General features: G+C 72.4%; 51 protein-coding genes and 1 tRNA gene (1 of these 52 running past the window's edge). 25 read left to right on the forward strand and 27 right to left on the reverse strand.

All coding sequences use genetic code 11. The features are described from left to right. Positions 1-283, forward strand: a 283-nt coding sequence (locus C1I98_RS01120; protein WP_146607219.1) for a DUF305 domain-containing protein, incomplete at its 5' end; no start/stop codon positions are given. A 14-nt stretch (positions 284-297) separates the two neighbouring features. Here C1I98_RS01120 and C1I98_RS01125 read toward each other — a convergent pair. Next, positions 298-714, reverse strand: coding sequence for an SsgA family sporulation/cell division regulator (locus C1I98_RS01125; RefSeq protein WP_111165163.1), 417 nt, complete (start codon positions 712-714; stop codon positions 298-300). Positions 715-1,168: 454 nt separating this feature from the next. Between C1I98_RS01125 and C1I98_RS01130 the strand changes: the two genes are divergently transcribed. Continuing rightward, positions 1,169-1,240: transfer RNA gene (locus tag C1I98_RS01130), tRNA-Val, on the forward strand. A 282-nt stretch (positions 1,241-1,522) separates the two neighbouring features. Then, positions 1,523-1,930: a hypothetical protein gene (locus C1I98_RS01135; RefSeq protein WP_146607220.1), complete on the forward strand. Its 408-nt coding sequence runs from the start codon at positions 1,523-1,525 to the stop codon at positions 1,928-1,930. Here the strand turns inward: C1I98_RS01135 and C1I98_RS01140 are convergent. Together C1I98_RS01140 and C1I98_RS01145 are read right to left on the reverse strand one after the other, a co-directional pair. Next, positions 1,927-2,880 (reverse strand): PDR/VanB family oxidoreductase, encoded by a 954-nt coding sequence (locus C1I98_RS01140; protein WP_111165165.1) that lies wholly within the window; start codon positions 2,878-2,880, stop codon positions 1,927-1,929. The two genes, C1I98_RS01135 and C1I98_RS01140, sit on opposite strands and share 4 nt — an antisense overlap. 12 nt (positions 2,881-2,892) lie before the next feature. Then, a complete protein-coding gene (locus C1I98_RS01145) occupies positions 2,893-4,167 on the reverse strand; it encodes an aromatic ring-hydroxylating dioxygenase subunit alpha (RefSeq protein ID WP_111165166.1) in 1,275 nt (424 codons plus the stop codon). 286 nt (positions 4,168-4,453) lie between these two features. On the opposite strand from C1I98_RS01145, the gene C1I98_RS01150 reads away from it, so the two are divergent. Together C1I98_RS01150 and C1I98_RS01155 are read left to right on the forward strand one after the other, a co-directional pair. Then, on the forward strand, positions 4,454-5,266 hold the full coding sequence (locus tag C1I98_RS01150; protein WP_111165167.1) for an SDR family oxidoreductase: 813 nt from the start codon (positions 4,454-4,456) through the stop codon (positions 5,264-5,266). 403 nt (positions 5,267-5,669) lie between these two features. Further along, positions 5,670-6,071 carry a hypothetical protein gene (locus tag C1I98_RS01155; protein ID WP_146607221.1) on the forward strand — a complete coding sequence of 134 codons (402 nt, stop codon included), beginning with the start codon at positions 5,670-5,672 and terminating at the stop codon, positions 6,069-6,071. A gap of 17 nt (positions 6,072-6,088) precedes the next feature. On the opposite strand, the gene C1I98_RS01160 is transcribed toward C1I98_RS01155, so the two are convergent. The 14 genes from C1I98_RS01160 to C1I98_RS01225 form a co-directional block, all read right to left on the reverse strand. Beyond that, positions 6,089-7,288: an MFS transporter gene (locus C1I98_RS01160; RefSeq protein WP_199536644.1), complete on the reverse strand. Its 1,200-nt coding sequence runs from the start codon at positions 7,286-7,288 to the stop codon at positions 6,089-6,091. Next, on the reverse strand, positions 7,281-8,264 hold the full coding sequence (locus C1I98_RS01165; RefSeq protein ID WP_111165169.1) for an LLM class flavin-dependent oxidoreductase: 984 nt from the start codon (positions 8,262-8,264) through the stop codon (positions 7,281-7,283). The genes C1I98_RS01160 and C1I98_RS01165 overlap by 8 nt, the downstream gene beginning before the upstream one ends. 33 nt (positions 8,265-8,297) lie before the next feature. Further along, entirely contained in the window at positions 8,298-8,513 is a 216-nt protein-coding gene (locus C1I98_RS01170) for an acyl-CoA carboxylase subunit epsilon (protein WP_199536645.1), read from the reverse strand. Positions 8,514-8,547: 34 nt separating this feature from the next. Continuing rightward, positions 8,548-10,128, reverse strand: a complete 1,581-nt coding sequence (locus C1I98_RS01175) for an acyl-CoA carboxylase subunit beta (protein ID WP_233506977.1) — start codon at positions 10,126-10,128, stop codon at positions 8,548-8,550. A 54-nt stretch (positions 10,129-10,182) separates the two neighbouring features. After that, positions 10,183-12,225, reverse strand: a complete 2,043-nt coding sequence (locus C1I98_RS01180; protein ID WP_111165171.1) for an SDR family oxidoreductase — start codon at positions 12,223-12,225, stop codon at positions 10,183-10,185. Between the two features lie 3 nt (positions 12,226-12,228). Beyond that, positions 12,229-13,176, reverse strand: a complete 948-nt coding sequence (locus tag C1I98_RS01185; RefSeq protein WP_111165172.1) for an aromatase/cyclase — start codon at positions 13,174-13,176, stop codon at positions 12,229-12,231. 13 nt (positions 13,177-13,189) lie between these two features. Then, a complete protein-coding gene (locus C1I98_RS01190) occupies positions 13,190-13,996 on the reverse strand; it encodes an SDR family NAD(P)-dependent oxidoreductase (RefSeq protein ID WP_199536646.1) in 807 nt (268 codons plus the stop codon). A gap of 22 nt (positions 13,997-14,018) precedes the next feature. Further along, complete coding sequence (locus C1I98_RS01195) at positions 14,019-14,279, reverse strand: acyl carrier protein (protein ID WP_111165173.1); 261 nt, start codon at positions 14,277-14,279, stop codon at positions 14,019-14,021. A 19-nt stretch (positions 14,280-14,298) separates the two neighbouring features. After that, entirely contained in the window at positions 14,299-15,534 is a 1,236-nt protein-coding gene (locus C1I98_RS01200) for a ketosynthase chain-length factor (protein ID WP_111165174.1), read from the reverse strand. Continuing rightward, positions 15,531-16,811, reverse strand: coding sequence for a beta-ketoacyl-[acyl-carrier-protein] synthase family protein (locus tag C1I98_RS01205; protein WP_111165175.1), 1,281 nt, complete (start codon positions 16,809-16,811; stop codon positions 15,531-15,533). Before C1I98_RS01205 ends, C1I98_RS01200 begins: the two co-directional genes overlap by 4 nt. Further along, positions 16,808-17,134, reverse strand: a complete 327-nt coding sequence (locus C1I98_RS01210; RefSeq protein ID WP_111165176.1) for a TcmI family type II polyketide cyclase — start codon at positions 17,132-17,134, stop codon at positions 16,808-16,810. Before C1I98_RS01210 ends, C1I98_RS01205 begins: the two co-directional genes overlap by 4 nt. An 18-nt stretch (positions 17,135-17,152) precedes the next feature. Then, complete coding sequence (locus C1I98_RS01215; RefSeq protein WP_111165177.1) at positions 17,153-18,613, reverse strand: FAD-dependent monooxygenase; 1,461 nt, start codon at positions 18,611-18,613, stop codon at positions 17,153-17,155. A gap of 61 nt (positions 18,614-18,674) precedes the next feature. Then, positions 18,675-19,100, reverse strand: a complete 426-nt coding sequence (locus tag C1I98_RS01220; RefSeq protein ID WP_111165178.1) for a MarR family winged helix-turn-helix transcriptional regulator — start codon at positions 19,098-19,100, stop codon at positions 18,675-18,677. A gap of 207 nt (positions 19,101-19,307) precedes the next feature. Then, entirely contained in the window at positions 19,308-20,555 is a 1,248-nt protein-coding gene (locus C1I98_RS01225; protein WP_146607222.1) for a helix-turn-helix transcriptional regulator, read from the reverse strand. 1,305 nt (positions 20,556-21,860) lie between these two features. On the opposite strand from C1I98_RS01225, the gene C1I98_RS01230 reads away from it, so the two are divergent. The 3 genes from C1I98_RS01230 (at position 21,861) to C1I98_RS01240 (ending at position 25,436) form a co-directional block, all read left to right on the forward strand. Beyond that, complete coding sequence (locus C1I98_RS01230; RefSeq protein ID WP_111165208.1) at positions 21,861-22,691, forward strand: SDR family NAD(P)-dependent oxidoreductase; 831 nt, start codon at positions 21,861-21,863, stop codon at positions 22,689-22,691. 72 nt (positions 22,692-22,763) lie between these two features. Beyond that, the gene (locus C1I98_RS01235; RefSeq protein ID WP_111165180.1) at positions 22,764-24,527 is read left to right on the forward strand and encodes an acetyl/propionyl/methylcrotonyl-CoA carboxylase subunit alpha; all 1,764 of its coding nucleotides are present in this window, start codon (positions 22,764-22,766) and stop codon (positions 24,525-24,527) included. Between the two features lie 6 nt (positions 24,528-24,533). Next, positions 24,534-25,436 (forward strand): alpha/beta fold hydrolase, encoded by a 903-nt coding sequence (locus tag C1I98_RS01240; RefSeq protein ID WP_111165181.1) that lies wholly within the window; start codon positions 24,534-24,536, stop codon positions 25,434-25,436. 40 nt (positions 25,437-25,476) lie between these two features. Here the strand turns inward: C1I98_RS01240 and C1I98_RS01245 are convergent, their stop codons facing one another. Next, on the reverse strand, positions 25,477-26,910 hold the full coding sequence (locus C1I98_RS01245) for an MFS transporter (protein ID WP_146607223.1): 1,434 nt from the start codon (positions 26,908-26,910) through the stop codon (positions 25,477-25,479). A 340-nt stretch (positions 26,911-27,250) separates the two neighbouring features. Between C1I98_RS01245 and C1I98_RS01250 the strand changes: the two genes are divergently transcribed. Next, positions 27,251-27,835 carry a nuclear transport factor 2 family protein gene (locus tag C1I98_RS01250; RefSeq protein WP_111165183.1) on the forward strand — a complete coding sequence of 195 codons (585 nt, stop codon included), beginning with the start codon at positions 27,251-27,253 and terminating at the stop codon, positions 27,833-27,835. 75 nt (positions 27,836-27,910) lie between these two features. After that, positions 27,911-28,768, forward strand: a complete 858-nt coding sequence (locus C1I98_RS01255) for an NAD-dependent epimerase/dehydratase family protein (RefSeq protein WP_111165184.1) — start codon at positions 27,911-27,913, stop codon at positions 28,766-28,768. Between the two features lie 7 nt (positions 28,769-28,775). Here the strand turns inward: C1I98_RS01255 and C1I98_RS01260 are convergent, their stop codons facing one another. Next, positions 28,776-29,522 (reverse strand): class I SAM-dependent methyltransferase, encoded by a 747-nt coding sequence (locus C1I98_RS01260; RefSeq protein ID WP_111165185.1) that lies wholly within the window; start codon positions 29,520-29,522, stop codon positions 28,776-28,778. Positions 29,523-29,759: 237 nt separating this feature from the next. On the opposite strand from C1I98_RS01260, the gene C1I98_RS01265 reads away from it, so the two are divergent. Next, complete coding sequence (locus C1I98_RS01265; RefSeq protein ID WP_158557834.1) at positions 29,760-30,326, forward strand: TetR/AcrR family transcriptional regulator; 567 nt, start codon at positions 29,760-29,762, stop codon at positions 30,324-30,326. On the opposite strand, the gene C1I98_RS01270 is transcribed toward C1I98_RS01265, so the two are convergent. Next, positions 30,323-30,763: a hypothetical protein gene (locus C1I98_RS01270; protein WP_146607224.1), complete on the reverse strand. Its 441-nt coding sequence runs from the start codon at positions 30,761-30,763 to the stop codon at positions 30,323-30,325. The genes C1I98_RS01265 and C1I98_RS01270 overlap by 4 nt on opposite strands. Positions 30,764-30,772: 9 nt before the next feature. Here C1I98_RS01270 and C1I98_RS01275 point away from each other — a divergent pair, with 9 nt between their 5' ends. Further along, positions 30,773-31,621 carry an NAD-dependent protein deacetylase gene (locus C1I98_RS01275; RefSeq protein ID WP_111165209.1) on the forward strand — a complete coding sequence of 283 codons (849 nt, stop codon included), beginning with the start codon at positions 30,773-30,775 and terminating at the stop codon, positions 31,619-31,621. Between the two features lie 121 nt (positions 31,622-31,742). Next, the gene (locus tag C1I98_RS01280) at positions 31,743-32,036 is read left to right on the forward strand and encodes a hypothetical protein (RefSeq protein WP_199536647.1); all 294 of its coding nucleotides are present in this window, start codon (positions 31,743-31,745) and stop codon (positions 32,034-32,036) included. Positions 32,037-32,463: 427 nt separating this feature from the next. Here C1I98_RS01280 and C1I98_RS42550 read toward each other — a convergent pair whose 3' ends face one another. Continuing rightward, entirely contained in the window at positions 32,464-32,955 is a 492-nt protein-coding gene (locus tag C1I98_RS42550) for a phosphatase domain-containing protein (protein WP_233506982.1), read from the reverse strand. Between the two features lie 64 nt (positions 32,956-33,019). Then, a complete protein-coding gene (locus C1I98_RS01290; protein WP_111165188.1) occupies positions 33,020-33,610 on the reverse strand; it encodes a CGNR zinc finger domain-containing protein in 591 nt (196 codons plus the stop codon). A 143-nt stretch (positions 33,611-33,753) separates the two neighbouring features. On the opposite strand from C1I98_RS01290, the gene recD2 reads away from it, so the two are divergent. Further along, complete coding sequence (gene recD2, locus C1I98_RS01295) at positions 33,754-35,907, forward strand: SF1B family DNA helicase RecD2 (protein WP_233506983.1); 2,154 nt, start codon at positions 33,754-33,756, stop codon at positions 35,905-35,907. Between the two features lie 2 nt (positions 35,908-35,909). On the opposite strand, the gene C1I98_RS01300 is transcribed toward recD2, so the two are convergent. Continuing rightward, positions 35,910-37,103 carry an ROK family transcriptional regulator gene (locus C1I98_RS01300; RefSeq protein ID WP_158557835.1) on the reverse strand — a complete coding sequence of 398 codons (1,194 nt, stop codon included), beginning with the start codon at positions 37,101-37,103 and terminating at the stop codon, positions 35,910-35,912. Between the two features lie 165 nt (positions 37,104-37,268). Between C1I98_RS01300 and ggh the strand changes: the two genes are divergently transcribed. Next, the gene (ggh, locus tag C1I98_RS01305; protein ID WP_111165190.1) at positions 37,269-38,579 is read left to right on the forward strand and encodes a glucosylglycerate hydrolase; all 1,311 of its coding nucleotides are present in this window, start codon (positions 37,269-37,271) and stop codon (positions 38,577-38,579) included. On the opposite strand, the gene C1I98_RS01310 is transcribed toward ggh, so the two are convergent. Next, on the reverse strand, positions 38,531-39,514 hold the full coding sequence (locus tag C1I98_RS01310; protein ID WP_111165191.1) for an NAD(P)-dependent oxidoreductase: 984 nt from the start codon (positions 39,512-39,514) through the stop codon (positions 38,531-38,533). The genes ggh and C1I98_RS01310 overlap by 49 nt on opposite strands. Positions 39,515-39,532: 18 nt before the next feature. Next, the gene (locus tag C1I98_RS01315; RefSeq protein WP_111165192.1) at positions 39,533-40,720 is read right to left on the reverse strand and encodes an enolase C-terminal domain-like protein; all 1,188 of its coding nucleotides are present in this window, start codon (positions 40,718-40,720) and stop codon (positions 39,533-39,535) included. A 111-nt stretch (positions 40,721-40,831) separates the two neighbouring features. Between C1I98_RS01315 and C1I98_RS01320 the strand changes: the two genes are divergently transcribed. Genes C1I98_RS01320 through C1I98_RS01365 form a run of 10 tightly spaced genes read left to right on the forward strand, consistent with a single transcriptional unit; the run spans position 40,832 to position 51,887 of the window. Then, entirely contained in the window at positions 40,832-42,976 is a 2,145-nt protein-coding gene (locus tag C1I98_RS01320) for a xanthine dehydrogenase family protein molybdopterin-binding subunit (RefSeq protein WP_111165193.1), read from the forward strand. Further along, the gene (locus C1I98_RS01325) at positions 42,973-43,398 is read left to right on the forward strand and encodes a (2Fe-2S)-binding protein (RefSeq protein ID WP_111165194.1); all 426 of its coding nucleotides are present in this window, start codon (positions 42,973-42,975) and stop codon (positions 43,396-43,398) included. Before C1I98_RS01320 ends, C1I98_RS01325 begins: the two co-directional genes overlap by 4 nt. Further along, positions 43,395-44,240: an FAD binding domain-containing protein gene (locus C1I98_RS01330; protein WP_111165195.1), complete on the forward strand. Its 846-nt coding sequence runs from the start codon at positions 43,395-43,397 to the stop codon at positions 44,238-44,240. The genes C1I98_RS01325 and C1I98_RS01330 overlap by 4 nt, the downstream gene beginning before the upstream one ends. Then, entirely contained in the window at positions 44,237-45,187 is a 951-nt protein-coding gene (locus C1I98_RS01335) for an LLM class flavin-dependent oxidoreductase (protein WP_158557837.1), read from the forward strand. The genes C1I98_RS01330 and C1I98_RS01335 overlap by 4 nt, the downstream gene beginning before the upstream one ends. Positions 45,188-45,189: 2 nt before the next feature. Next, positions 45,190-46,305: an NAD/NADP octopine/nopaline dehydrogenase family protein gene (locus C1I98_RS01340; RefSeq protein WP_111165197.1), complete on the forward strand. Its 1,116-nt coding sequence runs from the start codon at positions 45,190-45,192 to the stop codon at positions 46,303-46,305. Beyond that, positions 46,302-47,609: an amidohydrolase family protein gene (locus C1I98_RS01345; RefSeq protein ID WP_158557839.1), complete on the forward strand. Its 1,308-nt coding sequence runs from the start codon at positions 46,302-46,304 to the stop codon at positions 47,607-47,609. Before C1I98_RS01340 ends, C1I98_RS01345 begins: the two co-directional genes overlap by 4 nt. A gap of 17 nt (positions 47,610-47,626) precedes the next feature. Beyond that, positions 47,627-48,922: an ABC transporter substrate-binding protein gene (locus C1I98_RS01350; RefSeq protein ID WP_111165199.1), complete on the forward strand. Its 1,296-nt coding sequence runs from the start codon at positions 47,627-47,629 to the stop codon at positions 48,920-48,922. Between the two features lie 9 nt (positions 48,923-48,931). Beyond that, a complete protein-coding gene (locus C1I98_RS01355) occupies positions 48,932-49,870 on the forward strand; it encodes a carbohydrate ABC transporter permease (protein WP_111165200.1) in 939 nt (312 codons plus the stop codon). Then, positions 49,867-50,688, forward strand: coding sequence for a carbohydrate ABC transporter permease (locus C1I98_RS01360; RefSeq protein WP_111165201.1), 822 nt, complete (start codon positions 49,867-49,869; stop codon positions 50,686-50,688). Before C1I98_RS01355 ends, C1I98_RS01360 begins: the two co-directional genes overlap by 4 nt. Continuing rightward, the gene (locus C1I98_RS01365; protein WP_111165202.1) at positions 50,685-51,887 is read left to right on the forward strand and encodes an amidohydrolase family protein; all 1,203 of its coding nucleotides are present in this window, start codon (positions 50,685-50,687) and stop codon (positions 51,885-51,887) included. The genes C1I98_RS01360 and C1I98_RS01365 overlap by 4 nt, the downstream gene beginning before the upstream one ends. On the opposite strand, the gene C1I98_RS01370 is transcribed toward C1I98_RS01365, so the two are convergent. Further along, positions 51,884-52,540, reverse strand: a complete 657-nt coding sequence (locus tag C1I98_RS01370) for a YczE/YyaS/YitT family protein (protein WP_199536648.1) — start codon at positions 52,538-52,540, stop codon at positions 51,884-51,886. The two genes, C1I98_RS01365 and C1I98_RS01370, sit on opposite strands and share 4 nt — an antisense overlap. Positions 52,541-52,624: 84 nt before the next feature. Further along, positions 52,625-56,918, reverse strand: the 3' portion of a protein-coding gene (locus tag C1I98_RS01375; RefSeq protein ID WP_111165203.1) for a non-ribosomal peptide synthetase. The gene runs 188 nt beyond the window's last position; the window shows 4,294 of its 4,482 coding nt (coding positions 189-4,482); its start codon lies off the right edge, out of view; the stop codon is at positions 52,625-52,627.

Here is a 56,918-nt window from a genome sequence, read left to right on the forward strand (position 1 = left end):
GGGGCGGGCCGTGCCCGCGGGACATGGGCACACCCGCGGCGGGATGTACGGCATGGCGACGCTGGAGCAGATGAACCGGCTGCGCGCGGCCAGGGGGACCGCCTTCGACCGGCTCTTCCTGCGGCTGATGATCACCCATCACCAGGGCGCGCTGACCATGGCGCGCGCACAACTCGACGGCGGGACGAACCGGCGCATGCGCCTGATGACCCGCGATGTCATCTCCGGCCAGACCATCGAGATCAGCCGGATGCGCCGCCTGCTCGGCCCGGCGACGCCATGAGGATCAGGCGTTCGTCAGGAGCTCCACAACATGTTGCTCAGCTCCGCGTCGAGGTTCATGAAGTCGGTCTCACGGCCGGCGGGGACCAGCTCGTAGGTCCGGTGCAGGAACTCGGTCAGGGGTGCGAGCGGCACCTCGAAGAGCGCCTGACCAAAGGGGGAGGTCAGGCTGATGTGCAGGGTGCGCTCGCCGTCGGAGCGCGCGGGCCACACCTGGACGTCGCCGTCTCCGACGCGCCGCACGATGCCCACGGTCAGCAACTCGCGGGCGAAGATCCACTCGACCGGTTCGTCGTTCCCCACATGGAAGGCCATCCGGATCGCATACGGGTCTTCGGCCGTGTAGCTGAGTCCAGCGAGCAGGGGGACGGTGGTACGGTCGGGGACCACTAGCCGAAGGCCCAGCTCGGCGGAGACGGTGGTGCTGTTCATCGTCAGCCAAACCTTTACGTCGTCGGGTCCCCTCATCGGGGCTTTCACTGCTCTGACGGGCTTCGTCGTGAGCTATGACGCGGAACGAAGAAACCTGTTGAAAAGATTCCGCCTCCGGGCCCTTCTGTAACGCACATCACAGCCCGACATTTAGGTCCCTACCTGGTCAAACATCGCCAACAGGCCCATGTTTACGAGGGTTTTGCGTGTCGCTCCGGCCCTCAGGCCCCTCCCGCGGGACCTCTCTGACGAAAGCCCCCTGCTTCGTTCGTATCGTGTCACTGTAGGTCAGCACGATGCTATGCCAACCACCCCTCCCCACGCGCCCGATCCGCGACCTTCCCGGCAACCCGCCTCCACCCGATCACCGCGCCCCGGGCGGGAACGGCTTCGCGGCCACCCCGCAAGTGCGGTATGGTTTTCCCGTCGGCCCCGCGAGGGAGCCGCATCACCTGGGCGATTAGCTCAGCGGGAGAGCGCTTCGTTCACACCGAAGAGGTCACTGGTTCGATCCCAGTATCGCCCACCCAGGTCCGAGCCCCAGAGGAAGATCAAGCTCTGGGGTTTTCGGCTTTCCGGGGGCATGCCCGCGGGCGGAACCATGGGCATGGCCGTGCCGTTGGTCGGGTGATGATCCCCGACTTCGGAGTGAGGAGCGTGTCACCGAAGAGAGCACGATTAGTCCTCCTGGCCGTGAGCGCGTCACCGGGTTCCGGCCACCTGGGCGAAGGCGAGGAAAGGCTCGTTCGAGGAGCCGTCCGACTACTCCTATCGGGCTCCGGCCAAGGGCGGCGTGGGCTCGGACGTGATGATCGCGGACCTCGAGGAGCGGGTAGAGGTCTGCGTGTTCGAGCGGACGCGCGTCAGGGTGGCGGACGTCCGGTGCGACGACGAGGTGCGAGGCTACTCCTGGTACTACATCCGCATCGACGGATACGCCCCGGCGGTCGGGAAGAAGGCCGGGGACGGTTCGTTCCGCTCGCCGTACACCGAGGCCTATCGGGTGCGCAGGAAGGGCGGGGACGCCGCCAGGGCCGCGATCCATGACGACGACCTCGAAGAGGACGAGGACTTCGAGGACACCGAGCCCGATGTGGAGGATGAGAACACCTGTACCGAGACCATCGACGGTGTCCGCGCCAACACCGAGCACGGCACCTCGTGCAGTACCGTCCACCGGAACAAGCGCCGGCAGCGCCGCTGCACGTCGTTCTAGGTCAGGTCGAGTTCCAGGACGGGGGAGAAAGCGCGGGAGGAGCAGATGGTGAACAGCCCTTCGGCGCGTTCGTCGTCGGTGAGCACGTCGTCGCGGTGGTCGGGGTCGCCCGCCAGGACGCGAACGACGCACGTCCCGCAGATGCCCTGCTGACACGAGAAGGGCGCATCGACGCCGTTCTCCAGTAGCACGTCGAGCACGCTGCGGTCCTCGGGGACGAGGTACTCGGCACCGGTGGAGGCCAGGCGCACGGTGAAGGCGCCCGTGCCGTTACCGGCCGGTCCGGCGAGGGCCGGGGGGTCGCCGAACCGTTCCTTGTGCAGGGCCTGCTGTGGCCAGCCCAGCGTTTCGGCCGCGCGCAGCAGGTGGTCCATGAACCCGTCCGGGCCGCAGATGTAGACCGCCGTGTCCGGTCGCGGGTCGCCGAGGTCGCGGGCGAGGTCGAGCGGTTGGCCGGGGTCCTCGTCGTCGAAGTGGAAGGCGACCCGGGGGTCGCCCGCCAGCTCCCGCACGAATGCGGCGCGAGCACGGCTGCGGGCGCAGTAGTGCAGCGTGTACTCGGCGCGCTCGTGTTCGAGTTGCCGCACCATCGCCAGCAGGGGGGTGATCCCGATCCCGCCGGCGAACAGCAGGTGCCGGCGCGCCGTGACGAGGGGGAAGCGGTTGCGCGGCGCCGAGATCCGCAGCCGGTCGCCCACCTTGAGCGCGTGCATCGCCCGCGATCCACCTCGCGAGGCGGGCTCGTTCAGCACCGCCACCCGGTACGCCCCCTGCTCGGGCGGCCCGCACAGCGAGTACTGGCGGACCAGCCCCGAGCCGATCAGCACGTCGATGTGCGCCCCCGCCGTGTAGGCCGGGAACGCGGCCCCGGCCACCGGCGCGAGGTCGATCACCGCGATGTCCGGGGTCGCTGCGGAGCGGGAGACGACCGCCGCCTCCGTCCACGTCACGGCCATGTCCCCTCAGGCCCCGGCTGCGGGCACGGCTGTGGGCACGGACAGCGTCTCCATGCCGGACCGGGTGCGCCGCGGCGGTACCTCGGTCAGGCTCACGCCCTGCGGGTCGCGGCCCGCCTCCACGTCGGCGACCATCGTCTTCAGCAGCCTGCGCAGCATCACGACCCCGCGGTCGGTGGTGGCCAGGGTCTCCTCCGAATGCAGGGTGATCGGGCCCTGCGACTCCTGCGCCTCGGCGTCTCCGGGGAATCGCTGGTGTTCTTCCTCGGTCAGTTCCCAGGCGTCCTTGCCGTTCTGCTTCACGCCGTAGAAGAACCGGTCGAAACGCTCGGGGTCGGTGGTGCGCAGCGAGAAGAACGACCGGTGGTGGGTGTCGTCGACCGGGACGACCCAGATCAGCATGTCGCCCGGTGCGTCGGGGACGAGTTTCACGAAGTCCGACAGCACCAGGATGTTCGGCAGATGCAGTTCCGCCCCCCATTCGCGTTCCGGCCGGACACCGTTCTCCTCTTTGTCCAGGAAACGAATGCGATATTTGGCCCCGTAATCGGTCCGCTCGTAGGTGAGCCGGTCGGCCACGGTGTAGGGATCGTAGAAGTCCTCAGGGAAACCGGTGGTCCCGGTTCCGAGGAACTGGAAGCCGCTGTGCTGGGAGTGCAGCCAGTTGATGTGCGCCGGGTCGATCGCGTTCTCGTATATCTGGAGCCAGTTGAAGTCCTGTACCAGGCCGGTGACGTTCATGCCGGGGACCGGCCACTCGGCGTAGTACTTCTCGCCCTCTTCCTGCGGTTCCAGAATGTCGTACCGGGGAAGTACCGGCTTTCGCTCCGGCGGTCCCATGTAGACGAACACCAGACCGTACCGCTCCTCGAGCGGGTACCACGGCTGGCGCGCCGCGCCGAGCCGGCGGCCCCTGCCGGGCTCGCCGGCCTGCTCCAGGCAGTGCCCCTGCACGTCGAACTTCCAGCCGTGGTAGCAGCACCGGATGCCGTCCTCCTCGACCCGGCCGTAGTACAGGCTGGCGCCTCGGTGGGCGCAGCGCTCGAACACCACGCCGGGGCGGCCCCGGCCGTCACGGAAGACGATCAAATCCTCGCCCAGGATCCGCGTCCGGTGCGGTACGTCGGAGGTGAGGGCCGCCGACGTGGCGATCGGCTGCCAGTACCGCCGCAGCGCCTCGCCCATCGGGGTGCCAGGGCCGGTCTCGGTCAGCCGCGCGTCGTACGACGGCGCCTTGCGGCCGTAGCCGGTGCCGGTGTCCACAACTGATTGCTCGGTCATCTCGATCTCCTCGGCGGGCCTTGTTCATTCGCTTCCGCAATTCGCGTGCGAATTCCGCGTGCGGGCGCGCGGGAAACCGGCCGCGGTGGTGCCGGGGCCGGGCGAATTGAATGGGGCCGGCATTGTGCCGGTGAATGGCAATATCCACTTTGCAGCCGGCGCGGCGCCGCGGCAAGGGTTCACCGCGGGACCTGTGGGAGAGCCACAGGGACAACGGCGGCCTTCCGGCCCTAGCTTGACAGAACAGGTTTTCTGCGGGTCGCGCGGACGGAAACCGGGAGGACGTATGGAAGCACTTCGGCAGGTGGCGTTGATCAGTGGAGCGAGCCGGGGCATCGGCGCGGCGACCGCGCGGGAAATGGCGCGGCGCGGTTATCACGTGGTCGTGAACTATCGGCAGGACGCGGCGGCGGCGCACCGGGTGGTCGGTGAGATCGAAACCGCCGGTGGGTCGGCGGAGGCGCTCCAGGCCGACGTGTGCGACGCCGGCCAGTCCGCTGAGATGGTCCGGCGGATACACGCCGACCACGGCCATATCGATGTGCTCATCTGCAACGCCAACACCGTCAACCCGCCGTTCGAGCCGCTGCTTTCGGTGCCCTGGGAGGCGTTCATCGGGAAGATCACCGGGGAACTGGCCGGGGCGTTCTTCCTCACCCGGCATGTGCTGCCCGCGATGCAGCGGCGGCGGGCCGGCCGGATCGTCTACATCTCCAGCACGGCCGCCGACTTCGTCGGCAGCGTCGCGGCGCACTCGATCGCCAAGGCGGCGCTGAACACCTACAGCCGCCATGTGGCCGCGCAGGCCGCGCAGCACGGGATCGTGGTCAACACGGTCGCGTTCGGGACCGTGCGGACCGACGCGACCGCGGGCGTGCTCAACGGCGATCTGCGGAAGCTGACGGAGGAGCGTTCGGTCCTCGGCCGGGTGATGGACGCCGAGGACGCCGCCAAGAGCGTGGCGACGGTGGCCGATGACGGTTTCGGCGTGACGGTGGGCCAGGTGATCCGGGTGGACAGCGGCTTCGGCGTCCTGGACCACCAGCTGCACATGATGACGAAGCACTTCCAGCGGGGCGACGAGGGGGCTTCGGCCTGATCTGAGTCGCCGGTCCCGGCGCCTGGGCGGCCGATCGGTCCGAAGGTCGTCTCCGCCTTGACAAGCCTGTGCCGGGTGGTCACGATTAACGCCTAGGACCGATCGGTCCAGCCGGTCGGCGCACGCTTGGGCACTCTGCCCCGGCCTCGCTGGCCGCCGTCCTGGCGCGGCGGATTACGGGCACCCGGCTGCTGATCGCCGCGGCGAATCACCGCGAGCACCCCTGGAACCTCGCCCGGGCCGTGGCCAGCCTCCAGACCATCCTGCCCGCGGGCAGCGGGCTCGTGCTGGGCTCGCGGGACCTCACCGTGGCCGGCGGGCGGCCCGGCGCGCTGGCTGGGACGTCAGGGACCTGGCCAAACCCGTCGACATCGGTCCGGAGGCGACGGTGGAGACGGGGGTGGTGTCGCGGAGACTGTGGGACGGCTATCCCTATGACGCGATCATCGCCGATCCGGCCGCGTACATCGACCTGGCGCGCGTCCACGCCAGCGACCACCACGGCATCTACGACGTGGCCGGTCCGCTGCCGGTGCCGACCCGGGGCCGTCCGCTGCTGTCCCTGTTCGTCCCCGACGGCGTGCCGGCCGACGTCCCGTCCGCGTTCGACTCCGTCACGGTGCCCCTGGAAGTGGCAGGCGAGATCGGCGCCGACGCCTACGGCGGACGGCCGCTGATCGCGTACGTCAGGGACCCCGGCGACCTCGCCCGCGCGGGGGGCGACGGGCGGTGGCGGGGCCTACAGGCCCTCGCCACCGACGATCGCACGCTACACGCCGCGCTCGCCGTACTCGGGCGCGGCTGACCCCGGCCCGGCCGTCCTCACGCACCCGCTTCGCCGGAGCGGGTGCGCAGGCCGGTCGCCGCGACCGCGACCCCGATGGCGCCGAGCACCGAGACGGCCAGCAACGCCGGCCGCGTACCGTCCGGGGCGTCCAGCAGGGCGGCGACCAGCGGCAGCATCACGACACTGCCGACCTGGACCCCCGTCTGGTAGACGGGCACCGCCGCGCGCCGCAGTTCGGCGGCGACGCTCTGCGTCGCCCGCATGTTCAGGGCGGCGAACGCCACGACGAACGACGCCCCGGCCAGGAGCAGCGACGGCAGCAGGTCGCCGGCGTAGGAGCCGCCGCCGGAACGCGCCAGCGCGAGCGGCCCGGCCGCGAACGCGAGCAGCGCGCCGAGCGCGATCGGCCGCGACGTGCCGAACCGCTGGACCAGCCGCCCCGCGAACGGAAGGGAGAGCACCAGCGGCAGGCAGGCGGGCAGCAGGGCGAGCGCGACCTGCCACGCCCGCCACCCCATGCCCCAGCTCAGCGTGAACGTCACCACCAGCAGCAGGCCGATGTAGACGCCGTTCAGGATGCCCGCGCCCGCCACCGCGCGCATCAACGGCCCGTTGCGCAGCAGTGCGAGGCCGGACCTCGGGGGTGGCGCGCCTTCGACGTCCGGTATGAGGCGCCGCCCCGCCACCAGCAGCGCCAGCGCCACCGGAACCGGGAACAGGAACGTCCAGCGCCAGGTGTCGGCGACCAGAAGGCCGGACAGCACCAGCCCCAGGCTGAAACCGGAGGCCCCGAACATCGAGTAGACCGACACCGCCCTGCGCTGCCGCGGGCCGGACGGGAACGTCTCACCGATCAGCGCCAGCCCGGCGGGCGCGGTCAGCGCCGCGCAGGCCCCCTTGACCACCCGGGAGCCCACGAGGACCGCCATGTTCGTGCTCAGCCCGCCGACGAGGGAGGCGGCGGCGAACACCAGCATCGCGACGAGATAGACCCTGCGCAGCCCCCACACGGCGGCCAGCCGTGGCCCGAGCGTGAGGCTCGCCGCGAACCCGAGGGCGAACCCGCTCATCAGCCACTGCACCGCCCACGGGCCCAGCCCGAGATCGGCGCCGATGGCCGGCAACGCCACCAGCACCAGCGAGACCTCGATGGCGTCGAGCAGCATGTTCCCGGAAAGGACGAACAACAGCGGCCGGCCGCCGCGCCGGACCGTCGCGGTGCCGGTGCTATCCACCCGCGGCCGCCTTCTCCAGCAGATCCGGAAGCCGCTCACAGATCAGCTCGATGTTCCTGGCCACCAGGTCGTCGGGCATGCCCGCGACGCTCGCCCAGAAGATGAGGTGCCGTACCGGCAGCCCGCGGATCTTCTCGTGGATGCGCGCCGCCGCGTCCTCCGGGGTGAGGATCTCCAGCATGGCCCACGATCCGTCGGCCGGCCGGTCGGGGAAGTCCTCCGCGCGCAGCGTCGGCGGCTGCGGCCGGTCGGTGCCCGCCGCCCAGGTCCGCCGATAGGTGTTCTTCTGATGGGCCAGGTGCGGGGCGACGCGGGGCCAGGCGGCCTCGGGGTCGTCGGACAGGATCAACGGCAGCAGGTCCGACACCCGCGCCGTGGCCGGGTCGTGCCCGCCCTCGATCAGGCCCGCGCGGTAGTGCTGGAACATCTCGGGGGAGATGTGCAGCAGGCCCAGGCCGAGGCGGCCCGCGATGCCCGCGCCGCGCGGCCCGTAGAACCCGCCCCACACGGGCGGCGGCTGCTGCAGCGGCGGCGGGGTGACCCCCGCCTCCCGCCACAGCCGCAGGACCTCGCCGATGTTCCGCTCGACGTTGCGGAACCGCCGTCCATGGTCGGCGTCGAAGAGCGCGTACTCCAGGGCCCCGTAACCCGCGCCGAAGCCGAGTTCCAGCCGGCCGCCGCTGATGAGGTCCACCACGGCGGCCTCCTCGGCGATCTGCGCCGGATGGCGCAGGTTCGGCAGCATCACCGCGGTGCCGATCCGGGCCTTGGCGGTGCGCGCCGCCGCGGCGGCGGCCATGGTCAGCGGCTGTGGCAGGTAGCCGTCCTCGAACAGGTGGTGCTCGGTGAACCAGAGGCCGCCCACCCCGCGCCGGTCGGCCTCTTCGCACAGTTCCAGGGAGCGCGCGTAGTGGTAGGCCCAGGGGCGCTGCCAGGGCTCCGGGTTGCGCATGTCGAAGAGCAGTCCGACTTCCATGATCAGTCTCCGTTCGTGGGGGCGGGCCCGCGGTCAGGCGGCCTGGGCCTGCCAGCTCCGCGGCCCTCGGTAGGCGGGGATCGGTTCGGGACGCCGCCATGGCGCCGGGGCGGCCGATCGCCACGGCCGCGGCCGTCGCCGCGCCGCGTTCCGCCGGCGCAGCAGCACCGCGGTGACCACGGCGAGTTCCACCGTGTCCAGCGCGCCCCGCTCCACGCGCAGCAGCGGCATGTCGGTGTACTCCCTCATCGCTCTGATCGCTCCCCTCGCATCGGTGGTGGTCTCATTGCGGCGGATTGCCGTGCTTGCGGTGCGGGAGGGCGGCGTCCTTGTGCCGGAGCATGGCGAACGCCCGGACCAGCACGGCTCGGGTCTCCGCCGGGTCGATCACGTCGTCCACCAGCCCGTGCTCCGCCGCGTAGTAGGGGTGGACCAGCCGCTCGCGGTACTCCTCGATCTTCCGCGCGCGGGTCGCGACCGGGTCTTCGGCCGCCGCGATCTCCCTGCGGAAGATCACGTCGGCGGCGGCGTCCGCGCCCATCACCGCGATCTCGTTGCCCGGCCACACCAGCGCCAGGTCCGCGCCGATCGACCGCGAGTCCATCACGATGTACGCCCCGCCGTACGCCTTGCGCAACACCACCGACACCCGCGGAACCGTGGCGTTGCAGTAGGCGTACAGCAGCTTCGCGCCGCGCCTGATGATGCCGTCGTGCTCCTGCCGCACCCCCGGCAGGAACCCGGGCACGTCCACGAGGGTCAGCAGCGGGATGGTGAAGGCATCGCAGAACTGGACGAACCGCGCCCCCTTCTCGCTGGCCCCGATGTCCAGGACGCCGGCCAGCATCGCCGGCTGGCTGGCCACCACGCCGACCACGTGCCCGTCCAGCCGGGCGAACGCGCACACCAGGTTGCGCGCCCAGTCGGCGTGCACCTCCAGCAGCTCCCCGTCATCGACGATCTCCGCGATGACCTCGCGCACATCGTAGGACCGGTTGCCGTCCACCGGCACCAGGTCGCGGACGCCGTCCAGCCGCCGGTCCGGCGGGTCGGCGGCGGGCACGACCGGCGGCAGCTCGCGGTTGTTGGCCGGCAGCATGGACAGCAGGTACCGCACCTCCGCCAGGCAGGTCTCCTCGTCGTCGTAGACGAAGTGCGCGGTGCCGGAGACCCCGCCGTGTACGTCGGCCCCGCCCAGGCCCTCGTGCGTCACCTCCTCCCCGGTCACCGCCGCGACCACGTCCGGCCCGGTGATGAACATCTGCGAGGTGCCGCGGACCGCGAAGACGAAGTCGGTGAGCGCGGGGGAGTAGGCGGCACCGCCCGCGCACGGGCCGAGCATCACGCTGATCTGCGGGATGACACCGGACGCCCGTGTGTTGCGCTGGAAGATGCCGCCGTACCCGGCGAGGGCGGAGACGCCCTCCTGGATGCGCGCGCCCGCGCCGTCGTTCAGCGAGACCAGGGGGGCGCCCGCCGCCAGCGCCATGTCCATGATCTTGTGGATCTTCCCGGCGTGCGCCTCCCCGAGCGCGCCGCCGAAGACACGGAAGTCATGGGCGTAGACGAACACGGTCCTGCCGTTCACCTCGCCCCAGCCGGTGACCACGCCGTCGCTGTGCGGGCGTCTGGCCTCCAGCCCGAACCCCGTCGCCCGATGCCGGCGCAGTGATTCCACCTCGGTGAAGGTGCCCGGGTCGAGCAGCAGGTCAATGCGTTCGTAGGCGGTCAGCTTGCCCTTGGCGTGCTGGCGTTCGGTCGCCGCGGCGTCGGGCCCCTGACGGATCCGCCGCTTCAGCTCCCGTAACTCCTCGATCCGGCCGGCGAGGCCGGCCGGTTCCGGCTCCGCTGCCGGTGCGGTCATCGTTTCCTGTGCCGTGGTCATGGACCCCGTTACTCCCGAAGCTGCCGATTGGTTTCAGCCGAGCAGCGTGCCGCCGCTGGCGTCGACGAACGTCCCGGTGACCCACCTGGCCTCGTCGGTGGCCAGGAAGCGGATCACGTCGGCGACGTCCTCCGCCTGGCCGACCCGCTTGAACGCCGACAGTTGGGCCATCTGCCGCACCGCCTCGGGGACGTCGAAGATCGCGCTGCCGTTGTCGGTGATGCCGGGCGCCACGGTGTTGACCGTGATGCCACGCGGGGCGAGATGGCGGGCGAAGTGCAGGGTGATCTGCTCGATGGCGCCCTTGGTCATCGAGTACGCCACCTGTTCGGGGTTGGCCAGCCGGGTCAGCCCCGACGAGACGTTGATGATCCGCCCGCCGGCGGGCAGCAGCGGCAGGGCGCGCTGCACGATGAAGAACGGGGCCTTGACGTTGACGGCGTAGAGCCGGTCGAGGTCCTCGGGGGTGACGTCCTCCGGCATCTGGCCCGCGGGCGTGGTGATGGCCGCGTTGTTGACCAGGATGTTCAGCACGACCTCACCGGTACGGGCCTTCAGCTCCTGCTCCAGCCCCAGGAACAGCTCGTGGACGTCGCCGGGCACGCCGAGTTCGGCCCGCACGCTGAAGGCCCGCCCGCCGTCCTGCTCGATCAGGCGGACGGTCTCCTCCGCCGCGTCCCGCTGGGTGGCGTAGTGCACGGCGACCAGGGCGCCCTCCTCGGCCAGCCGTCGCGCGACGGCCCGGCCGATGCCCCGGCTCGACCCGGTGACCAGCGCGGTCTTGTTCTCCAGCCGTTCCATCCTGCCCTTCCTCCCTTGTGGTGCGGTTCGCTCGCGTACCGGCGGGACCGGGGCCGGGGGCTGCGGAGCACCCGTCCGGCGGCCGATGGCCCAGGCGGCGGGCTCGCCGACCTGGCTGATCACGCGGGCCACGGCCCGGCGGACCGGGCCGGACTCCAGCAGTCCGGTGAAGACCTCCCGAAGCGGTTCCACGTCCTTTCCTCCGAGCAGCAGCAGCGACTGGACCCGGATGTTGGTGAGCGTGCGGACCCCGACGGCGTGCCGCCGTTCGTGGTAGCCGTCGAGGGCGTCCTCACCGACCCGGCCGGCCACCCGGCCGGCCAGCGGCCCGCTGAGGTCGGCCGCGTCCTGAAGCCCCAGGTTGAGCGCCTGGCCGCCGACCGGCATCTGCACATGGGCGGCATCGCCCGCGAGCAGGACCCGGCCCCTGCGGTACCGCGTCACCTGCCTGCTGGCGTCGTCGAACGCGTTGAGCCACAGCGGCGTGCCACCTTCGATCCGCTCTCCGGTCACCTCGGCCCAGGCCGCCGCGACCTCCTCGAACGCCGGAGGCGCGAGGCGCGCCCGGGGCCGGGCCCCGTACACATGCACCATGACCCGGGTGCTGCCGTCGGGCCAGCGGTGCGCGGTGGCCAGCCCCTTCGGCAGCCGCTCGAAGCGCCGGTCCGGGACGTCGATGCCCGCGACGTCGGCGCGCAGCATCTCGCGCCCGGCGTCGGTCCCGGCGAACTCGAAGCCCGCCAGCCCGCGGACCGCGGACCGTTCGCCGTCGCAGCCCACCAGGTAGCAGGCGGTCAGAGTGCGTCCGGTCCCATCGGCCGAGCGGATCTCGGCCGAGACGTGATCGCCGTGGTCGCGCAGGCCGGCCAGCCGCCATCCGCGCAGCAGGGCGGTGCCCGCCGCAACCGCCCGCTCCTGGAGCACCGCCTCCAGCCGGGCCTGGGGGCATTTCCACTGCCCGGCGTACGGGTGGCCGGGGTCGGCCTCGGTCAGGTCGAGCCGGATGCCGCCGAAGTGGCCGGGTCCGCCCCCGGGCAGTTCGCCGAGCCGGGCGAGGACGCCCCGTTCGGCGAGCAGTTCCATGGTGCGGGTGTGCAGGGTGGACGCCCTGGACTCGGTCATGGGCTCGGTGCGCTGCTCCACCAGCGTGGTGCGCACCCCCTGCTCCGCCAGATCGCCCGCGAGCAGCAGCCCGACGGGTCCGGCGCCGATGACGACCACGTCGGCATCGAGCGCGCCGGACCTCCGGGCGGCCGGGGTAGCCGTGTCCGCCATGACTCAGCGCCGGGCTTCCGCGTAATCCTTGGCGAGCCCCAGCGTCGCCCGGCTGTTGCCGCCGAGCGCCTCGCGGATGAACGAGCGGGCCTCCGCGACACCGGCGTCCGCGCCGAGGACATCGGTGATCCGCTTCGGGTCGATCACGACGGTGTGCTGGGAACTGGCCCTGGCGGCGCCGTCGCCCGTCTCCTCGAACTCCCAGTAGCCCGTGTGCAGCCTCATCAGGGCCGGCAGCGTGGTCTGCTTGTAGACGATGCGGTGGTGGGGGAAGCACACCCGGACCGACTCGGTGGTGTGCGAGGAACCGTCCTTGGTGAGGGTGTCCATCCGCAGCACCTGAAGTCCCGGGGTGTCCTCGGTGAGCCGCACGGTGGCGACGTGCGGCAGCCGCTCCCGCCACCGGCCGGCCTCGTTGACGAAGTCGTAGAGGTCCTTGGCCGAGCCGGCGACCTCGACGGAGTCGACGAACGACAGCGTGAGCGGGTCTTCCCCGGCCGCCTCCTCCAGCGCGGCCTTGACCGCGGGAAGTTCCTCGCTGCTGTTGCGGTCGACGGCCTGGTCGATCCAGGCCAGCCCCTCGGGGTCGTCGTCGATGGCCCGGTACCGGTGCAGCAGGCGCAGCCTGGTCTCCTGCGGGCCCGCCGGCTCGATGAGCCAGGCGCCGGTCATCTCCGCCACGGGGGGCGAGGAGACCTCCTGCCAGAAGTCGATGCGCTTGTCCTGCGGGAAGAGCCTGCGGCGCGAGGTCCAGCTCTTGGCCTCCCCGTTGGCGGTGGCCCAGATCCGGATGCGCTCCTCGCGTTCGCCGCGCTCCAGGTACTCCACGTGGACCGAGGGCGGGAACAGGCGCGGCCAGTTCTCGACCTCGGCGAGCAGGCGGTAGACCTCCTCGGCGCCGGCCCGCACCGTGACCTCGTGCTCGACCTCTCGTCCCGGCTGTTGCGACACTGTCGTGCTCCTCTCAGAAGTTGCCCAGCCCGCCGCAGACGTTGAGCGCCTGCGCGGTGATGGAGGCCGCGGTGTCGGAGGCGAGGTAGCCGACCAGGCCCGCCACCTCCTGAGGGGTGGAGTAGCGGCCGAGCGGGATCTTGGCCTGGAAGCGCTCCAGGATCGCCTCTTCGGTGGTGGAGTAGGCGTCGGCGTAGCCCTGCCGGACCCGCTGCGCCATCGGGGTCTCGACGTAACCCGGGCAGATCGCGTTGACCGTGATCCCGGTCGGCGCCAGCTCGTTGCCCAGCGCCTTGGTGAAACCGACGACGCCGTGCTTGGAGGCCGAGTACGGCGCCCCCAGCACCACGCCCTGCTTGCCCGCCGTGGAGGCGATGTTGATGATCCGGCCGCGGGACTTCCGCCGCATCCCACCGGCGTTCAGCACCTCGCGGGTCACCACGAACACGCTGGTCAGGTTGGTGGCGATGACGTCGTCCCACAGGGGGTCGCCGATGTCGGCGGTCACTCCGCCGCCGCTGCGGCCGGCGTTGTTGACCAGGACGTCGATGGTGTCGAACCGGGTCACCGCGGCCTGCACGAGGCGGGCGACGTCCTCCTTGGACCGCACGTCGGCCACGGTGCCGTCCACGTCGAACCCCTCGTTCTGGAGGGCCTTGACGGAGTCGGCGAGCGCCTCCTCGCCGCGCGCGCAGATGAACACCCGGTGGCCCTGGCTCGCGAGCAGCCGGGCACTGGCCAGGCCGATTCCGCTGGTGCCGCCGGTGACCAGGGCGACCCGGCCGGCGGCTTGCGTGATGGTTGCGGTGTTGACGGACATCAAGGCTCCTCGGCGGGTGCGTTCACGCGGCGGGCAGGTGGGTGTTGACGAGGTCGATCAGCTCACGGGGGGTCTGGGCCTCCCCGAGCGCGTCCTCGTCCAGGCTGATCCCGTGGTGGCGTTCGATGCGGCTGGCGGTCTCCAGCAGCGCCAGGGACTCGTATCCGAGGTCGTCGAACGAGGTGTCGATGATGTCCCCGTCGAGGTCGACGCCCTCGTCCGTGCCGGCCGCCTGGCGCAGGACGGTCTTGAGATCGTCCAGCGTGAACTGGTTTCCGGGCATGTGCGGTCCTTTCGTCTCGTCAGTGGTCCGCCGCGGCGGAGGGATCGACGGCCCGCACGACCATGGCGGAGTTGAGCCCGCCGTGGCCGCGCGCGATGACCAGGACGTGGCGCAGCGCCGCCGCCCGCGGGGCGCCGGTGACCAGGTCGAGGTCGTAGGCGGGGGAGGGCCGGGTGTTGACCGTGGGTGGGATGACCCCGTCGCGCATGGCCAGGCACGCGGCGGCGAGGTCCAGCGGGGCGGCCCCGGAGTACAGGCGGCCGGTCATCGTCTTCGGGGCGGTCACCGGCACGGCGGACGGCCCGAACACCTTGGCGATGGCCTCCGCCTCGACCCGGTCGAGTTCCGGGATGGCGGCGGCGTCGGCGAAGACCGCCCCGATGTCCGCGGGCTCCACCCCGGAGTCGGCGAGCGCCCCCTCGATGGCGGCCTGCAAAGTCGGTTCCCGGCCGCTGTCCCGCCGGGGATCGGTGGTGGCCGCGTACCCGGCGATCTCGCCGTAGACCCGCGCGCCGCGGGCGCGGGCGTGCCCGGCGTCCTCCAGTACCAGCAGCGCGCCGCCCTCGCCGGGGACGTGCCCGGTCGCGTCGTCGTCGAACGGCAGGTACGCCCGCTCGGCGTCGTCCCTGGTGCTGAGCCGGCCGCCGGTGAGCTGGGCGACCCACCCCCACGGGCAGATCGAGGCGTCGACCGCGCCGCTGATCACCATGGCGGTCCCCTTGCGGATCTGCCGGCGCGCCTGCGCGACCGCGTCGAGGCCGCCCGCCTGGTCGCTGACCACGACGCTGCTCGGTCCGCGCAGCCCGTGGCGGATGGAGATCTGGCCGCTGTTGACCGCGTAGAACCAGGCGAAGGACTGGTAGGCGCTGACGTACTGGCCGCCCTTGCTCCACAGCGCGCGCAGCTCGTTCTGCCCGAACTCGAACCCGCCGGAGTGGCTCGCCGTGATGACCCCGACGTCGAACTCCGGCAGGTCCGCCGGATTCACGCCCGCGTCGGCGAACGCCCGGTCGGCGGTGGCCAGCGCGAGCCGCGTCATCCGGTCGGTCTGCGGCAGCAGCCTGCTGGGAAGGTGGTCCTCGGCGACGAAACCGGTGATCTCACCCGCCAGCCGGGCCGGATAGGAGGATGCGTCGAAACGGGTCACCGGCCCGATGGCGCCGCGCCCGGCCAGCGTGGCCGCCCAGTACTCGGCCAACGACAGCCCGGTCGGAGCCGCCACGCCGAGCCCGGTGACCCAGGTCGCGGTGGTCATGTGCCGCTCCGCCCGGGTGGCGCCAGCACGATCGCGCTCTGGAACCCGCCGAACCCGCTGCCGACCGACAACACCGCGTCCACCGGCAGCTCCCTGGCGGTCAGCGGCACGTAGTCCAGGTCGCACTCGGGGTCCGGCCGGTGCAGATTGGCCGTCGGCGGCACCACGTTGTGCGTCATCGCCAGGATGGAGGCGGCGATCTCGATCGATCCGATGGCGCCCAGCGAATGCCCGACCATCGACTTGATGGAGCTGACCGGCGTGCGGTAGGCGTGCTCGCCGAGGCTGCGCTTGAACGCGGCGGTCTCGTGCCGGTCGTTCTGCTTGGTGCCCGAGCCGTGCGCGTTGATGTAGTCGATGTCCTCGGGCGCGAGCCGGGCGGCCTCCAGCGCGACGCGGATGGCCTCGGCCATCTCCCTGCCGTCCGGCCGGAGCCCGGTCATGTGGAAGGCGTTGGACCGCGTCGCGAACCCGGCCACCTCGGCGTAGATCCTCGCTCCGCGCGCCAGGGCGCTCGCCAGGTCCTCCAGCACGAACATGGCCGCCCCCTCGCCCAGCACGAACCCGTTGCGGCTGGCGTCGAACGGGCGGGAGGCGTGCTCGGGGTCGTCGTTGCGCGGGGTCGTCGCCTTGATCGCGTCGAAGCAGGCCAGCGTGATGGGGGAGATGGGCGCGTCGGTCGCCCCGGCCACCAGTACGTCGGCCGAGCCCTCCCGGATGAGGTCGGCGGCGTAGCCGATCGCGTCCAGCCCGGAGGTGCAGCCGGTGGAGATCACCGTGGTGGGCCCCTCCGCGCCCACGGCCCAGGCGACCTCGGTCGCGAACGAGCTGGGCACCATGTAGTTGTAGAGGTGCGGCACCGCGTAGGTGTGGTCGACCAGGTCCAGCCGGCCGCCGTCACTGACGGTCCGGTACTCCTGGTCCAGCCCCATGGTCGCGCCCACCGCGCTGCCCACGGTCACGCCCATGCGGTGGGGCGGCAGCGCCGCGAAGTCGAGCCCGCTGTCGGCCACCGCCTCGCGTGCGGTGACCACGGCGAACTGCGCCGCGCGGTCCATCCGCCGGATCTCCTGAGGGGTCAGCCCGGACAGCTCGGCGTCGAAGTCGGCCTCGGCCGCGACCTGTGAGCGAAAGGGCGACGGGTCGAAGAAGGAGATCCGGCGCGTGGCGGTACGCCCGTCCGTGAGCAGCTTCCAGAACTCCTTGACGTCCTGGCCGCCCGGCGCGGTCACCCCGACGCCGGTGATCACCGGACGGCGGGAGGGCGGGCCGCTCATCCCGCGCTCCAGGCGTAGAACCGGCGGGCCATGGCGTCCTTGGGGGAGCGCCAGGTCGCAGGGTCGTAGGCGGCGATGTACGGCTTGAGGTCCTCGCTGATCCGGACGAACCGCGGGTCGGTCTTCGCCTCTTCGATCAGCGCGCCGCCGTTGTCCTCGTCGAAGTCCTGGAGGTGGAAGTACAGGCCGTTGAACTCGAAGAGCTGCCGCCGCCGGGTCCCCATCCGGCCCGGCATGTCGGTCCGGTCGAAGTCGGCGAAGAGCTCGGACACCTTGTCCGCGGAGGAGGCGGCCATCTTCGCGACTATCAGTGTGCTGTGCATCGTTCCTCTTCTCGATCGTTATCGGCTCGGCCCGAACCAGCGGCCCAGAGCGGCGCGCAGATCGTCATCGGTTCCAGGGGCGGCCCAGGCGACATGGCCGTCGGGCCGCAGCAGCAGCGCGGTGGTGCCGGCCAGCGGGCCCTCCGCGTCGTCCGCGTGCGGAGTGGCCGTCACGATGTCGACCCGGTCGGCCCACGGGCGGGCGCGCCGGCGCAGGACCCGGTTGCCGGTCAGGTCGAGCAGCACGCCCCGGCCGGTGCGCAACAGCTCGCCGCCCGCGGTGCCGCGGCCGGCGTGCTCCAGGCCCGGGTGCGGCATGCGCGCGCCCAGCAGGGGGTGCCTGCCGCGGCCGACGTCGTAGGTGATGTCCAGGCCGCTGACGCGGGCGGCGAGCAGGCGCTGGGCCTCGGCGCCGCCGATCAGCTCGCCCAGGACGTCGCGGAGCGGCGCTGCCTCGTCGCCGCCGAGCAGCAGCGCGCCCTGCGCGCGGGTGTTGGCCAAAAGCGCGCGGCCGACCGCGTGCCGCTCGGTGTGGTAGCTGTCCAGCAGCGATTCGGGGGCCCGCCCCCGTACCACGGAGGCCAGCTTCCAGCCCAGGTTCACCGAATCCTGAATGCCGGTGTTCATGCCCTGCCCACCGGCCGGCAGATGGACGTGGGCCGCGTCTCCGGCCAGCAGTACCCGCCCCCGCCGGTATTCGGTGACCTGGCGGGCGGCGTCGCTGAACGCGCTGACCCACACCGGCTCCGCCGTGGAGATGTCCGACCCCGCCACGCGTTTCCAGACATCGGCCACCTCGGTGAACTCCGGCGGGCCGGTCCGCGTCCGCGGCGGGGTCCCCCGCTCGCCGACGATGATCCGGTGCACACCGCCGGCCAGCCGGGCCACCATCGCCATGCCGGTCGAGGTCTGTGCCCCGGCCGTGCGCGGCTCCAGCTCAAGGCCGCGGATGTCGGCGAGGAAGAGTTCGGTGGTGGCGGACGTCCCGGGAAAGTCGAATCCGCCCACCCTGCGCACCGTGCTCTGCCCGCCGTCACAGCCGACCAGGTACCGGCAGCGCAGGGCCCCGCCGTCGCGCAGGGTGACGGTCACCCCGGCCCGGTCCTCCACGAAGCCGGTGCACTCCAGGCCGCGCCGGATGTCGGCGCCCAACTGGAGGGCCCAGCCCTCCAGCACCTCCTCGGTGGTGTTCTGCGGCACGTTGCGGGCCGCGCCGTGCGCCGAGCCGAGCAGCCCGAGGTCCAGGGGGAGACCGCCGAAGTGCCCGGCGTGGCTGGTCTGGAGGTCCCTGAACCGTGGCAGCAGCCCCCGCTGGTCGAACACCTCCATGGTGCGGATGGTGAACCCGATGGCGCGGGACTGCCCGGAGCGCTCGCCCAGCCGGTCCAGCACGATGACGTCGATACCGGCCAGGCGGAGCTCTCCGGCCAGCATCAGCCCGGCCGGTCCTGCGCCGACGACGATTACGGAAGCGTCCATGCGAACCTCCTGGGACGGCGGCTGAGCGTTTCGTGGAAACTGTCACGGGTACGGCGCGGAGTTACTCGCCCTGGATGTTGCGGGCGATCCGTTCCAGTACGTCGTTGGCGGCCAGGAATTCGCTTTCGCTGATTCCGGCGAGCGATTCGGCGGCGTGCGCGTTCACGATCGCCTCGGCCCGTTCGTGCGCCGCCGCGCCGGCCTCGGTGAGCGTGTACGTCTCACCGGCGACGGCGACCCATCCGCGCGTGACGAATTCGTCGATGATCGGCCGGTACGATTTTTCACCATCGGCGGCCAGGAAAGGGTCGAAAGCGTCGTCCACTGCGGCGACCGTGTCCACGCCGATGCCGAGTGCGTGCAGGACCTGCCACTGCCTGCGGCTCAGCCGCTCACCCGCCAGCGCGGAGCCGGTGGCGGCGTCGAAGAGCCGGTGCAGGTGCAGCAGCCAATAGCCGAGCCGCTTGGTCGTGTTCTGCTGGAGCATGGGAAACCTCTATTGCCGCGACAAAGGGATTTATCGGTGTGTTCCCGAATCAATGCTTTGACTCTGGCATGCGCCCGCAGAGGCCACAAGGGGCCGTGAGACAAACTACGGTAGGGCCGCAAGCATTCACCTGCGGGCAGCCGAAGGCTCCATCCGCCGCAATGGGCGGATGGAGCCTTTTCGGGCCGATATTCAGATGGAGCTGACTTAGGAGACGGTGAGACTCAGTGCCATGGAGAGTTCGGCCCGTCCGGAAATGCCGAGTTTGCGGTAGACGCTGGACAGATGGAACTCGACCGTGCGGACGGCCAGGAACAACGTCTCGGCGATCTTGCGGTTGCTGTACCCGGCGCGGGCCAGGTTGGCGACCCTCGCCTCCTGGGGAGTGAGGGCCTGGGAGGCGTGGCCCTCACCGGACCTGGCCAGCGCCGCGTCGGTCCGGGTCACCCAGTACGCGTTGCCGCACCCGCGCGCGACCGCGGCCGCGGCGGTCAGGCCGGTCCGTCCGCCGGTCACGTTGCCCTGCTGAATTCGCAGCGCGCCGAGGTCGTACAGCGCCTGGATCAACGCGGCCCCCGCCTGGGCCAGGTACAACAGCTCCACGGCCTCCTCCAGCATGGCCGTGGACGCCTCGTCCCGGCGCGCCAGGGCGAGGGCGTGCAGCGCGACGCCGATGGAGCGCGGCGAACCCCACCGCCGGGCCGCGGCGAGTTCCTCTTCGGCCAGGACGCGTGCCAGGTCGCGGTGGTGTACCGCCAGCGCCCCCAGCGCGGCCCTGGACCGCCACGGGATCACCGCGGGGTTGGCGACGTTGAGCGACTTCAGCAGCCGGCCGCACTCCATGAAGTCATCGACGCCGAGCTGGAACTGGCCCGTGGCAAGGCGCAGGTTGCCCCGGGCGGCCAGGATGTGCGCGCGCTCGGCCGGCCCGCTGTTCAGCCGGCCGGTGAGCCCGTTGGCGAACAGCACCTCGTGCGCCTGGTCGAACTCCCCGACGCACACCAGCGCCTCGGTCAGCCAGGCGACCGCCAGGGTCCGGAGCGGCCCCGCGCCCATCTCGGCGAGCAGCGACCTGAACATCTCCGCGGCCAGGCCCATCGCCCGGGTCTCCAGGCCGACGCGGGCCCGCATCATGAGCAGCAACCCCCGGCGCAGCGGCGAGCGCGTCCACTCCTGATCGCGGGACAGCTCTTCACAGTAGTCGGTCACCGAGTCGAGGTCACCGGTGTAGAAGAGGGCCAGCAAGGTGAGCCACATGGCCTCCGCCGCCCGGTGCGGCTCGCGCGCGTTCCAGGCGCTCTCCACCTCGTCGAGTACGGCGCCGCGCATGCGCCGGCCGAGAGCGGCTATCTCGACGCGCCGCGCCGCCTCGCACATCGTCCGGCAGATCGAGCCGCCATTCGGGAAGGCGACCCCCGGCGTGTAGCCGGTCACCAACTCACCGCGACCGGCCACGCCACCTGCGTGGCCGACGTTCCCGTGGAGCCCAGAGCCGGAAAGCTGTCGTTTCCCGCGCCCGTCCTCGTGTTTCACGATTGCGGCTGTTGTTCCTTGGTTCCTTCCGATCATGTTTTAGTGTCCCCATCAACTAGCTCAACGCGATGCGACCATTGGAGACGGGGGCCCAGGACGGTCCAGGGCGGGTGGGCGCGTCTGATCATTGAAAAGGCTCACACGCGGTAGAGGGATTCATCTCCTGGCGTGGTCCATGATCAACAAGTTAGATGACAGGACGCGGGCCGCCCACTTGGAGAGGCGATGAAGTGAGCGCCGCCCACCAGTCGGAATTCCTAACCCCCGTACGTCGCCGTCCCGCGCTCCGAATGAGCCGAGGGCCGGCCTGAGGAAGCCTGCGACGAGATCCCCACTAAATTAGTAGTCTATCTACTGTGCCGAAATAATCAAGGGCCGTAAGGGCGGCCCGCACACGGCCAGAATAAGTGATGTTCGTCACTTGACGGCGGTGCGGAGGGCTGCTCGATCGGAGCGCCGAATCCACCGTGGGGGCTTCGCGACGGCATCGGGGCGGCGCATGTCCGGCCGCCTTTCGCCATCGCGCACGCGCGGGCCCGTTGCGTCGAGACGTGGGTGTCCGCCGCCTCTCCGGTCACCTTCCCGGCAGGTCTCCCCGGACGAACGTGACCGGCGCCATGGAACATGGGCCGGTCGCGTCGGCGTCACGGACCGGCGCCCCTGTTCCGGCCGCCCGCCTGGACCGCGATCCGGTCCTCGCCATTGGCGTCGAACCCGGGCCGGGGTTCCCGGCGGGCCGCCTCTGACCATAGGGTTCGCGGCCGCAGGCGGCCTGATGCGCCGTTGCGTCCATGGTGCCGAGCGCCCCGATCGGCCCCGCCGGGCGGCTGCTCGGCGGGGCCGGCGGAACCGCCGGCCTCCGCCGTGCCCGCCGTGTCATCTCCGCTTTGCCGGTTGTCGGCGGCCGGATGACAATCCGGCCCGCCGGGCTCTTGCGCCGGCCCGGCCCCTATGCTCCGGCCCGTCTCGCCGACTAACGTGATCGAATTATGTCGCTCCACCATCGGCCCCCTATTTGATCGGCTCCGGCATTCCATTCTTGAACCCTATGCGCTCCCTGAGCCCAGCGTCCCTACGGCTCCGCCACAGGTCACGGACCGAACGGTCCGTATCCCTTGCGGTGGCCCTGAAAGCTCTGCGAGAATTGCTGTGACCACCACTTTTACCCACTAGCGGCAGAACGCCGGCGGGGGCTGGACCCCCGTCTTGGCGGCCGAAGGGATTTCCGTGAAGAACATTGTCATAACGGGCGGGACGTCCGGTATCGGGCTGGCCCTGGCCCGTGCCTGTCGCGATCGCGGGGACAACGTCCTCATCGTCGCCCCGGACCCGGCGAAGGGCGCCCGCTTCATCGAAGAGTCGGAGAAGAAGGAGGCCGGTAAGCGGGTTTTCTTCATAGCGGCCGATCTCAGCCTGGTCAGCGAGAACGAGCGGGTTCTTCGCGAGGTCGGCGAAATATTCCCGACCGTGGACGCCCTGGTCCTGTGTGCACGGTTCTTCCGCTCCTACCGCCGGGTCACCGCCGAGGGCTTCGAGCACCAGTTCGCGCTGTACTACCTGAGCCGGTTCCTGCTCAGCCACGGCCTGGTGGGACCGATGCAGAAGGCCGGGACGTCGGCGGTCGTCAATGTCGCCGGCCCCGGAATATCGGCCGGCCGGGTCCACTGGGACGACGTCGAACTGACGCGGGGCTACGACGGCTGGGAGGCGATGTTCCAGGGCGGCAAGCTCAACGATCTGCTCGGTGTCGCCTGGGCCGCCGCGCACGGTGACCGGGGGATTCGTTACGTGCTGCAGTTCCCCGGCGGCACGCGCACCGGCCTCGCGGGCGAGTTCGACCCCGAGACGGCGGCACAGGTCGAGGAGATGAAGAAGGGCGCCACGAAGTCGGCGGAGGAGTCCATCATCCCGATCGTGGCCGTCATCGACGGCCCGCCGGCCGAACCGCTCACCGCCCTGTGGGAGGACCGGTTCATCGGCCTGGACGGCTGGTCGTTCGACCCCGCGGCCGCGACGCGCCTGCATCGCATCACCGAGGATCTCCTCGCGCGGCGCTGAGGAAGCAACTCCGGCCACCGCTTCGCCGGCTCCGGCCACCACTTCACCGAAACGCAGGGAGGGCGGTTTCACGTGCGCAAGGTCCTGATCGCCAACCGCGGGGAGATCGCGGTCCGAATCGCCCGCGCGTGTCGTGACGCCGGACTGGCCAGTGTGGCGGTGTACGCCGAGCCGGACCTCGACGCGCCGCACGCCCGGCTGGCCGACGAGGCGTACGCGCTGGGCGGGCAGACGGCCGCCGAGTCGTACCTGGCCATCGGCAAGCTGCTCGACGTGGCCCGGCAGGCGGGCGCCGACGCGGTGCACCCCGGATACGGGTTCCTGGCCGAGAACGCCGAGTTCGCCGCGGCGGTGATCGAGGCGGGGTTGACCTGGATCGGCCCGCCGCCCCGGGCGATCACCGCGCTGGGCGACAAGGTGGCCGCCCGGCACATCGCGCAGAAGGTCGGCGCGCCCCTGGTGGCCGGGACCGCCGACCCGGTCACCTCGGCCGACGAAGTGGTGGCCTTCGCCCGCGATCACGGCCTGCCGATCGCGATCAAGGCGGCGTTCGGCGGCGGCGGCCGCGGGCTGAAGGTCGCCCGGACCCTCGCGGAGGTGCCCGACCTGTTCGAGTCGGCGGTGCGCGAGGCGGTCGCCTCCTTCGGGCGGGGCGAGTGCTTCGTCGAGCGGTACCTGGACCGCCCCCGGCACGTGGAGACCCAGTGCCTGGCCGACGCCCACGGCAACGTCGTGGTGGTGTCCACCCGCGACTGCTCCCTCCAGCGCAGGCACCAGAAGCTGATCGAGGAGGCCCCCGCCCCGTACCTGACCCAGCCTCAACTGGAGCTGCTCCACTCCTCCTCCAAGGCGATCTTGGCCGAGGCCGGGTACGTGGGGGCGGGGACGTGCGAGTTCCTGGTCGGCCGGGACGGCACGATCTCGTTCTTGGAGGTCAACACCCGTTTGCAGGTCGAGCATCCGGTCACCGAGGAGGTGACCGGGATCGACCTGGTCCGCGAGCAGTTCCGCATCGCCGACGGACAGGCCCTGGGCTACGGGGACCCGGTGCCGCGCGGGCACTCGCTCGAATTCCGGATCAACGCCGAGGACCCGGGGCGGGACTTCCTGCCCCAGGTCGGCACCCTCACCCGCTGGCAGCCCCCCTCCGGGCCGGGGGTGCGCGTGGACGCCGGGTGCGCGCAGGGCCAGACCATTCCGCAGGCGTTCGACTCGATGATCGCCAAGCTGGTCGTGACCGGGGCGACCCGCCGCCAGGCCATCGACCGGGCCCGCCGCGCGCTGGCGGAGTTCGAGGTCGGCGGGATGCCCACGGTGCTGCCCTTCCACCGGGCGGTACTGGAGGACCCCGCCTTCGTACCCGCCGACGACGCCACGCCGTTCAGCGTGCACACCCGCTGGATCGAGACGGAGTTCGACAACCGGATCGCCCCCTACGAGGAGCCGGACGCCTTCGGCCGGGAGCAGCCGGCCGAACGCGAGATCGTGGTCGTCGAGGTCGGCGGCAGACGGGTGGAGATCTCGCTGCCCGCGCTGAGCGGCGAGCCCGCCACGTCCATCGGCGACGACGGTGCGCGCGGCAGGCCCAGGGCGGTGAAGAGGTCCCGCTCGGCGCTGTCCGGCGACGCTCTGCTCGCCCCCATGCAGGGCACGATCGTCAAGGTCGCCGTGGCGGACGGAGAACCGGTGCAGGCCGGGCAGCCCGTCGTGGTCCTGGAGGCGATGAAGATGGAACAGCCCATCAACGCGCACCGCTCCGGCACCGTCAGCGGCCTGTCCGCCGCGGTCGGCGTGGCCGTCTCCGCCGGCGCCGTCATCTGCCGGATCAACGACTAGGACGTCATGACGCTGTCTTTTTCGTCCCCGCAGGCGCGGGGCGTCCCATCCGGCGCGCAGGTCCGTCCCGTGGAGGTGGACGCGGCCGGGCTGCGGCTCTCCGGGCTGCTCGCGCTGCCGCCCGGCCCGCCAAGGGCCGTGATCGTCGCCCTGCACGGCGCCGGTATGCGCGCGGGGTACTTCCACGGCACCGCCGACCCGGCCGCCTCGTTGCTCAGCCTCGCGGCCTCGCGCGGTCACGCCGCGCTCGCGCTGGACCGGCCGGGGTACGGCCTTTCCGCGGCCACGGTGCCCGACGGGCTGGAACTGGCCGAACAGGCGAACCATGTCCGGCAGGCCCTCACCGGCTACCACGGCCGCCACCCCATCGGAGCGGGCTTCGTCATCGTCGGTCACTCCCTGGGCGGCAAGGTCGCGCTCGCGGTCGCGGCGGGCTGGAGCGGCGAGGCGGCGCTGCTGGGCGTGGACGTCTCGGGGATCAGCGACCGCTGGGCCGTGGACCGTGACCTGCGCGGCGAGGTGAACGGGCGGCGTACCCGATCCCTGAGCTGGGGTCCGCTGCGCCTGTACCCGCCGAGGACCTTCCAGCACGCGATGCGGCTCGCCGCGCCGGTCCCGCCCCGGGAGGCGGCGGAGATACCGGAGTGGCCGCGCCGGTATCCGGAGGTGGCCCGTGAGGTCCGGGTTCCGGTGCGGTTCACCTTCGCCGAGCACGAACGCTGGTGGCGCTGCGACCCGGCGACCGTCGAGGCCATGACGGCCCGGCTGGCCGCTCCCTTCGTGCGTACCGAGCACCTGGCCGGCGCCGGGCACAACATCAGCCTCGGCTACGCCGCCCGCGACTACCACCTCGGCGTGCTCGCGTTCGCGGACGAATGCCTGGCCCGGTCGAACTCGGATACGACCTGAGCCAGGCACCCGTCCTCGCGCCGGATCACGGGGGGAGCGGCTACTGGGCGTGCCGCCTGTTCGGCGCGAGGGTGAAGCACAGTCCCGCGCTGACCACCAGGGCCGCCATCACCGCGATCATGCTCGTGGTGAACGCCCCCTGGTAGTCCCGGGCACCCTCAAGGACGGTGAAGAACAGCGTGCTGAACGCCGCGACGCCGAGCGCGCTGCCGAACTGCTGGCCGGTGGTCCAGACACCGGAGGCCGATCCGGCGTACTCGGGCGGCACGGCCGACAGGAACAGGGTGGTCAGCGGCGGCATGACCAGGGTCATCCCGACGCCGAGCGCGAACAGGCCCGGCACCAGCGACCAGGCGTTGACCGGCGAGCCGGCCTGTACGGCGACGAGCAGCATGAGCCCGCCCACCACGGAAAGCAGGCACCCGGCGAGCACGATGAACCGCCCGAACCGTACCGTGAGCCGCCCGGTCGGCATCGCCATGACCAGCCCGCCGGCGGCGAACGCGATCGAGACCAGGCCCGCGCTCAGCGCCGAGTAGCGCTGCCCGTCCTGCAACCACAGCGGGATGATCATCATGATGCCGCTGAAACCGGAGAACGAGAGCAGCAGCACGAGCAGCCCGCCGGCGCCGGTCCGGTTGCGGAACAGGGCCACGGGCAGCAGGGCGCCCGCCCGCCGCCGCGGATCGCGCTGCTCGACGATCGCCAGCCCCACCACCGCCAGGACACCGGCGGCGAGCAGGAGCCAGCACCACGCGGGCCAGCCGTAGGTACGGCCTTCCAGCAGCGGGAACACGATCGCGACGAGCCCGACGACGAGCACGCCGGTGGCGCCCCATCTGGGCCGGGCGCCGCCGGCCGCGCGGCTCTCCGGGACCAGCCAGATCGCGAGAGGGATCAGCACGATCGCCACCGGAACGGTGACCAGGAAGATCATGCGCCAGCCGAGCCCGGCGACGTCCGCGGTGATCAGTACCCCGCCGAGGATCAGCCCACCGGCCTGCGTGATCCCGGAGACCAGACCGAAGGTCCCGAAGACCGTGGCGCGCTCCCGGCCGGTGAAAATCGTGTAGAGAATGCTCATCACCTGAGGGGCGATCGCGGCGGCCGCCAATCCCTGAAGCACCCGCGCGGCGATCAGCTCGCCCGGGCTGCGCGCGATTCCACACCATACGCTGACCACCGCGAAGGCGACGATTCCGAGTATGAAAACCAGCTTCCGGCCGCGCAGGTCACCCAGCCTGGCGGCGGTGATCAATGCGACGGCGAAGGAGAGCAGGTAGGCGGCGGATATCCACTCCAAATCGGTCGGACTGGCGCCGAGATCGCGCTGGATCGCGGACAGGCCGACATTGACGATGGTGACGCTCAGCAAATCCAGCATGAAGGCCACAAGGAGGACGACCAGCGCGGCCCAGCGGCGTGGATACACCACTTCGGAATCGGGCTGGGCGGATGTCGTTTCTGTAGTCACACGGCACTCCTGGTCGGCCGGGAACGAGAGAAGGGATGGGCGGCGCGGACCGCCGCAGCGACTTCCGCCGGCATCTCGGCCGGCTCGTACGGCCCTGGACCGATCGGTCCGCAGTCGAATTATCCGTACGGTTGCGAAGGCATGTCAAGGTGAGGCGGCCGCTTGGGACGGATCGGTCCGAGGTTTCGGGCCTGGTATCCGAAATGCACGGGAATCTGCCCCGGAGACCGCCGCCCGCGCCGTCGGCACCTGACCGCGAGGGCGGCGGCCGGTCCTTCGGCTGTACCACAGAACAGGGCGGGAACCCTTGCGGCCACCACACCCGCTTGCGACCGTTGGCATGTCACCGGCCGCGCCGCGCGCGCGCCGCGATCGCGTCCGTCCATCGCCGGGCGGCATTGATCCGAAAGGTAGCAGGATGTTAGACGATGTGGATGCGGCCGGCACACTGAAGCAGCTCACGAAACGCGTTGCGGAACTGGAGGCCGTCCGCGATCTCACCAGCCTGCGAGCTGAGTTCCATCGCTGTCTCAACAACGAAGAATGGGACGCCCTTGCCGCGCTGTTCACCGACGAGGCGCACCTCGACTATGGCGAATACGGCCAGGCCCACGGGAGCAAGGAGGTCAGGGACTACTATGGCCGGCTGCTGGAGCAGATCCGGGACATGCGCAACGCCACCGCCATCGCACTGAAGAACTTCGTCCACGGGCACCAGGTTCGCGTTCTTGACGGGGAGACCGCCACAGGCGTGTGCTTCTTTGAAGAGCAGATCAGGTTCAACAAGGACAGCATGGCGTTCAGCAGTATCGGCCAGTTTTCCGACGAGTACGTCCGCAGAGGCGATCGCTGGTACTTTGCGAAGGTCGTGCTCGACCATTATTGGGTGGTTCCCGACAACGACGGCTGGCGCTGGCCCTGGTAGCGTTCTGAAGCATTTTCCGACCGCGGCGGACCGGATGCCGGCCCATTTTATAGTGGCCCCGTTTCAGGAGTTCCCATGACCATCCTGGTGACCGGCGCGACCGGTCGCGTCGGCAGCCGGTTCGTTCCCCGCCTGCTCCGGCGGGCCGAGCCGGTCCGCGTCCTGGCCCGCGACCCGGTGCGCGCCGAGCCGCTCGCCCGGCTCGGCGCCGAGGTCGTCATCGGCGACCTGCGTGACGGCGGCGCGCTCGCCGGCGCGCTCAAGGGGGTGGCCGCGGTCGTCCATCTCGGCGCGGCGTTCCGCGAGGTCGGTGACGAGGAGGCGGTCGCGGTCAACCGCACCGCGACCATCGAGCTGGCCGAGGCCGCCCTTCGCGCGGGCGTGTCGCGTTTCGTCAGCGCCGGCACCACCCTCGTGTACGGTCCCGGCCGAGGCCGGCCCGCCCGGGAGGCCGACGAGCCGGCGCCGCCCGCCTGGGCCTACACGACGAGCAAGGTGGCCGCGGAGGAGGCGCTGTTGCGGCTCCATCGGACGGAGGGGCTGCCGGTGCGCATCGTACGCCTGGCGTTCGTGTACGGCGAGGGCGATCCGCACCTGGCCGAGTCGCTGGCCTGGGCCCGGGACTGGCCGGCGCACAAGCGGCTGCACCTGGTCCACCACGCCGACGTCGGTCAGGCTCTCCTACGGGCCGTGCGGGCCGAGGGGGTGGACGGGCGGACGTACAACGTGGCCGACGACGCGCCCGTCACCCACCTGGAACTCCGGGAGCTCAACGGCGAATCGGTCACCGAACCGGGCACCGGCCCGGCGGTGGACCAGGGGCCCGCCGATCCCTGGGAAGGCATCGTCGACACCGCGAAGATCCGCCGCGAGCTGGGTTTCCGGCCGATCTATCCCACCGTCTACACCGCGTACGAGGCGGGGGCCCTGTGACCGTGGGTCACCTGCGCCGCGCGCGCACGTGCGACATCGGCGTCAGCACCCGCCCGCGCTCGTCCACCCGCAGGCCGTCCGGGTCGGGCGGGGCCACGACGTCCGGCGCGCCCGCCTTCCACATCTCGGCGAGCAGTTCACGGGTGAACCCGGTGGCGAACGCGGTCTCGGTGATCTCCTCGATCCGCCAGTGCCGGTCCAGGTGAGTGTGCAGGTCGTCCGCGCTGACCAGGACCTCCTGGGCGATCGGCGTTCCCGCGGGGACGGACTCGGCGAAGCAGAACAGGTGCAGCGTGGCGTCCGGTCGGCACACCCGGTGCAGGGCGGCGGCGTACGCCGAGCGCTGCTCGCCGTTCAGGCAGTGGTAGAGGCCGCTGTCGAGCGCCGTCTCAAAACCGGTCCCGATGTCGCGCAGCTCCGTCGCGTCGGCCACCTTGAACAGCGCCCGGACGCCGTGCTCGGCGGCCCGCCGGCCGGCCTGCTCGATCGCGCTCGGCGAGCCGTCCACACCGGTCACCTCCAGGCCGGCGGACGCGAGCATGATCGCGTTCTCGCCGAGGCCGCAGCCCGCGTCGAGCACCTTGCCCCGGAAACCGCCCGCCCGGGCCAGCTCCACGATCACGGGCTGAGGTTCGCCGATGTCCCAGGGAATGAACCCCGCGCCCGGATCAGAGCCCTCGAATGTCGCACGTCCGGCGTACAGCGCGTCGAAATCATAATCCGCCTGGGAGAAAGTCCGCTCTTGCTGGGCCATTCCGGGTACTCCGTCCACTCGCCGGTTCGCCGGCCGCCGCCTGGTGGATCTCGCGGGGCGATATGCGGAATCGATGCTAGGCCGGTGTCCGGCCGCGGGCCATCCGGCGGCGGCTAAACTACGGGCGGCCACGGGATTCCGGCGTGCCTGGCCAGGCGGCCTCGTCCGGCCTTCCGCCGCTGCCCGGACTGATTGGTCTGCTATTATCGCCTTATGGCACGGCAACCGTCCGCCAGCGTGCGTGAGCGCATTCTCGACGCCGCGACCGACTTGTTCGACCGTTATGGCGTACACGCCGTCGGGATGCAGCGCATCATCGACGCGGCAGGTTGCGGAAAGCAACTGCTCTACCGGGAGTTCGGCAGCAAGGACGAGCTGGTGACCGCCTATCTGCACCGGTGCGAGGGCAGTTGGGAGCGGAGCTTCGCCGCCGCGGTCGAGGTGGGCGAGCGGCCGGAGGAACAACTGGTCGAGCTGGTCCGGGTGGTCGGCAGGAGCGTTCCCGGCCCTCGCGGCTGCCCGATCCGCAACACCTACGCGGAGTTCCCCGAGGAGGGGCATCCGGTGCACCGTACGGCGCTGGAGCACTTCAGCGCGGTACGTGAGCAGATCTGCACGCTGGCCCGGCGCACCACGGCGGCCGATCCCCAGCGGCTCGCCGACCGCATCCTGCTGATCATCAACGGCCTCTTCACCTCGGGCTCCACGCTGAGCACGGACGAGAACGCCCGGCTCGCGGTGGAGCTGGTGCAAGACGTGATCGCGGTGGAGACGGCGACGGCGCGGACGTCCACCTCCGTTTAGTCGGAAGTCGGCTTTCTGTCCCTTCCGCGTGGGGTGCTGAGGATCCGCCGGCCGAGGTCCGGGGTGATCAACGGGGCTATCTGAGGGTCGGCCAGCAGACTGATCGGGGCGATGTGGTCGTCGTTCAGCGGGCGCCACGACTCAAGGGCTTCGTGCAGGGCCTGCCATGGGTCCGGGGCGGTGACGGCGGCGCGCGCGGCCGACTCGAACTCCGGCGGGCCGAGCCGCGGCCGGAAGCCGGGCTCGGCGGCCCGCGCCCGATAGTCCATGATCAGCCGCCTGACCTGGTCCGGACCGTAGTCGGTGAGAAACGACAGCATGGACAGCGTGCCCATCGGGGTTCGAGGTCGCACCCAGCCCAGCTCATCGGCGGCGCGCAGGCCGACCATCTCAGCAGAGATCCCCGACAGTTCGCCCGCCCGGCGATCGGGCACCATGGAGATGTGATTGAGACGGCGGCGGAAACGGGCTCGACGTTCGGGCTCCTGACGGACCTGGTGGCCGACGGCGGGGTCGTGGTCCTGAGCGGGGCCGGGCTGTCCACCGAGTCCGGCATACCCGACTATCGCGGTGAAAGCGGCCGGAAGCGGCAGGCTCGGCCGATGACCTACCAGACGTTCGTGGGCAGCGTGGCGGCCCGCAGGCGGTACTGGGCGCGCAGCCACCTGGGCTGGCGGCACATCACCGGGGCCCTGCCCAACGCCGGTCACCGGGCGGTCGCCGAGCTGCAACGCCGCGGGCTGGTGGCCGGGATCATCACCCAGAACGTGGACGGCCTGCACCAGGCCGCGGGCGCGAGCGACGTCGTCGAGCTGCACGGCGGCCTGGACCGCGTCCGCTGCCTGTCCTGCGGCGAGCGCAGCCCGCGGCATGTGCTGCACCGGCGGCTCGCCGCCGCCAACCTCGGCTGGGACTCCGCGGCGGGCGAGATCAACCCCGACGGCGACGCCGACCTCGACGACGACCTGATCGAGTCGTTCACGATCGTGGACTGCCGCGGCTGCGGCGGTGTGCTCAAACCCGACGTCATCTTCTTCGGCGAGAACGTGCCGCGCGTACGCGTGCAGGAGTGCTACGCGATGACCGGGCGCGCCGCCCTGCTCCTGGTCCTCGGGTCGTCCCTGACCGTGATGTCCGGGTACCGATTCGTCCGGCACGCCGCCGAGCTCGCCATCCCCATCGCGATCGTCAACCAAGGTCCCACGCGCGGCGACGCCCAGGCCATGGTGACCCTCGACGCCCCCCTCGGCCCGACCCTCGGCGCGCTCGCGGCGCAGCTCTGCCCGGCGACCTGATCCCCGCCGTACATCGGCTGGGACACGCTCCCTTTTCTCTGTATCAGGGCTCCGGCGTCCTGGCTCTGTAAAGGTGCGCGCACTTCGCAGCGCGACCGAGAGAGGAAGGGAAGTGCCGGCCATGTCCCATGTAACCGACCTGCTCCACGCCGCGCGGGCCGAGGCTCTGTTCGTCAGCCCGCTCTCCGCGTCCGGCCTGCCCGGCGCGGAGGAGGCGACCCAGGCCATCCGTACGGCGGTGCGCGCGCACGGGGGCACCAGGGGATGCGCCGGAGAGGTCGCCGCGGTCTATGGCGACTATCCGGACACCGCGGTCCAGCGGATGCGCTGGGCACTCGCCGCGGTGGACACCCTGTTCGTCAGGAACGTCCACATGCGCGCCGTACCCATCACCGCAGGTTCCCGCGGCGGCTGACACCCCACGGCCCCGACCGACACCGCAACATCCCAACGTGCCGGTCCGGACCAGCGCCGGGGAGCAGCGCTGTCACGGGGCCTTGATCGCGCGGAGACTGGGTGACGGGACGACGCGCGGTGGGGGCCTGCGCCGGGGAGTGGTGCCGTCGCAGTGTCTTGATCGTGACGGCCGCCGGGACGTTACCCGTGTCGCGGTGCGGTACCTCGGCCGGGCTGCGGCGCCGGCATGGCGTCTCGACTACGCCGGTGGTCGCGTGGGTGATGGTCGTGGCATGACGTGGCGTGTTGTTGGTGCGGCGGCGCGATCGTGGACGGTCTTCGGGCGTTGCTCGCGTCGCGGCCCGCTATCGCTGCCGGGATACAGGGGGAGGCGGCGCCGCCATGGCGGCTCGACCGTATGGGTGGTCGCGGGGCCGAATACCGTGTCACGGCATGGCGTGCCGGTGGGGGAAGCGGTGTACCCAGCGGCGTTGCCATGGTGTCTCGATGGCGCGGGGGTGGTGGTGTTCGCGGGTCCAGGTGACGGCGTCGGCGGGATTCAGGCCGGACAGGACGGCCAGGCAGGCGATGACGGTTCCGGTACGGCCGACTCCGCCGCCGCAGGCCACCTCGACCGCCGCGCCCGCGCGTGCCTGGTCGTGCAGTGCGCGGATGTGCCGGACGGCCTCGGCCGGGTCGCGGGGGAGCAGGAAGTCGGGCCAGTCGAGCCACTCGCGCGGCCACCGCAGCCCGTCGTCGTGGCGGCGGCGGAGCCGGCGTGAGCCGAGATAGAGACCGGCATCGGGCGCGGGGCCGCCCGGCGATGGCCGGCGTAGGCCACGACCGCGAACCCAGCAGCCGTCCGGCAGCCTTATCGCGCCCGGCAGCGGCGGCCCGCTGGGCGGGTCGTTCGGCGAGGCATTCATTGTGGTGTTCATCGAGGCCGGCCTTGAACGTAGGTGCCGTCCGGCGGCCTGCTCGGAGAGGTGGTTGGTGGGGTGTTCATCGGGGGGAGCCTTCCTCGGTGGTACGTCTGGCGCGGTGGTTGGCCACGTTGACCCGGTTGCCGCAGGCGTCGGGGGTGCAGTAGCGGCGGCGGCCGGCCCTGCTGGTGTCGGCGAACAGGCCCCGGCAGCCCGGGGCGGCGCAGGCGCGGAAGCGGTCGTGCCCCAGTGTCCGCAAGACGCCCAGCAGCCCGATGCCGACGAGCGCGGCCAGTTCGGCCACCAGCGGGGCGCCCGCCCGGGTCGGCACCTCCCACCGCCACCCGCCATCCGCGTCGCGCCCCAGCACCGGGGCCAGGCCGGCCCAGCCGGCCAGCACGCCCGCCGCCGCCACCGCGTCGTCCTCGGTCGCCGCCGCGAGGACGGCGCGCACCTCGCGGCGCAGCAGGCGGACCTGGTGCAGGTCCGTCGAGGTGGGATTGCGCGCTCCCGGGGCGTCGAGCGGTACGTCGTGCCCGGCCAGGAACTCCGCCAGCGCCCCCGGATCGGGCAGCGCGTCACCGGCCGCGCCCCGCACCGACGACGACCCGTTGACCAGCTCGGTCGCCACCGCGGCGGCCGCCGCATAGTCGCGGATGGAGATCCGCACGCCACTCCCTCCTTCAGCCCGGTAACTGCTAAAGCCAGAATATAGCCCTTACGTGGTCTACAGGTGCCGAATCGGAGTGTCGGGCGGCTTGGGTATTGTCCGGCGGTGGAGTGACGCGTGATGTCGGGAAACCGGGGTGGGCCGTGCTGACGGCTGTGCAGGCGACGGTCGAGCGGCTGGTGTTCGTGGCCGACGACGAATACACGGTCGCGCGGATGACCGCCGACGACCGGCCCGGGTTCGTGGCCTCCGGCCGGCCGCTGGCCGGAGTGCAGCCCGGGGAGACGTTGCGGCTGGCGGGCGAGTGGGAGCGCCACCAGCGGCACGGCGACCGGCTCGTGGTCAAGGAGTGCGAGCGGGTGGTGCCCTCCACCGTCCGGGCCATCACGCTGTACCTCGGCTCCGGCCTGGTCCGCGGGATCGGCCCGAGGCTGGCGCACGCCATCGTCAGCCACTTCGGCGAGCAGACCCTGAAGATCATCGACACCGAGCCGGCCCGGCTGCGCGAGGTGATCAACATCGGCGCGACCCGGCAGGCGCAGATCGTCGCCGCCTGGGCGGAGCAGAAGGCCATCGCCGCGCTGATGGTCGTCCTGCAGGGGCTCGGCATCAGCCCGCTGCTCGCGGCCAAGATCTACCAGGTCTACGGCGAGGAGTCGGCGCAGATCCTCACCGGCGACCCCTACCGGCTGATCGGCCAGGTCAGGGGGATCGCCTTCCACACCGCCGACCGGATCGCGCTGCGCTCGGGGGTGCCCGAGCGCGACGGCGGCCGGATCCGGGCCGGGGTGCTGGACCGGCTGGAGGCCGCGGCGGCCCGTGACGGGCACTGTTACATGCCGATGCCCGTCCTGCTGGCCGCCGCCGCCCGGCTGGTCGAGCAGGACGAGGAGCTGGTCCGCGCGGCGATCGACGCGCTGACCGCGGAGAAGCGGATCGTCGTGGAGCCCTCGCCCGTCGTCCCCGGGCAGGCCGTGGTCTACATCAAGGAGCAGCACGCCCGGGAGAGCGCACTGGCCGCGCAGCTCGCCCGGCTGTGCCGGGCCCGCTCCACCCTGCCCATGCGCCCCTACGCGGAGGACGAGACCCTGCACGACGACCAGCGCGCGGCCGTCAACCTGGCGCTGACCAGCACGGTCTCCGTGCTCACCGGCGGGCCGGGCTGCGGCAAGAGCCACACGGTGCGGGTGATCGCGGCGACCGTGCGGGCGATGGGCGGCACGGTGACCCTGACCGCGCCGACCGGCATGGCGGCCAAACGCCTGTCGGAGGCCACCGGGTTGCCCGCGATGACCGTGCACCGGATGCTCGCCCGCCGCGGCGAACCGGAGGAGGGCACCCTGTTCCAGGACTCGCCCGCCGGGGCCGACCTGGTCGTGGTGGACGAGGCGTCGATGCTGGACCTGCACCTGGCCACCCGGCTGACCTCGGCGGTCCCGGCGGGCAGCCACCTGCTGCTGGTCGGCGACGCCGACCAGCTCCCCAGCATCGGCCCCGGCAACGTGCTGGACGACGTGCTGCGGGTTCCGGAGGTCCCGCGCGTCCGGCTGACGCACGTCTTCCGCCAGGCGAGCGGCAGCGGCATCATCTCGGCCGCCCACCTGATCCGGGCGGGGGGGCTGCCGAGGCCGCCGGGCGGCGGCGGGTTCTGGTTCGAGGAGCTGGACGACCCCGACGCGGTCGCCCGGCGGGTGGTCCACCTGGCCACCGAGGCGATCCCCCGCAAGCAGGGCGTCGATCCGGGGCAGGTCCAGGTGCTGTGCCCGACGCGCAAGGGCGCGGCGGGCAGCGTCGAGATCGGCCGCAGGCTGCAGGAACGGCTCAACCCCGCGCGGGACGGCGTGCCGGAGCACTGGGCCGGGCCCGCGGTGTTCCGGCCGGGCGACCGCGTCATGCCGATCCGCAACAACTACGACAAGGGCGTCTTCAACGGCGAGACCGCCACGGTCACCGAGGTCGACGTCCCCGAGCGCGTGGTGAAGATCCGTACCGACGACGGGCGGGACGTCGAGTACGCCTTCGGCGAGCTGGACGACCTCACTCACGCCTACGCGATCACCGTGCACCGTTCCCAGGGCGGCGAGTACCCCTTCGTGGTGGCCCCGATCGTGGGCGAGGCCGGTTCGGCGATGCTGCGCCGCAGGCTGCTCTACACGCTGGTGACCAGGGCGCGGTCCTGGGTGGTGCTGGTCGGCGGCCGGGAGGCCCTGGAGTCGGCGGCGCGGCGGCTCGGCGGGCGCAGGAACACCGGCCTGGCCGCGCGCCTGGCGGCCGGCCTGGCCGCCGCATCGCGCTGAGCTCAGACCCCCAGCATGGTGTCGATGGCCTCGGGGGAGAAGACGTGCTTGGCGACCATCAGGGTGAGCCCGAGCGTGGCGCTCTCGTCGCCGTTCCTGGCGGGGACGACGCGTAACCGCCGGGTGGCCCGTTCCATCGCGTCGGCCCTGACCCGGCGGCCGACCTCGTCGGCGACGATCGGCAACTGCCCGATGATGCCGCCGAGCACCAGCGTGCTCGGGTTGAGCGTGGCGGCCAGCGTCGCCAGCACCCGTCCCAGCCGCCGCGCGCCCTCCCGCAGGGCGGCGATCACGTCGGGGTGCTGGGCGTTCGCGCTCAGCACGATGTCCTCAAGCGTGTGCACGCCGTGGCCGGCGAGCTGGTCGAGCAGCGCCCTGCCGGAGGCCCAGGCGGCCAGGCAGCCGCGCCGCCCGCAGCGGCAGCGCGGGCCGTCGTCGGTGACCCTGATGTGCCCGATGTCGCCCGCCGCGCCGTCCGCGCCGCCGATCACCCGGTCGTCCACGACGATCCCGGCGCCGATCCCGGTGGCGTACTTCACGGCGAGCAGCACCCCCCGCTCGCCGCTCGCCGACGCCTCGCCGAGAGCGAAGGCGCGGGCGTCGTTCTCGATCAGCAGGGGCACGTCCCAGCGGGCGCGGACCGTCTCCTCGATCGCGTAGCCCTCCCAGCCCGGCATGGTGGTGCTGGCGCCGAGCCGCCCGGTGGTCACGTCCACCGGGCCGGGGATGCCCATGCCGATCCCGACGACCTGCGCCTCCTCGTCCACGCGCAGCAGCTTGTCGGCGCGGTCCAGGAGTTTGGGCAGCAGTTCGCCGGGCGGCCGGGAGATGTCCAGGTGCAGCGTCTCCATCCGCAGCGTGCGGCCGAACAGGTCGGCGATCGAGATGCGGCCGTGCGCCTGGCCGAGGTCCAGGACGAGCGCGACCCGGTTGCGGTCGTCGAACCTGAGCCGCTGGGCCGGGCGGCCCACCGACGACCCGGTGGAGCCGGACTCGTACACCAGGCCCGCCCGGAAGAGCTGGTCCAGCCGCTCGAACAGGGTGGTCCGGGACATGCCGGTGGCGCTGAGCAACTGCTGGCGGGTCCACCCCGGGCGGGTGCGGATGAGTTCGAGCAGGTGACCCGGGGAGGCCGGTCCGCTCGCGGCCTGTCCTGGTGGAGCGGCCGGGGGGTCGGGGTGCCGAAAGACCGTCACGGACCCACATTCTCCTTCATGTGGTGCGGCCATGCTCTTGACCGGCGAGATCGACCTCATTATGTTCGACGACCATACAGAATCTTGGCATCAAAAGGGAGATTTCTTGCCCGCCCCCGCCGTAACTTTCCCCACGCCTGGTCCGCGCGACACCGACGGCAGACCATGACGGCCGCTCTGGCGGACGCCGCCGCGGCCGTGCTGCGCGGCAACGATCTCGGTCATCTCACCGTCGCCTCGCCCGACCTCTATCCACATCAGTGGAGCTGGGACACCGCGTTCGTAGCGGTCGGGATCTCCCGGCTCTCGGTGCCGCGGGCCGTCGCGGAGATGACGTCGCTGCTGGCCGCGCAGTGGCCGAGCGGGATGATCCCGCACATCGTGTTCGATCGCCCCTCGGCCTACTTCCCCGGCCCCGAGCGCTGGCGGAGCGAGCTGGCGATCGACCCGCCGGCATTACGGACATCGGGAATTTGTCAGCCACCCGTACATAGCGTGGCGCTGGCGTGCATCCTCCAGGAAGGACGCAGGCGCGGCGGGTCCGACCGGCGCACGGCGGAGGACTTCGTGGCCGGCACCCTGCCCGGCTGGCTGGCCTGGCACCGCTGGCTGGCCGCGAGCCGCGACCCCGAGGGCCACGGGCTGGTGGAGATCCACCACAGCTGGGAGTCCGGCATGGACAACTCCCCGCGCTGGGACTTCCCCTATTCCCGGGTGATGCCGGGCGAGATGGAACCGTTCACGCGTACCGACACCCGGCACGTGGGCGAGGTCCGGCAGCGCCCCACCGACGAGGAGTACCGCCGCTACATCTGGCTCGTGGACCAGATGGTGGCCGTCCGCTACGACGAGGAGGCGATCAGGAAGACGATCGACTTCCACGTCGCCGACGTCTTCTTCTCCGCGTTGCTCGCGCTAACCGCCGAGATCATCGGCGAGCTGGCCGAGGAGTTCGGCCGCCGCGCCGACGCCGCCGAGATGAGCGAGGTGGCCGCCCGGTTCCGCGCCGGGGTCGCCGCGGCCGTGGACCCGGAGACCGGGCTGGCCACCGACCGCGACCTGCGGTCCGGCCGCCTGCTGCACTCCGCCGCGCTGAGCGGGTTCGCGCCGCTGATCAGCGGCGCGGAGGCGGACGTCCTGGCCCGCCAGCGGGAACTCCTGCTCGGGCCCGACTGGTGCGGCCACCGGGCGCTGCGGCACGCCGTACCGCCGAGCACGTCGCCGGCGGCGGCGCAGTTCGACCGCAGACGGTACTGGCGCGGCCCGCAGTGGCCGGTGATGACCTGGCTGTTCAGCTGGGCGGCCCGGCGGCACGGTGACGCCGAGCTGGCCGGGCGGCTCCGCGAGGAGGCCCTGCGCCAGCTCGGCGACCTCAGCTTCGCCGAGTACTACGACCCGCTGTCCGGGCAGGCGCTCGGCAGCCGGGCTCAGTCCTGGACGGCCGCCGCGGCGCTGGACTGGACGGCCTGGTCATGAGCGTTCACGACGTGCAGCGGCCGCTCGCCTGCGATGACCCTGCGCAGGTTCTCCCCGACCATGGCGCGCACCCGGGACCTGGCCTGCCAGGTGCCCGCGGCGATATGCGGGGAGAGGTAGACGTTGCCCAGCCCGCGCAGCGGGGAGTCATCGGGCAGCGGCTCGGGGTCGAAGACGTCCAGCGCGGCGGCCGCCGGCCGGCCCGCGCGCAGTCCCTCGGCCAGCGCGTCGTGGTCGACCAGCCCGCCGCGCGCGGAGTTGACCAGGATCGCGCCCTCGCGCATCGCGGCCAGCTCGGCGCGGCCGATGAGGCCGCGGGTCTGCGCGGTGATCGGCAGGTGCAGGCTGATGACGTCCGCGGTGGCGAGCAGGTCGCCGAAGTCCACCTGCCGAGCCCCCTCGACCTCGCGCGGGGTGCGCGCGGTGAAGACCACGGCCGCGCCGAACCCGCGCAGCCGCGCCGCGGCGGCCCTGGCCACCGCGCCCATGCCGACCAGGCCGACGGTCCGCGCCCCCAGCTCCTCGCCGAGCGGACGGGCGGCCCAGCCGGCGCCGCGCAGGGACGCGTCGGCGGCCAGGCCGCCGCGCAGCACGACGAGCATCGCCATGATCGTCCAGTCCGCGACGGCGGCGGCGTTGTAGCCGGGGGCGTTGGCCACCGGGATGCCCCGCTCGGCGGCCCTGGCGACGTCCACGGTGTCGTAGCCGACGGCGGGCTGCTGGATGAACCGGCAGCGCCGCATGGCGTCGATGGCCGCGGCGTCCAGCACGTAGTGGCGGGCCGCGTCGGCGATCACGATGTCCGCGTCGGCGACCAGCCCGGCCACGTCGGCCTGGCCGCCGGTGCGAGGCGCGATCCGGATCTCGGCGTCGCCGGTCCCCGCGAGCCGGCGGACCAGCTCCTCGTCGTAGTCCGACAGGCAGGTGATGATCATGTTCCTCCTCGGCGAAGGTCAGAGCGGGCGTGCGTCGAGCACGCGGTTTCCGGCCAGGCGCATGCCCAGCCCGGGCGTCGCGGGCGCGGCGACACGGCCGTTGACGGGGGCGATCGGATCGGTGAGGAAGTGCTGGTAGAGCGGGCCGAGCCGGGCCAGGTACTCCATCTCGGGGATCACCGCCGGGCTCGCGGCGAAGGTGAGCGCGGCGTTGCACTGCAGGGACTGCCCGTGCGGGATGAACTGCCGTCCGGCCGCCGAGACGAGCGCGGAGATCTTGACCATCTCGCTGATGCCGCCGCCCCAGTGCGGGTCGGCCTGGTAGAGGTCCAGCAGGTCCTCGCGGAGCAGGCGGGCGATGCCCCAGCGGGTGTACTCGTGCTCGCCGCCGCTGATCCGGACCAGGCCGCCGAGGTCGCGGCGCAGCGCGGCGTACCCCGCGGTGTCGTCGGCGGGCAGCGGCTCCTCGATCCAGCGCAGCCGCAGCGGCGCGCACTCGCGGGCGACGTCCACGGTGAACGGGATGTCCCAGGAGCTCCAGGCGTCCAGCATGATGTCCAGGCCCGGACCCCCGGCCTCCCGTACCGTGGCGACCAGCTCCACCACCCGCGCAACCCCCCGGCGTCCGTCTCCCGGACCCCAGCGGGGGAACCACTTGATTCCGCCGAACCCCGCCGCGACCAGCTCACGGGTACGCCGGGCGACGTCCTCGACGGCCAGCGAGTCGCCCAGCGTGGAGACGTACGCGGGCGCCTCCTGGCGGGTGGGGCCGCCGAGCAGCACGTGCGCGGGAACGCCGAAGTACTGCCCGCGGACGTCCCACAGCGCGCAGTCCACCGCCGAGAGGGCGAGCATGCCCGTTCCCGCCCGGCCGTGGATCATCGAGCGGTACCCGAGGTCCCAGATCCGCTCGGCGGCCAGCGGGTCGGCGCCGAGCAACTGCGGGCGCAGCACGGTCAAGACGGTGTGCGCCTGCTGCTCGGACAGCACGGCGGTGGTCCCGGTGATCCCCTCGTCGGTGTCGACGTGCAGGAAGATCGAGCGGACCTCGACGCCGCCGTCGTCGCGGAGCGGCGGCTGGAGCGGCCCGTCGGCGGCGCGCTCGGGGTAGATGTCGGTGGGGCGCCGCAGCCGCTCGTCCCAGAGCGGGCCGGGCAGGCGCATCGAGCCGGTGTACTCGACGCAGCGGACGTCGGTGATTCTCATCGTGCAATCCCGCAGATTTGTCAGATAAGTGAACGTAACTCCGATGAGGCTGCACCGTATCGTGTGCGAAACCCCGTCCGTAACCCGGAACAGGCTCAGGTAGGCCGTTCCGTGCCCGCCGAGCAGGCGCGCGAAATCGTCGTCGGCACCCTTGAATACGTCACCGACCTGCGGTTTCCCGGAATGCTGCACGGCGCGGTGACCCGCTCGGCGATCCCGCACGGCCGGATCGTCGCGATCGACACCACGAAGGCCGCCGCCATGCCGGGCGTGCGGGCCGTGCTCATCGGCGCGGACGTGCCGTGCAACCGGCTCGGCCCGGCCGACGTGGACGGCCCGGTGCTCGCCGACCAGCGGGTACGCCAGGTCGGCGAGGCCATCGCCCTGGTCGCCGCCGTGGACGAGGGCACCGCCAGGCGCGCGGCCGAGGCCGTCGTGGTCACCGTGGAGCCGCTGCCGGTCGTCGCCGACCCCCGTACCGCCCTGTCGCCGGAGGTCCCGAAGCTGCACGAGGGCGGCAACCTGGCCGGGCGGATCGGCTTCGCCTCCGGCGACGTGGAGGCCGCCCTGGCGGCGGCCGACGTCGTGGTCGAGCGCGTGGTCGGCACCGGGGCGCAGGAGCACGTGGCGATCGAGCCACCGGGCGGCGTCGCCCTGTGGGAGGCGGGCCAGGTGACGATCTGGTGCGGTTCGCAGAACCCCGGCCTGCACCGCCGCAAGGTGGCGCGGGCGCTGAACGTCGAAATCGATGACGTGCGGCTGGTCGCCGGGCCGGTCGGCGGGGCCTTCGGCGCCCGCAACGACGATCCGATGCCGGTCTTCCTGGCCGTGCTCGCCAAGGCCGCGGGCGCGCCCGTGCACATGCGGATGACCCGCGAGGAGGTGATGGCGGCGGGGCCCAAGCGGCACCCGTTCCACACCACGGTGCGCGTCGGGTTCACCGAGGACGGCGACCTCGCCGCGAGCGACATGACCGCGCTCGCCGACACCGGCCCGTACGTCACCTCCGGCCCCAACGTGCTCAAGACCTCCGCCGAGATGTCGGTCGGGCCCTACCGGATGCCGGTCGCCCGCTTCGACGGCCGGGTCGTCTATACCAACAACGCCAACGCCGGGGCCTTTCGCGGGTACGGCGTGCCGCAGGTCGCGTTCGCGCTGGAGACCGCGATCGACGAGGCCGCGGCCCGGCTCGGCATGGACCCGGTGGAACTGCGCATGCGCAACCTGCTGCGCGGCGGCGACCGGCACGGCCTGTACGGGCACGCCGTCACCCCGGGACTGCGCGCGGCCGAGACGCTGGCCGCCGCGGCGGCCGACGAATGGTGGGTCTCCCGCCGGGAATGGCAGCGCGCGGCCCGGGGCCCCTGGCGGCGCGGCACCGGGATCGCCATGGCGGTCAAGGGCGTCGGGCTGGGCAGCGGGCGGGGCGACGCCGCCCGCGCCCGGCTGATCTGCGACATCAACGGGCACGTCAGGATCTGGGCCGGACCGAACCACACCGGCCAGGCCATCGACGTGGCCTACCGGCAGATCGCCGCCGACGTGCTCGGCATGGACCCCGCCCGGATCACCGTCACCGTCGGGGACAGCCAGCTCGTGCCGGAGTCCGGCGCGACCGCCGCCTCCCGCAGCATGTACGCGGGAGGGTCCGCGGTCGCCGCGGTCTGCGAGCGCTACAAGGCGGCCCTGGCCGAGGCCGGCGGTCCCGCCCGGCTGGTCGAACTCGGCCGGGCCGAGTTCGAGGCCACCTTCCACCTGCCCGACGTGGCCGACCCCGGCCTGATCCCCCCGAAACGGCTCGGCGACCACGCCCCCCACCTGGTCTACGGCTGCTCGGCCCAGGTCGTCCGCCTGGAGGTGCACGAGCTGACCGGCGAGATCCGCGTCGCGGGCGTCGTGTGCGCCGTCGACTGCGGCCGGGCGATCAACCCCGGCGCGGTGATCGGCCAGGCCGAGGGCGGCGTCGCGCAGGGGCTCGGCTTCGCGCTGATGGAGGAGCACCGGCTCGACGGCGGCCGCCCGCTGACCACCAGCCTGGAGAACTACCTCATCCCCACGGCCAGGGACGTCCCCGAGATCCGCACCCTCCTGGTGGAGGGCGACGAGCCCACCGGCCCGATGGGCGCCAAGGGCATGTCCGAGGTGGTCATCGTGCCGACCGGCCCCGCGGTCGCCGCGGCGGTCGCCGACGCGGTCGGCGTACGCCCCGCCCGCCTGCCCATCACCCCGGAACGCCTGCTGGAGGGACTCAGATGAAGGTCAACGGCGTGCCCGTCACGCCCCCCGACCCCGACGCCAGGCTGCTCGACTACCTGCGCGACGACCTCGGCCTGATCGGGGCCAAGGAGGGCTGCGGGATGGGGGAGTGCGGCAGTTGCACGGTGCTCATGGACGGCGTGCCGGTCTGCTCCTGCCTGGTGCTGGTCTGCCAGGCCGAGGACGCCGACGTCACCACCGTGGAGGGGCTGCGGCGCACCGCCCTTCAGGAGGCGTTCGTCACCGGCCAGGCCGTGCAGTGCGGGTTCTGCATCGCCGGCATGGTCGTCTCGGCCTCCGCCCTGCTGGCCGAGCACCCCGACCCCACCGACGAGCAGATCCGCGCCGGGCTCGAGGGCAACCTGTGCCGCTGCACCGGCTACGGCGCGATCGTGCGCGCGGTGCGCGAGGCGGCCCGATGAGCCCGCACCCGCGTACCGCGGCCGAGGTGGACCGGCTCGATCCGGCGCGCGCGCTGCTCGCCGGAGGCACCGACCTGCTGGTACGGCGGCGCGCCGGGCACCAGGGGGGCCCGCTCGCCGACGTCTCCCGGCTGCGCGACGCCCCCGCCCCGGTACGGCGTCTTTCCGATGGCTCGATCTGGCTGTCCGCGCTCGCCCCCCTCTCGGTCATCGACCGCGAACTGGGCGGGAAACTCCCCGGCCTGCGCGCGGCCATCGCCTGCTTCGCCTCCGGCCAGATCCGCAACCGCGCCACGCTCGGCGGAAACCTGGCCAACGCCTCCCCGGCCGCCGACGGCGTGCCACCGCTGGTGGTGGCCGGGGCCGTGCTGCGGCTGCGCGGGCCCGCGGGCCGCAGAGAGATCCCGGTGACGGAGTTCGCGACCGGACCCGGCCGTACCCGGCTGGCCCCCGGCGAGTGGATCGAGAACATCGACGTGCCGCCGCAGCCCGCCCACGCGGGGTTCCGGAAGATCGCCGGGCGGCGGGCGCTCGCCATCTCCATCGTCAGCCTGGCCTGGACCTGGGACCGCGGCCCCGGCGGCGCGCTGACCGGCGTACGGCTGGCCGCCGGGGCGGTGGCCCCCGTGGTCGTCCGCTGCCCCGGCGCGGAGGCCGCGCTGGAAGGCCGCGCCCCCACGCCCGACGTGGTGGCCGCGGCGGTCGCGGCCCTCGGCCACGACATCAGCCCGATCAGCGACCTGCGCGCCTCCGCCGGATACCGGCGGGCCGCACTGGCCGGAGCGCTCACCGAAGCGCTCACACCGGCGCTCACCGAAGCGCCCGCAAGGAGGAACACGTGAAGACCACAGCCACCGTACGGCTGGATCGCCCGATCACCGAGGCGGCCGAGCTGGCCCGCCGGGCCGAGGACCTCGGCTTCGACGGGGTCTGGGTGGCCGACCACTACTTTCACCGCGACGCGACGGGGGCGCTGGCGCTGATGGCGGCGGCCACCGAGCGGGTCACGCTCGGCACCGCCGTGGTCAGCCCGCTGCTGCGGCACCCGGCGCTGCTGGCCGGCGCAGCCGCCACGATCAACGAGATCAGCGACGGCCGGTTCGTGCTCGGCATCGGCGCGGGCGGGTACGAGTTCGCCGCCGAACTCGGCATCCCGCCGCGCCGCCCGCTCGGCCTGACCGCCGAGGCGGTGCGGATCGTGCGCGAGCTGCACACCGGCCGGGCCGACGTCACCGGCGAGACGTTCACCACCCGCGGCGAACTGCGGTTCACCCCCGTCCCCACCCCGGTCTACCTGGCCGGGCGCGGCCCCAAGATGCTCGCCCTGGCCGGCGAGATCGGCGACGGCGTGATCACGCACGGGCTGTCCGGGCGGCACATCGACTACGTCAAGGAGAAGCTGGGCGGCCCCGGCACCGCCGTCGTGCTGATGCTCGACGTCGAGGTGGACCGCGACCGGGCGCGTGCCCTGGACGCGCTGCGCCCGCGCTGCATGGCGATGGCCGGCGGCTCCTACGCCGACGAGCTGATCGAGGTGTACGGCCTGGACCCCGCCGAGATCGGCGCGCTGCGGGCGGCGCTGCGCTCGGGCGACCGGGCCGCCGCCGGGCGGCTGGTCACCGACCAGATGGTGGACGCCTTCGGCATCGCCGGGCCGCCAGAACTCCTCAGGGACCGGCTCGCGGAGTTCGCCGCCGCCGGGATCGACGAGGTGATCCTTTCCGTCGGCGGGGGCGATCTGGACGCCTCCACCGGACATCTGACCGAGCTAGCGAAAGCGGTGTTGTGAGAATGAGCCTTCCCGAGTCCGTCGTCGTCCTGGGATCCGGTGCGGGCGCGCTGTCGTGTTCGGTGGAACTGTCCCTGGCCGGGCTCAAGGTCACCCTGGCCGACCTGCCGCGCTTCGCCGACGGGGTGAACGCCGTCGGCGCCGCGGGCGAGATCCGGCTGCGCTGCCCCTGGCACGGTGAGACCGCCGCGCCGGTCGCCGCCACCGGCACCGACCCGGCCGCCGCCATCGACGGCCAGGAGTTGATCGTCGTCTCGGTGCCCGCCTTCGGCCACCAGGCGTGGGCCGACCTGCTGGCCGCCGAGCTGAAGGACGGGCAGTCGGTGCTGTGGGTGGGCGAGGGCGGCGGCGCGCTGACGCTGGCCGCGACGCTGCGCCGTACCGGACGGCGGCCCGCGGTGCACATCGCCGAGACCAACAGCCTGCCCTACGGCGCGCGGGTCCGCGGCCCCGGCCTGATCACCGCCTCCCGCAAGTCCGGCGGCACCCTGGTCGCCGGCCTCCCCGCCGAGAACAACCCGCTGGTCGCCATCGCCTGCAAGGTCTGGCCGTGGATGAGCCCCGCGGAGAACGTGTGGGAGACCACGCTGCTCAACTTCAACGCGATCGACCACGTCCCGCCGATCATCTGCAACCTCGGCGCGATCGAGGGCCGGACCGGGTCGTTCCTGCTGTGGGGCGAGGGGGCCAGCCCGGCCGTCTCGCGCATGATCGAGCGGATCGACGCCGAACTGCTCGCCCTGCGCGGCGCGCTCGGCCTGACCAACACCGACGGCTACGCCGACTACCTGGTCGCCCAGGGGTTCGCGCCGCGCCGGGAACCGACGCTGCACGCCACCCTGCAGTCCTCCAGCTTCGCCGCCAGCACCTTCCCGTGCGGCCCCGACGCGCTCAAGAGCCGGTACCTGACCGAGGACGTGCCGTACGCCCTGGTCCTGATGGCCTCCATCGGCGACGAACTGGACATCCCCACCCCCACCATCGACAGCCTCATCCACCTGGCCTCGGTCGCCGCCGGCACCGACTTCCAGGCCGGCGGGCGCACCCTGGCCGACCTGGACCTCGCCGGCGCCGGCAGGGACGGGCTGCTGACCGCCGCCCGGGAGGGCCGGTGGTGAGCGACCTGCTGATCCGCGGCGGCACGCCGGTCACCGGCTACGCCGACCCCGCCCCGGCCGACCTGCTGGTCAGGGACGGACGGCTGGCCGACGGCCCGCCGCTCCCCGGCGCCGAGACCCTGGACGCCACCGGGCTGCTGGTACTGCCCGGCCTGGTCAACACGCACGACCACCTGCGGTCGCTGCTGCCGATGACCCGCCGCGCCGACACCAGCGGCCTGGCACAGATGATCGAGGCGGGGAAGCTGGCCGGGGCCGCGGCGACCCCGGAGGACTACCGGGCGCTCACCGCGCTCGCGGCGGCCCGGATGGTGCTGTCCGGCGTGACCACGGCGGTGGACCACGTCTACCCGCTGCACCGCCCCGGCATGCTCGCCGCCGTCGCGGCCGGGCACGCCGACGTCGGGCTGCGCGCGCACCTGGCGTACGGGCTGACCGAGGACTACGAGGAGCAGATCCGGCTGGCCGTGGCCGCGGCCGACGACGAGGTACCCGCCGGCCGCCTGTACCTGGCGCCGGTCTCGCTGCGCCAGACCTCGGCCGACGGCTACCGGGCCGCCGCCCGCGCGGCCGAGCGCACCGGCCTGCGCCTTTACACCCACATCGCCGAGACGCGCGAGGAGGTGGACAAGTGCCTGGCCGAGCACGGGGTGCGGCCGGTGGAACTGCTGCACCAGGCGGGGTTCCTGCGCCCGGGCACCGTCCTGGTGCACTGCGTCCACCTGTCGGAGCGTGAGATCGGGCTGCTCGCCGACAACGAGGTGGCGGTCGCCTACTGCCCGTCCAACCACCTGCGCCTGGCCAAGGGGTTCGCCCCCGTGGTCGCGCTGCGGGAGGCGGGCGTACGCGTCGGGCTGGGCGTCGACGGCATGGACGACCTGTTCACCGAGATGCGCCAGGCCGTCTACGCGCAGGGACAGGCCGCGGGCCGGCCCGGCGTGCTCGGTTCGGACGCGGCGCTGCGGATGGCGACCGGCGAGGGCACGGCCGCCATCGGCGAGCCGGACGCCGGGCGGCTGCGCGCAGGCGAACGCGCCGACCTGATCACGCTGCGCCCGGGGACGTCCATGCGCCCGCTGGCCGACCCGGTGCAGTCATGCGTCCACCGCGCCCACGGGCAGCACGTGTCCGACGTGCTGGTGGACGGCGAGTTCGTGGTGAGGGACGGCCGGCTCACCAGAGCCGGCGAAACCGAGCTGGCCGACCGCGCGTGGCGGGTCACGCGCGACCTGGCCGGCCGGACCGGTCGCGAGCACGCGGCCGACTGGCAGTGGGGCCCGGCGGCCCCACAGGAAATGCCTTAACAGGAAAGGCGACAGCCATGAGTCAAACCCCCAACATGCGGATGAGCCGCCGCGGGCTGCTCCGCGCCACCGGCGGCATCGCCGCCACGGCCGTGCTGGCCGCGTGTGGCAACGGCGGCGGCACGGGCGGCGGTTCCGGCGGCGGCGCGAAGGGCACGCTGACGCTGTGGGCCTCCACCGCGTTCGCGGGCGACGCCAAGGCGGCGCTGCGGACCGCCGCGCAGGAGTACGGCGGCAAGCAGGGGCTCACCATCAACGTCGAGGGCTTCCCGGCCAACGACCTGGCCAAGAAGATCACCACGGCGCTGGCCGGCGGCGGCGGTCCCGACATCGTCGTGGCCGACGTCTCCTCGATCCCGCAGTTCGCGGCCTCCAAGATGCTGGTGGACGTGACCGCCCGGTTCAAGGCGGCCCAGGGGGAGTTCTTCGCGGGCAACGTGGCCGCGGCCAGCTTCAAGGACGCGGTCTACGCCGTGCCGTACGACACCTCCAACGTGGCGCTGCTGTGGAACAAGAAGCTGTTCCAGCAGGCCGGCATCCAAAGCCCGCCCGGCACCTGGGATGAGCTGCTGGCCTCGGCCAAGGAGCTGACCGGCGGCGGGCGGCACGGGTACATGCTGGGCGCGCAGGGTTATGGATCGTTCCTGTTCTGGCCGTGGCTGTGGCAGAACGGCGGGCGCATCCTGGACGACGCCGGGACCAAGGCGCTCTTCAACGCCCCCGAGGGGCTTGAGGCGTGGAACTTCTACGCCGGCCTGCACCTGACCCACGGCGTGGTCCCGCCGACCTTCCTCGGCGTCACCCAGGCCTGGGACCAGTACATCCAGCCCTTCCTCACCGAGAAGGTGGCGATGCTGGCCATCGGCGACTGGGGGCTCGCGCCCATCGCCAAGGGCAACCCCGGCCTGGAGTACGGCGTGGCCTCGCTGCCCAAGGGCAAGGAGAGCGCCACCGTCCTCGGCGGCAACGCGATCGGCATCACCAGCGCCTGCAAGAACGTGGACGCGGCCTGGGGGTTCGTGTCCTGGCTGACCTCGGCCGGCCAGGAGAAGGTGCTGCGGGACGGCTACCAGCGGATCCCGGCGCGCACCGACGTCGGCAACGGCTCGATGGCCGGTCTGGACGAGGCCCATCAGATCTTCATCCAGCAGGCCGCCTCGGCCCGGCCACGCCCGGCGGTGACCGCGTGGGGCGACATCGAGTGGCAGGTGATGGCCAACGCCTGGGACTCGGTCATCCAGAAGAAGAAGTCACCGCGACAGGCGCTCAACGAAGCCGCGACGGCCGCCACCCAGGCACTGTCGCGGGGATAGAGGCCCTTGATGGCAACGACTCACCTCAAGGAGTCGGCGGCGGCCCCGGCCTCCCGCGTCGCGTCCGCCCCGCGGCGGCCGCGGGGGGGCCGGCGGCCGTGGGCCTACCTGGCTCCCGCCGTGCTCCTGCTGGGCGGCGTACTCGGCTATCCGGTGCTCGACGGGCTGTGGACCAGCTTCAACCACAGCATCCTGACCCAGCCGGGCGCCGACCGGTTCACCGGGCTGTCCAACTACGCGGCCGTGCTGACCGACCCGGTGCTGCTGACCGCGGCCTGGCACACGGTGCTCTGGGGCGTGGCCAACCTGGTGCTCCAGTTGGTGCTCGGGTTCGCGCTCGCCATGCTCATGCACCAGAAGCTCGCCGGGCGGGCGTTCTTCCGCAGCGTGGTGATCATCCCATGGATCGTTCCGTCCGTGGTGGTGGCGCTGGTCTGGCGATTCCTGCTCGACCCGACCTCCGGGCCGCTGAACCAGCTCCTGCTGAACCTCGGCCTGATCGACCAGTCGCCGCAGTGGCTGGCGGACGAGTCCACCGCGATGCCGGTGCTCATCCTGCTCAGCACCTGGAAATGGACGCCGCTGGTGGCGGTCATCCTGCTGGCCGGGCTGCAGACCATCCCCAAGGAACTGCACGAGGCGGCGATGCTGGACGGCGCGGGCGCCCCGCAGCGGCTGCGGTACGTCATCATCCCGGGCATCCGCACATCGATCGCGCTGGCCGGCCTGCTGACCGTGGGCTACTCGGTCAACAACTTCAACGGCATCTGGATGTTCACCAGGGGCGGACCGGCCGGGGCCACCGAGACCCTGACCACGCTCGCCTACCAGTACGCGTTCACGCAGTTCGACTTCGGGCGGGCGGCCGCGGTGGCGATGATCCTGTTCGCCTTCCTGTTCCTGCTGAGCACTGTCTACTTCTATCTGGTCGAGGGGCGGAAGCGATGAGGGCCTTGGGCAGGCCGCTGGTGTACGCCGGCGCGCTGGTGGCCGTGGTGCTGTTCGCGGGGCCGTTCGTGTTCATGGTGCTGTCCAGCTTCAAACAGCCGCAGGAGCTGAACGGGGTCGTCAACGGGTTCCTGCCGCAGTCGCTCTACACCGGCAACTACGAGAACCTGTTCGCCACCGGGAACTTCGCGCTCTACTTCGTCAACAGCGCCGTGGTCGCGCTGCTCACCACGGTGCTCGCCCTGGTCGTGGCGATCCTGGCCGGGTACGCGCTGGCCCGCTTCCCCTTCACCGGGCGCAGGCTGCTGCTGCTCGCGGTGGTGGCCATGCAGATGTTCCCCGCGGTGCTGATGGCGATCCCGCTGTACAAGATCCTGCGCAACCTAGGCATGCTGGACGCGCGCAGCGGGCTGATCCTGGTCTACGTCACCTTCGCGCTGCCGTTCTGCATCTGGATGATGCGCAACTACTTCGCCACCGTCCCCAAGGAGATCGAGGAGGCCGCGCTCATCGACGGGTGCGGGCACTTCCGGGCGCTGTGGCGGGTACTCCTGCCGCCCGCGCTGCCCGGGGTCACCGCGGCCGGCGCGTTCAGCATGATCCTGGCCTGGGACGAGTTCCTGTACGCCAACACCTTCGTCAACAGCGACGAGAAGCGCACGCTGTCGGTCGGCCTGGACTCCCTGGTCGGCCAGTACACCACCGACTGGGGCCAGCTCCTGGCGGGCGGCGTGCTGATGACCCTGCCGGTGGTGCTGATCTTCGCGTTCCTGCAGCGCTACCTCACCCAGATCGCGGGCGGCGGGGTGAAGGGGTGACGCTGCTGCGCGGCGCGCTGCTGCCCGGCGGGGAGACCGCGGACGTACGGCTGGCGGACGGCCTGGTCGAAGAGGTCGGCGACCTCACCCCGCGCCCGGGGGAGGCGGCCGGCGACCTTGACGGATGGCTGCTGCTCGGCGCGTTCGCCGAGCCGCACGTCCACCTGGACAAGGCGTTCACCGCGGACCGGGCGGCCAACGCCACGGGCGATCTCGCCGGGGCGATGCTGGGCTACGCGGGCGTGGCCGCCGCGCCCGACCCCGCCGGCATCCGCGGCCGGGCGCGGACGGCGCTGCGGCTGTTCCTGGCCGCCGGGACCACCGCCGTGCGCTGCCAGACGGGCTGCGGGCCGCTTTCCGGGGTGAGCGCGGTGCGGGCGATGGCCGCGCTGCGCGAGGAGGTCGCCACCGTCATCGACCTGCAGATCGTGGCGCACGCCGCCGTACCGCCGGGCGGGCCGTCCGCGCACCGCGAACTGCTGCGCGCGGCCGTGGCCGAGGGCGCCGACCTGATCGGCGGCAACCCGTTCAGCGAGGACGACCCGCGCGCCGCGCTGGAGACCTGCTTCGAGGTCGCCGCCGAGCTGGGGTGCGGGCTCGACCTGCACGTGGACGAGAGCACCGACACCACAGGGCTGACCCTGCCGGACGTCGCCCGGCTGGCCGCCGCCCACCCCTTCCCGGTCACCGCGGCGCACTGCGTGGCGCTGGGCGCGCTGCCCGGGCCGGTGGCGCTGGAGGCGGCCGCCCAGACCGGCGCGGCCGGCGTCGGCGTGGTCACCCTGCCCGCGACCAACCTCTACCTACAGGGCCGAAAGGACGGCCGGCGCGGGCTGACCGCGATCGGCGCGCTGCGCGGGCACGGCGTCACCGTCGCCGCGGGCGCGGACAACGTCCAGGACCCGTTCAACCCGACCGGCCGCTGCGATCCGCTGGAGACCGCCTCGCTGCTGGTCACCGCGGGACACCAGGGGGTGCCGGAGGCCGCCGCCATGGTGGGCGCCGACGCCCGCGCGCTGCTCGGGCTGCCGCCCGCCGGTCCCGAGCCGGGCGCGGTGGCCGACCTGGTCGCGCTACGCGCGGGCTCGCTCGGCGACGCCGTGGCCCGCGCGCCCGCCGACCGTATCGTGTGGCGGCGCGGACGCGTGGTGGCCAGGACGATCGCCCGCACCGAGTTCGCCGCGGGCATCGACCTCTAGGCCCCGGCGGCCTCGGGGGCGGTGCGGTCCCGATATCCGCAAAGCCGCATCCCGGCCTGCACCAGCGGGCCGATGGCCAGGGTGAACACGATCGTGCCGAGCCCGGCGGAGCCGCCGAGGGCGATCCCGAGGGCGAGGATCGCCACCTCGATCTGGAACCTGGCCAGGCGGATGGAGATGCCGAACCTGCGGTTGATGCCGGTCATCAGGCCCTCACGCGGCCCGGCCCCCAGCCGGGGCGCGAGGTACATGCCCTGGCCGAGCGCGAACAGGGCGACCCCGCCGGTCATCAGCGCGCCGCGCGACCACCACTGCGTGGCGGGCCCGGTGACGGTCAGCAGCCGGTCGATGACGATCCCGGCGACGAACACGTTGAGCACCGTGCCCACGCCCGGCCGCTCGCGCAGCGGCCACCAGGGCAGCAGCGCGGCGACCCCCACGAGGATGACGACCAGGCCGAAGCCGAGGCCGGTCCGGGCGGCCAGCCCCTGGTGCAGCACGTCCCACGGGCCGAGACCCAGCTCGGCCCGGATCAGCATGGTGATCGCGACGCCGTTCAGCGTCAGCCCGGCCACCACCATCGAAAGACGCACCACCAGGTGCCGCTCCGCCGCGTCCCTGACGACGACCCGACGCCACGGAACGCGGCCCATGTGCTCCCCCCACCGTCGCCTCACAGGGGGAGTTCCACGTTCCCACGGCCCTTCCCCGCGACGGAACCCGCCGCGCCGTACCGGCTACACAGGTGCCTTGAGCAGCGCGGACACCGCGGACCGGTAGCGTTCGCACAGCGTGGCGACGGTCTCCGGGCGGTGCAGGTCGCGGCTGTAGACCACCCGTACGCCCAGCCGCCCCTCGGCGACGGCGGCGTGAAAGGACAGCGCCCATGGCCGCAGCGCCCGGTCGTCGCGGACCCTCATGCGGCGTTCCGGCGCCTGCCGCAGCGGCACCGCCCGTGGCCCGGGCTCGACGGAACCCAGGTAGTTGAATGACACCTGCGCCGGGGACGGCGGCACCAGCGGGCCGTCAGGATGGCAGTGGCGCAACAGGCCATAGGACAGACCGGCGTGCGGCACCGCGCGCCATCGGGAGCCGATCTCCCACATGGCCCGCGCCGGATCCGCGGCCGGGGCGATCGGGACGCGCAGCGGGAAGACGGAGGAGAACCAGCCCATCGTGCGGCTGAGGTCCATGCCGGGATCGGCGGGCCGCCGGCCGTGGTCGAACAGGTCCACGACCAGGTCGCCGGCGGCGCCGATCCACTCGCCGAGCGCCAGCGCCAGCGCGGTGAGCAGGGCTTCGTGGACCCGGCCGGCGAAGGCCGCGCGAAAGGCGTCCGTCGTGGCGGCGTCGATCCGGAACCCGGCGACGGTCACCGACCCTTCGTCCGCCGGGCCGAGGACGTGGTCGCGTGGTGGCCGGTACCCGCCGGGGGCGGCCTGTGCCGTCCAGAAGCCGCGGTCGCCGAGCACGGCGGGGTCGCGGGCGTGCTCGGCCAGCCACCGCGCCCAGGTGGCGTACGAGACGGTCGCCGGGGGCGAGGACATCGCCTGGCCGGCGGCACGCAGGTCGTAGGCGGTGAACAGCTCTTCGCGCAGCATCGCCGTGGAGGGGCCGTCCACGGCGAGGTGGTGGACGCTGAGGAGCAGCAGGTCGGGCTGTCCGGGCGGGGTGGTGCCGTACAGGAGGAAGAGCAGTGGGCCGCCGGCGAGGCTGCGCCCGGCCTGGAGTCGCGCGGCGTGCGCGTCGAGGACGTCCATCCGGCCGGCGGGCGGGACCTCCGAAAGGTCGATCGGGAGTACCAGGGGCCCGCTGGTCTCGCCCCGTTCTCCAATGGTCTGCCGCCAGCCGTCCTGCCGGCGTGTGAAGCGCAGCCGCAGGGCGTCGTGGCGGTCGATGACCTCGATCGTCGCTCGTTCCAGCAGGCCGATGTCGATGCGCCGGTCCACCTCGTAGACGATCACCTGGTCCCAGTGCTGCGGGGCCGGATTGTCCAGGCCGAAGAACCGGTGCTGGATCGGCGTCAGCGGCACCGGAGAGTCGTCCGGCGGGGCCTCGGGCGGCGGGGGACCGGGCGGTTCGACGGTCACGACGGCGCTCAGCTCGGCGATGGTCGGACGGCTCAGGACGTCCTGCGGGCTCAGGTGCAGACCGTGCTCCCTGGCCTGGGCGACGACGCCGAGACTGCTGAGGGAGTCGCCGCCGAGGGCGAAGAAATCGTCGTGCGGCGTGATCGGCGAGCGGCCGAGCACCCGCTCCCAGATCGCGGTGAGCCGCCGCTCGACCGTGCCGGAGGCGGCCCGGGCGCTTCGCGGAGCGGTGCGGGGGGACGGCAGACGGGCGTGGTCGATCTTTCCGCCGGCCGAGACCGGCAGGGCGGGCACGGTGACCCACGCGGACGGGATCATGTGGTCCGGCAGCCGCCGCGCGAGCCAGTCGCGCAGCTCGCGCGGGGCGCCGGACGCCTCCCCGGCCGGGACGATCCAGGCGACCAACCGGCCGTCCCGCAGGCCCACCGCGGCCTCGGCGATGCCGGGGTGCCAGGCCAGGACGGCGGACACCTCCACGGGTTCCACGCGATGACCACGGATGTCGAGCTGGTCATCGGCACGGCCCAGGAACTCCAGCCGCCCGCCGGGCAGCCACCGGACGAGGTCCCCGGTCCGGTACAGCCGCGCGCCCGGCGGGCCCGCGGGGTCGGCCACGAACCGCGCGGCGGTCAGCGCCGGCCGCCCGACGTACCCGCGGGCGACACCGGCCCCGCCGATCCACAACTCACCGGCCACCCCCACCGGCACCGGCCGCATCAGACCATCCAGAACCCTGACCACGGTCCCACCCACCGGCCGCCCGATCGGAACCGTCACGCTCCCCGTGCCGCTCGTGTCCGGCGTGGCGGTGATGTGCTCGACCGTGGTGGTGATGGTCGCCTCGGTCACGCCGTAGGCGTTGACCACCGACACGTGTTCGGCTCCCGGCGCCTGCCAGTCCCGCAGAGCGGCGGCAGGGACCGGGGAACCGCCCACCACGACCAGGCGCGGCGACGGGGGCAGGGCGGTGCCGAGGCGGCGGCGTTCCGCTGCCCAGTGCGCCCAGTAGCCGGTAGGGAGATTGGCCACGGTGACGCCCGCCTGCCCCAGGTGGGCGGTCAGTTCCGGTACCGAGACCACCCGGTGCGGCGCGATCTCGACACAGCCTCCGGCCAGCAAGGTCGGGAGGATCTCCTCCGCCGCGACGTCGAAGCCCAGCGCGGAGAACTGCAGCACGCGGTCGTCCGCGCCCAGCCCGAAGGCGTCGATCATGGCGTACGCGTGGTTCAGCAGCGCGCGGTGCTCGACCATCACGCCGTTGGGCGCGCCGGTCGTGCCGGAGGTGTAGATCACATAGGCGAGGTCGTCCGGGGCGGGCCGGTGTTCCAGCGGCCCGTCCGGCTGCGCGGCGATGTCGCCGGCCGCGCAGTCCAGGCAGAGGACCCGCGCCGCGCCGAGGAGCGCCGGGTCGTAGGCGATGTGCCGGCCGTCCGCGTCATGGCCGGTCAGGACCAGCCGGGCGCCGCTGTCCCGCAGCATGTCGCGAAGGCGTTCCGGCGGGTGGTCGTGGTCCATCGGCAGGTACGCCGCGCCCGACTTGAGCACGCCCAGCAGCGCGACCAGCGTCTGCGGCGTCCGTGCGCCCAGGACACCGACAAGGAACTCCGGGCCCGCCCCGGCCCGGCGCAGGTGGCGGGCGAGCCGGTTCGAGCGGCGGCTCAGCTCACCATGGGTGAGCCGCATGTCCAGGAGGCGCACCGCGGGGGCGTCGGGCCGGTCGGCGGCCCGCCGTTCCAGGAGCGCCGGGAGCGTCGCATCCGAGCCGATGGGCCGCACCGGTCCCCGACCCCACGCCTCCAGCACCGCCTTTTCATCCGGGCCGAGGAGTTCCACCGCGGCGAGCGGCGTGTCCGGTTCGGCGAGCATCCCTTCGATCGCCGCGGCGTAGTGGGACAGCAAGGATCTGACCGCCGCCGAAGAGAGCGCGGTGGTGTCGTACTCGGCCACGACCGAGGGCCGGCCGTCGGCCGGATCGACCAGCACGGACAGCGGGAACTTCGGGTGCCCCGCGTGGGTCGGCAGCAACGAGAGGTCCAGCGACAGGTGCTCGATCCGCTCCGGGACGGTGGCACCGCTTCCGACGTTGAACATGACCTGGAACGGCGTCGCGTCGTTGGAGCCGGAGGCGCGGCGGCGGTGCGAGGCGAGCGTCTCGAAGGGCAGGTCCCGGTGGCCCAGCATCCCGATCACGGTCGTGCGGCAGCGCTCAAGGTACGCGCCGACGGACGGCCCGCCGCGAAGGTCCATGCGCAGCAGGCAGGTGTTGACGAACGGCCCGATGGCGCGGAACGCGCCTGAGCGCAGGCGTGTCGTCACGGGGGTGCCGACGACGAACTCCTCCAGCCCGCCGTACCGGTGCAGCAGATATCCGAACGCGGCGGAGAGCACCATGAAAGGGGTCATCCGCCGATCCCGGCACAGCGCCCGTACCCGCTCGTAGAGCGGGGCCGGCAGCTCGGCGCGCTCCTCGCCGGCAGGTCCCGTGCCGCCGGGGGGCACGCCGTACGGCAGCGGGTAGGCCGGTGGGTCCCCGGCCAGCTCGCGCAGCCAGTAGGCCATCGAGGCGCCGCCCTCGCCGTCGCGCAGTCGGCGGCGCTCCTGCTCGGCGTGGTCCGGGTACTGGCAGGAGACCGGCGGCAACCGTGGCTCGCCGCTCGCGAGGCGCGCGGTGTACGCGCCGAACAGTTCGTCGAGCAGGACGACCCATGAGCCCTCGTCACAGATGATGTGGTGCAGCACGAACAGCAGGACGTGGTGGTCGTCGCCGAGCCTCAGCACGACGCACCGCAGCAGCGGGGCGTGCGCCAGCGCGAACGGCTCGGTGATCGCCGAGTCGATCTCGGCGGCGACCCGCTCGGGTGCGGACGTCAGGTCCACGACGGAAGGGCGTACCGGCACATAAGGGTGGATCACCTGCATGACCTCGCCATCGTCCCGTCGC

Source organism: Spongiactinospora gelatinilytica, assembly GCF_003236385.1.
Classification (GTDB): domain Bacteria; phylum Actinomycetota; class Actinomycetes; order Streptosporangiales; family Streptosporangiaceae; genus Spongiactinospora; species Spongiactinospora gelatinilytica.

Bases quoted from the DNA above. Each gene is read 5' to 3' on its own strand.
- C1I98_RS01220 (WP_111165178.1), bottom strand. From the start codon at position 19,100: ATGCTCCAGCAGAACACGACCAAGCGGCTCGGCTATTGGCTGCTGCAC.
- C1I98_RS01310 (WP_111165191.1), bottom strand. From the start codon at position 39,514: ATGATCATCACCTGCCTGTCGGACTACGACGAGGAGCTGGTCCGCCGG.
- C1I98_RS01200 (WP_111165174.1), bottom strand. From the start codon at position 15,534: ATGACCACCGCGACCTGGGTCACCGGGCTCGGCGTGGCGGCTCCGACC.
- C1I98_RS01205 (WP_111165175.1), bottom strand. From the start codon at position 16,811: ATGAGCGGCCCGCCCTCCCGCCGTCCGGTGATCACCGGCGTCGGGGTG.
- C1I98_RS01370 (WP_199536648.1), bottom strand. From the start codon at position 52,540: ATGGGCCGCGTTCCGTGGCGTCGGGTCGTCGTCAGGGACGCGGCGGAG.
- C1I98_RS01280 (WP_199536647.1), top strand. From the start codon at position 31,743: ATGTCCCATGTAACCGACCTGCTCCACGCCGCGCGGGCCGAGGCTCTG.
- C1I98_RS01170 (WP_199536645.1), bottom strand. From the start codon at position 8,513: ATGAGGGAGTACACCGACATGCCGCTGCTGCGCGTGGAGCGGGGCGCG.
- C1I98_RS01350 (WP_111165199.1), top strand. From the start codon at position 47,627: ATGAGTCAAACCCCCAACATGCGGATGAGCCGCCGCGGGCTGCTCCGC.
- C1I98_RS01340 (WP_111165197.1), top strand. From the start codon at position 45,190: ATGAGCCTTCCCGAGTCCGTCGTCGTCCTGGGATCCGGTGCGGGCGCG.
- C1I98_RS01190 (WP_199536646.1), bottom strand. From the start codon at position 13,996: ATGTCCGTCAACACCGCAACCATCACGCAAGCCGCCGGCCGGGTCGCC.
- C1I98_RS01250 (WP_111165183.1), top strand. From the start codon at position 27,251: ATGTCACCGGCCGCGCCGCGCGCGCGCCGCGATCGCGTCCGTCCATCG.
- C1I98_RS01175 (WP_233506977.1), bottom strand. From the start codon at position 10,128: ATGACCGCACCGGCAGCGGAGCCGGAACCGGCCGGCCTCGCCGGCCGG.
- C1I98_RS01215 (WP_111165177.1), bottom strand. From the start codon at position 18,613: ATGGACGCTTCCGTAATCGTCGTCGGCGCAGGACCGGCCGGGCTGATG.
- C1I98_RS01255 (WP_111165184.1), top strand. From the start codon at position 27,911: ATGACCATCCTGGTGACCGGCGCGACCGGTCGCGTCGGCAGCCGGTTC.
- C1I98_RS01270 (WP_146607224.1), bottom strand. From the start codon at position 30,763: ATGGTGCCCGATCGCCGGGCGGGCGAACTGTCGGGGATCTCTGCTGAG.
- C1I98_RS01135 (WP_146607220.1), top strand. From the start codon at position 1,523: ATGATCGCGGACCTCGAGGAGCGGGTAGAGGTCTGCGTGTTCGAGCGG.
- C1I98_RS01325 (WP_111165194.1), top strand. From the start codon at position 42,973: ATGAAGGTCAACGGCGTGCCCGTCACGCCCCCCGACCCCGACGCCAGG.
- C1I98_RS01150 (WP_111165167.1), top strand. From the start codon at position 4,454: ATGGAAGCACTTCGGCAGGTGGCGTTGATCAGTGGAGCGAGCCGGGGC.
- C1I98_RS01180 (WP_111165171.1), bottom strand. From the start codon at position 12,225: ATGGCGGACACGGCTACCCCGGCCGCCCGGAGGTCCGGCGCGCTCGAT.
- C1I98_RS01145 (WP_111165166.1), bottom strand. From the start codon at position 4,167: ATGACCGAGCAATCAGTTGTGGACACCGGCACCGGCTACGGCCGCAAG.
- C1I98_RS42550 (WP_233506982.1), bottom strand. From the start codon at position 32,955: ATGAACACCACAATGAATGCCTCGCCGAACGACCCGCCCAGCGGGCCG.
- C1I98_RS01210 (WP_111165176.1), bottom strand. From the start codon at position 17,134: ATGCACAGCACACTGATAGTCGCGAAGATGGCCGCCTCCTCCGCGGAC.
- C1I98_RS01195 (WP_111165173.1), bottom strand. From the start codon at position 14,279: ATGCCCGGAAACCAGTTCACGCTGGACGATCTCAAGACCGTCCTGCGC.
- C1I98_RS01260 (WP_111165185.1), bottom strand. From the start codon at position 29,522: ATGGCCCAGCAAGAGCGGACTTTCTCCCAGGCGGATTATGATTTCGAC.
- C1I98_RS01315 (WP_111165192.1), bottom strand. From the start codon at position 40,720: ATGAGAATCACCGACGTCCGCTGCGTCGAGTACACCGGCTCGATGCGC.
- ggh (WP_111165190.1), top strand. From the start codon at position 37,269: ATGACGGCCGCTCTGGCGGACGCCGCCGCGGCCGTGCTGCGCGGCAAC.
- C1I98_RS01240 (WP_111165181.1), top strand. From the start codon at position 24,534: ATGACGCTGTCTTTTTCGTCCCCGCAGGCGCGGGGCGTCCCATCCGGC.
- C1I98_RS01125 (WP_111165163.1), bottom strand. From the start codon at position 714: ATGAACAGCACCACCGTCTCCGCCGAGCTGGGCCTTCGGCTAGTGGTC.
- C1I98_RS01360 (WP_111165201.1), top strand. From the start codon at position 49,867: ATGAGGGCCTTGGGCAGGCCGCTGGTGTACGCCGGCGCGCTGGTGGCC.
- C1I98_RS01355 (WP_111165200.1), top strand. From the start codon at position 48,932: ATGGCAACGACTCACCTCAAGGAGTCGGCGGCGGCCCCGGCCTCCCGC.
- C1I98_RS01165 (WP_111165169.1), bottom strand. From the start codon at position 8,264: ATGGAAGTCGGACTGCTCTTCGACATGCGCAACCCGGAGCCCTGGCAG.
- C1I98_RS01330 (WP_111165195.1), top strand. From the start codon at position 43,395: ATGAGCCCGCACCCGCGTACCGCGGCCGAGGTGGACCGGCTCGATCCG.